Annotated in this window: 72 protein-coding genes and 1 pseudogene (1 of these 73 running past the window's edge); 25 read left to right on the top strand and 48 right to left on the bottom strand. The window is 42.0% G+C overall.

The window, feature by feature from the left end:
* A protein-coding gene (murD, locus tag AC4E92_RS00365; RefSeq protein WP_490238598.1) for a UDP-N-acetylmuramoyl-L-alanine--D-glutamate ligase crosses the window boundary here: on the bottom strand, positions 1-1,104 show its 5' portion. It extends 186 nt beyond the left edge of the window; only the first 1,104 of its 1,290 coding nucleotides appear in the window; its start codon is at positions 1,102-1,104; its stop codon lies beyond the left edge, outside the window.
* 207 nt (positions 1,105-1,311) lie between these two features.
* On the opposite strand from murD, the gene AC4E92_RS00360 reads away from it, so the two are divergent.
* From AC4E92_RS00360 to AC4E92_RS00265, 20 genes and pseudogenes are all read left to right on the top strand, one after another.
* Positions 1,312-1,947, top strand: coding sequence for a bifunctional 2-keto-4-hydroxyglutarate aldolase/2-keto-3-deoxy-6-phosphogluconate aldolase (locus AC4E92_RS00360; protein ID WP_490238597.1), 636 nt, complete (start codon positions 1,312-1,314; stop codon positions 1,945-1,947).
* A gap of 80 nt (positions 1,948-2,027) precedes the next feature.
* Entirely contained in the window at positions 2,028-3,239 is a 1,212-nt protein-coding gene (locus AC4E92_RS00355) for a competence/damage-inducible protein A (protein WP_490238596.1), read from the top strand.
* Between the two features lie 38 nt (positions 3,240-3,277).
* Positions 3,278-5,266: a chemotaxis protein CheW gene (locus AC4E92_RS00350; protein ID WP_490238595.1), complete on the top strand. Its 1,989-nt coding sequence runs from the start codon at positions 3,278-3,280 to the stop codon at positions 5,264-5,266.
* Between the two features lie 16 nt (positions 5,267-5,282).
* On the top strand, positions 5,283-5,744 hold the full coding sequence (locus tag AC4E92_RS00345) for a chemotaxis protein CheW (RefSeq protein WP_490238594.1): 462 nt from the start codon (positions 5,283-5,285) through the stop codon (positions 5,742-5,744).
* Positions 5,744-6,103: a chemotaxis protein CheY gene (gene cheY, locus AC4E92_RS00340; RefSeq protein ID WP_490238593.1), complete on the top strand. Its 360-nt coding sequence runs from the start codon at positions 5,744-5,746 to the stop codon at positions 6,101-6,103. Before AC4E92_RS00345 ends, cheY begins: the two co-directional genes overlap by 1 nt.
* 56 nt (positions 6,104-6,159) lie before the next feature.
* Complete coding sequence (locus tag AC4E92_RS00335; RefSeq protein WP_490238592.1) at positions 6,160-6,447, top strand: flagellar biosynthetic protein FliO; 288 nt, start codon at positions 6,160-6,162, stop codon at positions 6,445-6,447.
* Positions 6,444-7,196 carry a flagellar type III secretion system pore protein FliP gene (fliP, locus tag AC4E92_RS00330; protein WP_490238591.1) on the top strand — a complete coding sequence of 251 codons (753 nt, stop codon included), beginning with the start codon at positions 6,444-6,446 and terminating at the stop codon, positions 7,194-7,196. Before AC4E92_RS00335 ends, fliP begins: the two co-directional genes overlap by 4 nt.
* A 9-nt stretch (positions 7,197-7,205) precedes the next feature.
* Positions 7,206-7,469 (top strand): annotated as a pseudogene (gene fliQ / locus AC4E92_RS00325) (flagellar biosynthesis protein FliQ); the annotation flags it as partial.
* A gap of 1 nt (position 7,470) precedes the next feature.
* Positions 7,471-8,247, top strand: a complete 777-nt coding sequence (fliR, locus tag AC4E92_RS00320; protein WP_490238590.1) for a flagellar biosynthetic protein FliR — start codon at positions 7,471-7,473, stop codon at positions 8,245-8,247.
* Positions 8,169-9,299, top strand: coding sequence for a flagellar biosynthesis protein FlhB (gene flhB, locus AC4E92_RS00315; RefSeq protein ID WP_490238589.1), 1,131 nt, complete (start codon positions 8,169-8,171; stop codon positions 9,297-9,299). The genes fliR and flhB overlap by 79 nt, the downstream gene beginning before the upstream one ends.
* A 47-nt stretch (positions 9,300-9,346) precedes the next feature.
* Positions 9,347-11,389, top strand: coding sequence for a flagellar biosynthesis protein FlhA (gene flhA / locus AC4E92_RS00310; RefSeq protein ID WP_490238588.1), 2,043 nt, complete (start codon positions 9,347-9,349; stop codon positions 11,387-11,389).
* Positions 11,386-12,492: a flagellar biosynthesis GTPase FlhF gene (gene flhF / locus AC4E92_RS00305; protein WP_490238587.1), complete on the top strand. Its 1,107-nt coding sequence runs from the start codon at positions 11,386-11,388 to the stop codon at positions 12,490-12,492. Before flhA ends, flhF begins: the two co-directional genes overlap by 4 nt.
* Positions 12,476-13,306 carry an AAA family ATPase gene (locus tag AC4E92_RS00300; protein WP_490238586.1) on the top strand — a complete coding sequence of 277 codons (831 nt, stop codon included), beginning with the start codon at positions 12,476-12,478 and terminating at the stop codon, positions 13,304-13,306. The genes flhF and AC4E92_RS00300 overlap by 17 nt, the downstream gene beginning before the upstream one ends.
* A gap of 9 nt (positions 13,307-13,315) precedes the next feature.
* The gene (locus AC4E92_RS00295; RefSeq protein WP_490238585.1) at positions 13,316-14,002 is read left to right on the top strand and encodes a flagellar brake protein; all 687 of its coding nucleotides are present in this window, start codon (positions 13,316-13,318) and stop codon (positions 14,000-14,002) included.
* 1 nt (position 14,003) lies between these two features.
* Complete coding sequence (cheC, locus tag AC4E92_RS00290) at positions 14,004-14,606, top strand: CheY-P phosphatase CheC (RefSeq protein ID WP_490238584.1); 603 nt, start codon at positions 14,004-14,006, stop codon at positions 14,604-14,606.
* The gene (gene cheD, locus AC4E92_RS00285) at positions 14,606-15,088 is read left to right on the top strand and encodes a chemoreceptor glutamine deamidase/glutamate methylesterase CheD (protein ID WP_490238583.1); all 483 of its coding nucleotides are present in this window, start codon (positions 14,606-14,608) and stop codon (positions 15,086-15,088) included. Before cheC ends, cheD begins: the two co-directional genes overlap by 1 nt.
* 13 nt (positions 15,089-15,101) lie before the next feature.
* Complete coding sequence (locus AC4E92_RS00280) at positions 15,102-15,842, top strand: sigma-70 family RNA polymerase sigma factor (protein ID WP_490238582.1); 741 nt, start codon at positions 15,102-15,104, stop codon at positions 15,840-15,842.
* Positions 15,796-16,092: a hypothetical protein gene (locus AC4E92_RS00275; RefSeq protein ID WP_490238581.1), complete on the top strand. Its 297-nt coding sequence runs from the start codon at positions 15,796-15,798 to the stop codon at positions 16,090-16,092. Before AC4E92_RS00280 ends, AC4E92_RS00275 begins: the two co-directional genes overlap by 47 nt.
* A complete protein-coding gene (locus tag AC4E92_RS00270) occupies positions 16,089-16,580 on the top strand; it encodes a hypothetical protein (RefSeq protein ID WP_490238580.1) in 492 nt (163 codons plus the stop codon). Before AC4E92_RS00275 ends, AC4E92_RS00270 begins: the two co-directional genes overlap by 4 nt.
* Positions 16,559-17,248: a hypothetical protein gene (locus AC4E92_RS00265; protein WP_490238579.1), complete on the top strand. Its 690-nt coding sequence runs from the start codon at positions 16,559-16,561 to the stop codon at positions 17,246-17,248. Before AC4E92_RS00270 ends, AC4E92_RS00265 begins: the two co-directional genes overlap by 22 nt.
* Here AC4E92_RS00265 and mfd read toward each other — a convergent pair.
* The 43 genes from mfd to uvrC form a co-directional block, all read right to left on the bottom strand.
* Positions 17,237-20,044, bottom strand: a complete 2,808-nt coding sequence (gene mfd / locus AC4E92_RS00260) for a transcription-repair coupling factor (RefSeq protein ID WP_490238578.1) — start codon at positions 20,042-20,044, stop codon at positions 17,237-17,239. The genes AC4E92_RS00265 and mfd overlap by 12 nt on opposite strands.
* Positions 20,031-21,014, bottom strand: a complete 984-nt coding sequence (locus AC4E92_RS00255; RefSeq protein WP_490238577.1) for an adenine nucleotide alpha-hydrolase family protein — start codon at positions 21,012-21,014, stop codon at positions 20,031-20,033. Before AC4E92_RS00255 ends, mfd begins: the two co-directional genes overlap by 14 nt.
* On the bottom strand, positions 20,975-21,448 hold the full coding sequence (locus AC4E92_RS00250) for a metallophosphoesterase family protein (RefSeq protein ID WP_490238576.1): 474 nt from the start codon (positions 21,446-21,448) through the stop codon (positions 20,975-20,977). Before AC4E92_RS00250 ends, AC4E92_RS00255 begins: the two co-directional genes overlap by 40 nt.
* Entirely contained in the window at positions 21,445-22,389 is a 945-nt protein-coding gene (locus tag AC4E92_RS00245; protein WP_490238575.1) for an ROK family glucokinase, read from the bottom strand. The genes AC4E92_RS00250 and AC4E92_RS00245 overlap by 4 nt, the downstream gene beginning before the upstream one ends.
* Before the next feature lie 15 nt (positions 22,390-22,404).
* On the bottom strand, positions 22,405-23,658 hold the full coding sequence (rho, locus tag AC4E92_RS00240) for a transcription termination factor Rho (protein ID WP_490238874.1): 1,254 nt from the start codon (positions 23,656-23,658) through the stop codon (positions 22,405-22,407).
* 215 nt (positions 23,659-23,873) lie between these two features.
* Positions 23,874-24,251, bottom strand: a complete 378-nt coding sequence (gene rplQ, locus AC4E92_RS00235) for a 50S ribosomal protein L17 (RefSeq protein WP_490238574.1) — start codon at positions 24,249-24,251, stop codon at positions 23,874-23,876.
* A gap of 3 nt (positions 24,252-24,254) precedes the next feature.
* Positions 24,255-25,253 (bottom strand): DNA-directed RNA polymerase subunit alpha, encoded by a 999-nt coding sequence (locus tag AC4E92_RS00230; protein ID WP_490238573.1) that lies wholly within the window; start codon positions 25,251-25,253, stop codon positions 24,255-24,257.
* A gap of 5 nt (positions 25,254-25,258) precedes the next feature.
* Positions 25,259-25,888 (bottom strand): 30S ribosomal protein S4, encoded by a 630-nt coding sequence (gene rpsD / locus AC4E92_RS00225; RefSeq protein WP_490238572.1) that lies wholly within the window; start codon positions 25,886-25,888, stop codon positions 25,259-25,261.
* 13 nt (positions 25,889-25,901) lie between these two features.
* Positions 25,902-26,288, bottom strand: coding sequence for a 30S ribosomal protein S11 (rpsK, locus tag AC4E92_RS00220; protein WP_490238571.1), 387 nt, complete (start codon positions 26,286-26,288; stop codon positions 25,902-25,904).
* 16 nt (positions 26,289-26,304) lie between these two features.
* Entirely contained in the window at positions 26,305-26,691 is a 387-nt protein-coding gene (rpsM, locus tag AC4E92_RS00215) for a 30S ribosomal protein S13 (protein WP_490238570.1), read from the bottom strand.
* A gap of 19 nt (positions 26,692-26,710) precedes the next feature.
* Entirely contained in the window at positions 26,711-26,827 is a 117-nt protein-coding gene (gene rpmJ / locus AC4E92_RS00210) for a 50S ribosomal protein L36 (protein ID WP_082025976.1), read from the bottom strand.
* A gap of 6 nt (positions 26,828-26,833) precedes the next feature.
* Positions 26,834-27,088, bottom strand: coding sequence for a translation initiation factor IF-1 (infA, locus tag AC4E92_RS00205; RefSeq protein WP_490238569.1), 255 nt, complete (start codon positions 27,086-27,088; stop codon positions 26,834-26,836).
* Between the two features lie 11 nt (positions 27,089-27,099).
* Positions 27,100-27,849: a type I methionyl aminopeptidase gene (gene map / locus AC4E92_RS00200; RefSeq protein ID WP_490238568.1), complete on the bottom strand. Its 750-nt coding sequence runs from the start codon at positions 27,847-27,849 to the stop codon at positions 27,100-27,102.
* A complete protein-coding gene (locus AC4E92_RS00195; RefSeq protein ID WP_490238567.1) occupies positions 27,846-28,499 on the bottom strand; it encodes an adenylate kinase in 654 nt (217 codons plus the stop codon). The genes map and AC4E92_RS00195 overlap by 4 nt, the downstream gene beginning before the upstream one ends.
* On the bottom strand, positions 28,496-29,785 hold the full coding sequence (secY, locus tag AC4E92_RS00190) for a preprotein translocase subunit SecY (RefSeq protein WP_490238566.1): 1,290 nt from the start codon (positions 29,783-29,785) through the stop codon (positions 28,496-28,498). The genes AC4E92_RS00195 and secY overlap by 4 nt, the downstream gene beginning before the upstream one ends.
* Before the next feature lies 1 nt (position 29,786).
* Positions 29,787-30,233 (bottom strand): 50S ribosomal protein L15, encoded by a 447-nt coding sequence (gene rplO / locus AC4E92_RS00185; RefSeq protein ID WP_490238565.1) that lies wholly within the window; start codon positions 30,231-30,233, stop codon positions 29,787-29,789.
* 3 nt (positions 30,234-30,236) lie between these two features.
* Positions 30,237-30,431: a 50S ribosomal protein L30 gene (rpmD, locus tag AC4E92_RS00180; RefSeq protein WP_490238564.1), complete on the bottom strand. Its 195-nt coding sequence runs from the start codon at positions 30,429-30,431 to the stop codon at positions 30,237-30,239.
* Positions 30,432-30,433: 2 nt separating this feature from the next.
* Positions 30,434-30,970: a 30S ribosomal protein S5 gene (gene rpsE, locus AC4E92_RS00175; RefSeq protein WP_490238563.1), complete on the bottom strand. Its 537-nt coding sequence runs from the start codon at positions 30,968-30,970 to the stop codon at positions 30,434-30,436.
* Between the two features lie 16 nt (positions 30,971-30,986).
* Positions 30,987-31,355, bottom strand: a complete 369-nt coding sequence (gene rplR / locus AC4E92_RS00170; protein ID WP_490238562.1) for a 50S ribosomal protein L18 — start codon at positions 31,353-31,355, stop codon at positions 30,987-30,989.
* 14 nt (positions 31,356-31,369) lie between these two features.
* A complete protein-coding gene (rplF, locus tag AC4E92_RS00165) occupies positions 31,370-31,924 on the bottom strand; it encodes a 50S ribosomal protein L6 (RefSeq protein WP_490238561.1) in 555 nt (184 codons plus the stop codon).
* A 13-nt stretch (positions 31,925-31,937) separates the two neighbouring features.
* Positions 31,938-32,342, bottom strand: coding sequence for a 30S ribosomal protein S8 (gene rpsH, locus AC4E92_RS00160; protein WP_490238560.1), 405 nt, complete (start codon positions 32,340-32,342; stop codon positions 31,938-31,940).
* A 17-nt stretch (positions 32,343-32,359) separates the two neighbouring features.
* Positions 32,360-32,545 carry a type Z 30S ribosomal protein S14 gene (locus tag AC4E92_RS00155; protein WP_490238559.1) on the bottom strand — a complete coding sequence of 62 codons (186 nt, stop codon included), beginning with the start codon at positions 32,543-32,545 and terminating at the stop codon, positions 32,360-32,362.
* Between the two features lie 13 nt (positions 32,546-32,558).
* Positions 32,559-33,110: a 50S ribosomal protein L5 gene (gene rplE, locus AC4E92_RS00150; RefSeq protein WP_490238558.1), complete on the bottom strand. Its 552-nt coding sequence runs from the start codon at positions 33,108-33,110 to the stop codon at positions 32,559-32,561.
* A 14-nt stretch (positions 33,111-33,124) separates the two neighbouring features.
* A complete protein-coding gene (gene rplX, locus AC4E92_RS00145; RefSeq protein WP_490238557.1) occupies positions 33,125-33,442 on the bottom strand; it encodes a 50S ribosomal protein L24 in 318 nt (105 codons plus the stop codon).
* A 14-nt stretch (positions 33,443-33,456) separates the two neighbouring features.
* Positions 33,457-33,825 (bottom strand): 50S ribosomal protein L14, encoded by a 369-nt coding sequence (rplN, locus tag AC4E92_RS00140; RefSeq protein ID WP_490238556.1) that lies wholly within the window; start codon positions 33,823-33,825, stop codon positions 33,457-33,459.
* Positions 33,822-34,109 carry a 30S ribosomal protein S17 gene (gene rpsQ, locus AC4E92_RS00135; RefSeq protein WP_490238555.1) on the bottom strand — a complete coding sequence of 96 codons (288 nt, stop codon included), beginning with the start codon at positions 34,107-34,109 and terminating at the stop codon, positions 33,822-33,824. Before rpsQ ends, rplN begins: the two co-directional genes overlap by 4 nt.
* Before the next feature lie 6 nt (positions 34,110-34,115).
* On the bottom strand, positions 34,116-34,316 hold the full coding sequence (rpmC, locus tag AC4E92_RS00130) for a 50S ribosomal protein L29 (RefSeq protein WP_490238554.1): 201 nt from the start codon (positions 34,314-34,316) through the stop codon (positions 34,116-34,118).
* Positions 34,313-34,741: a 50S ribosomal protein L16 gene (gene rplP, locus AC4E92_RS00125; RefSeq protein ID WP_490238553.1), complete on the bottom strand. Its 429-nt coding sequence runs from the start codon at positions 34,739-34,741 to the stop codon at positions 34,313-34,315. Before rplP ends, rpmC begins: the two co-directional genes overlap by 4 nt.
* An 18-nt stretch (positions 34,742-34,759) precedes the next feature.
* Positions 34,760-35,389, bottom strand: coding sequence for a 30S ribosomal protein S3 (gene rpsC / locus AC4E92_RS00120; RefSeq protein WP_490238552.1), 630 nt, complete (start codon positions 35,387-35,389; stop codon positions 34,760-34,762).
* 12 nt (positions 35,390-35,401) lie between these two features.
* Positions 35,402-35,818, bottom strand: coding sequence for a 50S ribosomal protein L22 (gene rplV, locus AC4E92_RS00115; protein ID WP_490238551.1), 417 nt, complete (start codon positions 35,816-35,818; stop codon positions 35,402-35,404).
* A 13-nt stretch (positions 35,819-35,831) separates the two neighbouring features.
* Positions 35,832-36,119 carry a 30S ribosomal protein S19 gene (gene rpsS / locus AC4E92_RS00110; protein WP_041083321.1) on the bottom strand — a complete coding sequence of 96 codons (288 nt, stop codon included), beginning with the start codon at positions 36,117-36,119 and terminating at the stop codon, positions 35,832-35,834.
* A 13-nt stretch (positions 36,120-36,132) separates the two neighbouring features.
* Positions 36,133-36,960 carry a 50S ribosomal protein L2 gene (rplB, locus tag AC4E92_RS00105; protein WP_490238550.1) on the bottom strand — a complete coding sequence of 276 codons (828 nt, stop codon included), beginning with the start codon at positions 36,958-36,960 and terminating at the stop codon, positions 36,133-36,135.
* A gap of 15 nt (positions 36,961-36,975) precedes the next feature.
* Positions 36,976-37,278 (bottom strand): 50S ribosomal protein L23, encoded by a 303-nt coding sequence (rplW, locus tag AC4E92_RS00100; RefSeq protein WP_490238549.1) that lies wholly within the window; start codon positions 37,276-37,278, stop codon positions 36,976-36,978.
* Entirely contained in the window at positions 37,275-37,955 is a 681-nt protein-coding gene (gene rplD / locus AC4E92_RS00095) for a 50S ribosomal protein L4 (protein WP_490238548.1), read from the bottom strand. Before rplD ends, rplW begins: the two co-directional genes overlap by 4 nt.
* 20 nt (positions 37,956-37,975) lie before the next feature.
* A complete protein-coding gene (rplC, locus tag AC4E92_RS00090) occupies positions 37,976-38,608 on the bottom strand; it encodes a 50S ribosomal protein L3 (protein ID WP_490238547.1) in 633 nt (210 codons plus the stop codon).
* Between the two features lie 19 nt (positions 38,609-38,627).
* Positions 38,628-38,936: a 30S ribosomal protein S10 gene (gene rpsJ, locus AC4E92_RS00085; protein WP_041083329.1), complete on the bottom strand. Its 309-nt coding sequence runs from the start codon at positions 38,934-38,936 to the stop codon at positions 38,628-38,630.
* A gap of 60 nt (positions 38,937-38,996) precedes the next feature.
* Positions 38,997-40,196 carry an elongation factor Tu gene (gene tuf, locus AC4E92_RS00080; protein WP_490238546.1) on the bottom strand — a complete coding sequence of 400 codons (1,200 nt, stop codon included), beginning with the start codon at positions 40,194-40,196 and terminating at the stop codon, positions 38,997-38,999.
* A 20-nt stretch (positions 40,197-40,216) separates the two neighbouring features.
* Positions 40,217-42,301, bottom strand: a complete 2,085-nt coding sequence (fusA, locus tag AC4E92_RS00075) for an elongation factor G (protein ID WP_490238545.1) — start codon at positions 42,299-42,301, stop codon at positions 40,217-40,219.
* A gap of 11 nt (positions 42,302-42,312) precedes the next feature.
* Positions 42,313-42,780 carry a 30S ribosomal protein S7 gene (gene rpsG, locus AC4E92_RS00070; protein ID WP_490238544.1) on the bottom strand — a complete coding sequence of 156 codons (468 nt, stop codon included), beginning with the start codon at positions 42,778-42,780 and terminating at the stop codon, positions 42,313-42,315.
* Positions 42,781-42,798: 18 nt separating this feature from the next.
* Entirely contained in the window at positions 42,799-43,173 is a 375-nt protein-coding gene (rpsL, locus tag AC4E92_RS00065; RefSeq protein ID WP_041083332.1) for a 30S ribosomal protein S12, read from the bottom strand.
* A 224-nt stretch (positions 43,174-43,397) separates the two neighbouring features.
* A complete protein-coding gene (locus AC4E92_RS00060; protein WP_490238543.1) occupies positions 43,398-44,687 on the bottom strand; it encodes a nucleotidyltransferase in 1,290 nt (429 codons plus the stop codon).
* The gene (locus AC4E92_RS00055; protein ID WP_490238542.1) at positions 44,684-45,136 is read right to left on the bottom strand and encodes a hypothetical protein; all 453 of its coding nucleotides are present in this window, start codon (positions 45,134-45,136) and stop codon (positions 44,684-44,686) included. Before AC4E92_RS00055 ends, AC4E92_RS00060 begins: the two co-directional genes overlap by 4 nt.
* Positions 45,137-45,145: 9 nt before the next feature.
* Positions 45,146-46,810 carry an excinuclease ABC subunit UvrC gene (uvrC, locus tag AC4E92_RS00050; protein ID WP_490238873.1) on the bottom strand — a complete coding sequence of 555 codons (1,665 nt, stop codon included), beginning with the start codon at positions 46,808-46,810 and terminating at the stop codon, positions 45,146-45,148.
* A 213-nt stretch (positions 46,811-47,023) separates the two neighbouring features.
* Here uvrC and AC4E92_RS00045 point away from each other — a divergent pair, with 213 nt between their 5' ends.
* Genes AC4E92_RS00045 through AC4E92_RS00035 form a run of 3 tightly spaced genes read left to right on the top strand, consistent with a single transcriptional unit; the run spans position 47,024 to position 49,690 of the window.
* Positions 47,024-47,455, top strand: coding sequence for a FeoA domain-containing protein (locus AC4E92_RS00045; RefSeq protein ID WP_490238541.1), 432 nt, complete (start codon positions 47,024-47,026; stop codon positions 47,453-47,455).
* Position 47,456: 1 nt separating this feature from the next.
* Positions 47,457-49,373: a ferrous iron transport protein B gene (feoB, locus tag AC4E92_RS00040; protein WP_490238540.1), complete on the top strand. Its 1,917-nt coding sequence runs from the start codon at positions 47,457-47,459 to the stop codon at positions 49,371-49,373.
* A complete protein-coding gene (locus tag AC4E92_RS00035) occupies positions 49,370-49,690 on the top strand; it encodes a hypothetical protein (RefSeq protein WP_490238539.1) in 321 nt (106 codons plus the stop codon). Before feoB ends, AC4E92_RS00035 begins: the two co-directional genes overlap by 4 nt.
* On the opposite strand, the gene AC4E92_RS00030 is transcribed toward AC4E92_RS00035, so the two are convergent.
* Genes AC4E92_RS00030 through AC4E92_RS00020 form a run of 3 tightly spaced genes read right to left on the bottom strand, consistent with a single transcriptional unit; the run spans position 49,683 to position 52,749 of the window.
* Positions 49,683-50,885 carry an inorganic phosphate transporter gene (locus AC4E92_RS00030; RefSeq protein ID WP_490238538.1) on the bottom strand — a complete coding sequence of 401 codons (1,203 nt, stop codon included), beginning with the start codon at positions 50,883-50,885 and terminating at the stop codon, positions 49,683-49,685. The genes AC4E92_RS00035 and AC4E92_RS00030 overlap by 8 nt on opposite strands.
* An 11-nt stretch (positions 50,886-50,896) precedes the next feature.
* Positions 50,897-51,574 carry a DUF47 domain-containing protein gene (locus tag AC4E92_RS00025; protein ID WP_490238537.1) on the bottom strand — a complete coding sequence of 226 codons (678 nt, stop codon included), beginning with the start codon at positions 51,572-51,574 and terminating at the stop codon, positions 50,897-50,899.
* 14 nt (positions 51,575-51,588) lie between these two features.
* Positions 51,589-52,749 carry a DUF401 family protein gene (locus AC4E92_RS00020; RefSeq protein ID WP_490238536.1) on the bottom strand — a complete coding sequence of 387 codons (1,161 nt, stop codon included), beginning with the start codon at positions 52,747-52,749 and terminating at the stop codon, positions 51,589-51,591.
* 61 nt (positions 52,750-52,810) lie between these two features.
* Between AC4E92_RS00020 and AC4E92_RS00015 the strand changes: the two genes are divergently transcribed.
* Complete coding sequence (locus AC4E92_RS00015) at positions 52,811-53,923, top strand: alanyl-tRNA editing protein (RefSeq protein WP_490238535.1); 1,113 nt, start codon at positions 52,811-52,813, stop codon at positions 53,921-53,923.
* Entirely contained in the window at positions 53,924-54,943 is a 1,020-nt protein-coding gene (locus tag AC4E92_RS00010) for a D-cysteine desulfhydrase family protein (protein WP_490238534.1), read from the top strand. It begins immediately after the preceding gene.
* A gap of 14 nt (positions 54,944-54,957) precedes the next feature.
* On the opposite strand, the gene AC4E92_RS00005 is transcribed toward AC4E92_RS00010, so the two are convergent.
* On the bottom strand, positions 54,958-55,328 hold a 371-nt coding region (locus tag AC4E92_RS00005), incomplete at its 5' end, for a hypothetical protein (RefSeq protein ID WP_490238533.1).

Here is a 55,328-nt window from a genome sequence, read left to right as displayed (position 1 = left end):
CTCTTTATGCAATATATCTTTGATCAATGATGCAAGCTCTCCAAAAACATAGACATGTCTCACCTTGCTCTTCATTTGTTCAACTAAAGGTGTGTAATCTTCGTTTTTGCTTTTTCCAGAGAGGATCAAAATGACGTTCTTTTCTGTGAAATTCTCAAGAGCCGAGATCGTCGCGGCGGCACTTGTTGCCTTTGAATCATCTATGAAACTGACGCCTCTGATCTTCGCCACCAGTTCCATCCTGTGCCTTGGGAGTCTGAAACTTTCAAGCGCCTTTAAGACATCGCCAGGTTCATAATCGAGTAGCGAAAAGATCTTCAGAACAGCCGATAAATTTTCAAGATTCTGACGGGTCAAAAGAAGCTGGTTGCTCACATGATATTTGTTTTGATTGTAAATGATTTGCATTGAAGATTTATCAACAACCAGGGGCTCAAAGGCATGGTAAGTCGAATCTACCTTCACGCTGTCTTTAATCGTTTTGTCTGAACCATTGAATATCTTGAGATTGGCAAAATCAAAGATCTTCAGTTTTGACTGGATGTAGTGCTGAAATGTTGGATGCCAGTCCAAATGATTTGGCTGTATGTTCAATAAAACACCAATATCTATGGGAAGTCTTTTAGACCAGTAAAGTTGAAAACTACTGATCTCCAGTACAACATACTCTGGATCGATGTCGAGCAGATTAGCGACGGGTTCTCCAACATTGCCGCACATATAACAACTCTTACCGGTAGAGTTCAAAACATGGAAGATCATATTGCAAGTTGTTGTCTTGCCATTTGAACCAGTAACAGCAATGACAACACGCGGTTTTTTGATGTTGAGAATCACATCGATATCTGTCACGACTTTTTCAGAACAATTTGAGATAATCGGATGATCATATTTCACCGACGGGCTAACTACAACCACATCAGCCTGACATATCTTTTCTGTATTCTTTCCTTCTTCAAACTGAACGTTCATGCCGATCAGCTGTGATCTTTCATCCTCACTCAAAATCTTTATTTCACTTACAAAAACTTCATGTCCCATCTTCACCAGCTTACTACACAATGCCCTGTTTCCAACACCATAACCAACCAAGGCGTATCGCAATGGATTTTCCTCCCGCAAAACTGATTATAGAATACAACGTTCAAACTCGCAACGAAAAACAAAGAACGGCGAATGTACAATTTGTTAACAGATGCTCTGCCCATAATGTTAACCAGTGATTGATCGTTTATTTTTCTCTATAGGAAATGTATTTGCTCAATATTAAATAGCGAGGTATAATGAATTTGTTAAGAAAGGAGGGGAAAAATGAAAGTTGTTGAGGAAATCATTGAAAATGGTATTGTAGCTGTGATCAGGGTGGATTCTCCCTCAAAAGCTGTGGAAATCTGCAGAGCCTGCAAAGAAGGTGGGATCGTTGCAATTGAGGTAACTTTCAGCGTACCACACGCGGTGGAAGTGATCCAGCAAATAGACAGAGAGATGAAAGACCAGATCTTACTTGGAGCCGGGACGGTACTGGACCCATATACAGCGAAAATAGCCATCGAAGCCGGTGCAAAGTACATAGTAGCTCCAAATCTATCCGAAGAAACAGCTCTGTTGTGCAACAAACACAGAATACCGTACATACCCGGGGTTCTGACGCCAACTGAGATCGTCAGAGCTCTTGAGCTGGGAGTTCCACTCATTAAACTTTTCCCCGCTTCAGCGGTTGGACCGTCCTACATAAAGGCAATTCACGGACCGCTTTCGCAGGCTAAGATCATACCAACTGGTGGTGTTGAGCTTGAAAATGTCAAAGAGTGGATCAAAGCTGGAGCTGTAGCAGTTGGAATCGGTGGCGGGTTAACAAAGGGTACCAGAGACCAGATTGTTGAAAAAGCCAAAAAGTTCGTTCAGCTGGTTAAAGAAGCAAGAGAAGAGATCGCCAACATGCTATAGTCTGCAAGATTTGTGAAAAGTAATTGGAGCAGTCTGAAAAGACTGCTCTTTTTGTATAATTTTTGTCAGGAGGCCATGCGATGAAACTTGCCAGTATCATAACAATCGGTAGTGAAATAGTCGAAGGCATCATACTAAACACAAATGCAAAATACATATCTGAAAGATTGACAGAGTCAGGTGTTAAAGTCAAAAGAATTGTCGCGGTAGATGATGATTTGAAAGATATTGTCCAGGCAGTTGATCAGGCAATGAAAGATTCGGACGTAATCGTTCTCAGTGGTGGTCTTGGACCCACTGAAGATGATAAGACTCGCGAGGCTGTTGCAACTGTTCTGGAACGGCGGCTCGTACTAAACGAAACACTTAAAGATTCTATCAGAACGAAACTCTCGCGGTACCACAAATACGTCGCCATGAATAACGACAGACAGGCAATGGTGATCGAAGGTGCCACAATACTTCCAAACAACGTGGGCAGTGCACCTGGTCAGTTGATAAATCACGATGGAAAGATTTTGATCCTTTTGCCAGGTCCACCGCAGGAATTGAAACCCATGTTTGAAAGCGTACTTGATGAGCTGAAATTCGAACAACAAACAATCACTCTGTCAATGCTGTTCTTTTCAATTGCAGAATCAACCCTTGATGAAATGATTTTGAAACTCTCACCAGATCCTGCAATAAAAATTGCCACTCAGGCTTCCTATGATGATGGAATAAGAGTGAGGTTCATTTCTACAAAACAAAACCAGGAAAAAGTAAATGATCTTGCGCAAAGATTAATTGATGCAGCAAAAGATTACTTCATAGGTTTTGGCAACATCACACTTGAACAAGCTGTGGTGAAAGCTTTGAGAGAAAAGAACAAAACACTGTCGATTGCTGAATCCTGCACAGGTGGTATGATAAGTTCCAGAATAGTAAACGTGCCGGGGGCATCTGAAGTTTTTCTTGGTGGTATCGTCGCATACGACAACTCGGTCAAAAAAAAGCTGTTAAAGGTCAGCGACGAAATCCTAACACAGTATGGAGCGGTCAGTGAAAAATGTGTTGTACAGATGGCACACGTGGTGAAGGAACTTACAGGTAGCGATTTAGCAATCGCGGTTTCTGGTATAGCAGGACCGACCGGGGGAAGTGATGAGAAACCCGTGGGTACTGCTTTTCTCTGCGTAGTTGCAGATGGCTTAGAGCAGGTGACCAGGCTGTTTTATCCACATGAAAGAAATATCTTCAGAACGCGAGTTTGCGCATACAGTTTGTACTTAATCTTAAAGTGTATTTCATGATATAATTATCTTCACAGCGATCGATGGGAGGAATCACCATGAACGAACAATATCTTGGTGTTTTTATCGACGAAAGTAAAGAATACATTCAGACACTCAATGACTCTCTACTGAAACTCGAAAAAAATTATCAGGATTCAGAAGCAATAAATGAGACATTCAGAGCGCTTCACACATTGAAGGGTATGTCAGGTACAATGGGTTTTGAAACGATGTCAAAACTCTGCCACAAGATGGAACAATTACTTGACAGAATAAGGAGTAAAAAGGTCATACTCGATTCAAAGATGCTGGATCGACTTTTTGTTGGTGTGGATGTGCTTGAAAAGATGATAAATTCCATATCAAAAAACGGGACAGATCAGTTACAAGAACTCGATGTTGCTGAATTTGCACAGAGCTTTGAAGTACTCTCGTCAGGAACAGAAACAGAGACAGAAACAAAAGAAGTTCCTGCTGAGCAATCGACCCAGGCTCAGGTTTCTAAAGATATCTCTGAATCAGTTGAAAAAGTCATCGCTCAGGCAGCAAAGGAAGGATACAACGCTTACCAATTGACCATCACGCTGGCTGAGGGTACGCAATTCAAGGCAGTTAGAATGTACATGGTTTTCAAAGCCATTGAAGATCATGGAGGACAGATTCTCAGTTCTAAGCCGTCTGTTGAAGATATCGAGCAGGAAAAGTTCGATAGAGATGTACAGTTGATCATAGTAATCAAGGAGGAAAAGGAAGCTTTGCGAAACATGTTGATGTCTATATCTGAGATAGAGAAGGTGACTATCCAGGACATTTCGCATGAAAAGCCGATAGAGTCAGAAACAGTTCAAATTGATACCAAACAGCAACAGATCAAGACTCAACCCACAAAAGAAAGAATAAGACTCACTCAAACTGTCCGCGTCGATATCGATAAACTGGATAACCTGATGAACCTGATGGGAGAACTTGTAATATCAAGAAGCAGGATAGCCGATACACTCAGAAAATACAGCATAAAAGAAGTCGATGAAAGCCTTTCACAGTTGAACAGAATAAGTCTAGATTTGCAAAATGTTGTAATGAAAATAAGAATGGTGCCAATATCATTTGTGTTCAACAGATTCCCGAGAATGGTCAGAGATCTGGCAAAGCAACTGAATAAGGAGATCAATTTCATTGTTGAAGGAGAAGATACAGAATTAGACAGAACATTCGTTGAAGATATAGGTGAACCACTGCTGCACATGCTCAGAAATGCAATAGATCATGGTTTAGAGTCAAAAGAAGAACGTCTGGCTAAGGGAAAACCACCTGTCGGAACTGTCGTACTTTCAGCCAGACATGAGGGCAATAACGTGGTTATCGAAGTCAAAGATGATGGACGTGGAATCGACAGATCAGCGGTCATCAAAAAAGCCGTCGAAAAAGGATTGATAACCGAAGCACAGGCTGAATCTCTACCCGATGAGAAGATATATGAATTTCTTTTCATGCCGGGTTTTTCAACAAAAACCGAAACCACAGAACTCTCTGGACGCGGTGTTGGACTGGATGTGGTCAAAAATGTCGTTGAGTCTCTGAATGGAACTGTGAGTATAGAAAGTGTGAAAAACAAGGGAACGACAGTGACAGTGAGATTGCCTCTGACACTTGCGATAATTCAGGCACTCTTGGTGAAGGTCAACGATTTTGTTTACGCTATACCAATTGCGAACATCGACAGTACGCTGAGTATAACAAAAGATCAAATTCAAAGGATTCAAGATAAACAGGTCTCGGTCATAAGAGGTGAGATAATTCCTATTGTGAAATTGTGGGATATACTTGAACTACCACATCAATCAGAAGACACCATATACAACACAGTTATAGTCAGAGTTGGGAATAGAAAATACGGTTTGGCAGTTGATACACTGATCGGTCAGGAAGACATAGTGATTAAGTCTCTTGGTAAAATTTTCAGTGATGTCAGAATTTTCAGTGGCGGTGCGATACTTGGAGATGGCAGTATAGCCCTGATACTCGATGTAGCCAATATTGCCTGACTTTGGGAGGGATCTTATGCAAAACGAAACGGAATTTGAGGTATTTGTATTCGATGTTGGTGGTCAAGAGATGGCGTTCGATGTTGAACATGTGAGTATGGTCATAGAGAAACCAGATATAACACCTGTACCGAGATCGAAAAAAACTGTCCTCGGTGTCATGAACTTGCGTGGAAGAATCGTACCTGTGATAGATCTGGGAATGCTGTTAGAAATCAACTGTGAAAAATCACAGGATGAAAAAGTCGTTGTCGTTAACTGGGAAGAAATCGAAGTCGGTTTCTTGGTGAACAAGGTCAAGGGTGTTTTACGGTGTGACGTGGCTGAAGTTGAAAAATTGCAAGAGCTTGCAAAATTTGGTGAAAAATGCAAGGGTATCATCAAGAAAAATGAGGAATTGATAGTTTATCTAAACCTGGAAAGAATACTTGGCGAGTTAATCGCCGTTGGAGAATACAGTAGTGAGGGGGTATGGTAATGGCAAAACGAGTACTGATAGTTGACGATGCCGCGTTCATGAGAATGCTCCTTAAGGACATAATAACCAAAGCCGGCTATGAAGTTGTCGGAGAGGCAGCGAATGGAGTTGAAGCTGTTGAGAAATTCAAAGAATTGAAACCAGATATAGTCACAATGGACATCACTATGCCCGAAATGAACGGTATTGATGCAATAAAAAAGATCAGAGAATTTGCACCGGATGCTAAAATCATCGTATGCAGTGCCATGGGACAGCAGGCTATGGTGATAGAAGCTATTCAGGCTGGAGCAAAAGATTTTATTGTAAAGCCATTCCAGCACAGCAGGGTTGTGGAAGCCCTTCAAAAAGTCGGTTGATCGAGGTGGGATGAATAGGATCGCTCTTTTTACAGGTGCTCCTGGCTTTCACCTTTTTGATAGTATTTCTCGCCATAGTGTATTTTATCGTCAAAAGACGAAATGTTTTTGGTGCCTCGAGAAATATAAAGATACTCGAGAGGTACTACGTGGATAAAAACTGCTCAATAGTTCTGGTTAAAATCATGGAAAATTATTTTTTCCTGCTTGTTACACCAAATAGTGCAACTGTTCTCAAGGAACTATCGCAGAATGATGTGGGTCAATTGGAGCAGGTTGAAAGTTTCTCGCAAATGCTTTTTAGAAAACTTGGAAGGCGCGAGAAAGGAAAAGAAGAAAAATGAGAAAAGTTCTGGTACTGATACTTATTCTTCTGCCAACCTTGATCCTTCCTCAGGAAGAGTTGCCATTTCCTTCGATCAGCATAGGAATCTCACCGGCTCAAAATCAAAGAGATTTAGTTGTAACTCTTGAAATTCTCCTTGTTTTAACGATATTGAGTCTGGCACCGAGTATAATAATCCTTTTTACATCATTCACAAGGATAATCGTCGCATTTTCATTTTTGAGAAACGCTCTTGGTACAAGACAAACTCCTCCTTCACAGGTTCTCGTGGGTCTGGCACTTTTTTTGACGTTCTTCATCATGCAACCCGTTTGGTCTGATATATACAACAAAGCAATTACACCCTATATGAAGGGAGAGATAGGTTATCAGGAACTTTTTTCGAGAATGATGCAAAGGGTTCGTGTTTTCATGGTAAATGAACTGGTAAACCACCACAACGAAGACAATGCATTTTTGCTTGCATCGAGTGTCGGACAGAAGTATGACAAGATCGATGATATCCCCAATACAATAATCATACCTGCCTTTGTGCTCGGTGAACTGGAACTTGGTTTCAAGATGGGCGTTTTGCTGTACATTCCTTTCATCGTCATAGATATGGTTGTTGCAAGTGTATTACTTGGTATGGGTATGATCATGATTCCACCTGTGCTGATCTCACTTCCATTCAAGGTATTGCTGTTCATAGCAGTGAACGGCTGGGATTTAGTTGTAGCAGGCTTGATAAAAAGTTTTGCGAGGTGATTCGATACGACTCTTGAGCTTTTTGTAGACGCATTCAAAGATGGTATTCAGACAGTCATAGTTGTAATAACACCTGTTTTGCTGGTGAGCCTGATCGTTGGATTAGTCATAAGTATTTTCCAGGCAGTCACCCAGATACACGAACAGACATTAACCTTTGCGCCGAAGATAATACTCATGCTTTTAACCATAACATTTTTGGGAAGCTGGATGTTTCAGAAGCTCATTGAGTACGCTCAAGAGATGTGGGAAAAGTTGATTGGAATGATCTGATTTGGATCTAAGGGAATTTCTTGAGACGAAGTTTATATGCTGGATCCTGATAGTAACACGAACGGCTGGTATGTTCACAATAGCACCGTTCTTCGGTGACTGGTTTTTGCCAGTCCAGGTGAAGATCCTTTTAGTAATCTTTCTGAGCTGGACATCTTTACCTGTGGTGAATGAATCCATAGCTCTGAACACACCTGTTTTGCAAATCGTACTTGCGATCTTCAGCAACTACACTTTTGGACTTGCCATAGGTTTTTTAGCCCTGCTTCCAGTTGTTGCACTGAGCGTTTCAGGTGAGATATTTGGAACACAGATGGGTTTTGCTATGTCGTCGGTTTTCGACCCGCAGAGAGAGGAAGTACCTCTTCAGGGAGAGCTTCTGTACATACTCGGTCTGTACGTTTTTGTTTCACTCAAAGGTCATCTATTGGTCTATCAGGCTGTCGTTGATTCACTCAGAATTGTTCCACTGTCCAGAACGATCACCAATTTTGATTTTGTCAGCATCCTGACCAGCAAGACCACCGAAATGTTTGAAATAGCGATGAAGATAGGATTGCCAATCATAGGATTCATGCTTGTCGTCTCTATAGCCCTTGGTATAGTATCAAGGCTTGTACCGCAGATGAATGTTTTCATGGTTGGTATGCCATTGCAGGTACTGGTTGGTTTTATACTCTTTGTGGGGATGATACCGATATGGGCAGATGTCTTTTCCCAGATAGCGAACAAGACCATAAATTTCTTAGATTATTTCATTCAGGTACTTTCAAAATAGATCTTCAACTGTTCGCAGACCCTGAGAGAACTGAAAAACCCACACCGAGAAGGCGAAGAAAGGCTCGTGAGGAAGGACAAGTAGCCGTATCCAGAGAACTCAACATGGCAGTCTCCTTTTTGACTGGAACCATTGTTATGAAATTCATCATGCAAAGGCTGATTGATTTTTCGATCTTGGGCAGTATTCCTTTTTTATCCTTGGATGGTTTTGATTTTTTGGATGATATTTCATCCAGGACTTATCATATATTCAATAATGTTCTACTGATGCTTGCTGTTTTGTTTTTTTCAATAGCAATCTCTGGAATTGTCATTGGTGCGATGCAAACGCGCTTTCTTTTGTCTTTTAAACCATTAAAAGCCGATTTAAAAAGGATAAATCCAATAGAGGGATTCAAACGAATGTTTTCAACAAGAAGTCTTTTTGAACTTGCAAAATCTATATTCAAGATGATCATCGTAGGCTATGTGGCATACACTGTGATCAAACCAAAGTTCAATTCATTCAGTCTCTATTCAGACGTACAATTGAGTGATTCAATGAAGTTCATATTCAACTTAGTATATGAAGTGATGCTCAAGTGTTCAATTGCCCTGCTTGTGCTGGCAATTATTGACTATTTTTATCAAAGGTGGGAATTTGAAAAGAGTATACGCATGACAAAGCAGGAACTGAAAGAAGAGTATCGAGAAATCGAAGGTAGTCCAGAAATAAAAAGAAGGCAGAGAGAAATCATGGCAAGGTTGTCCAGGGGAAGAATGCTTCAGCAGGTACCACAGGCAGATGTTGTAATCACAAACCCCACACATATCGCGGTAGCTTTGAAGTACGATCCAGATGAAATGGAAGCACCAGTTGTTTTAGCAAAGGGTACAGATGAGATCGCAAAAAAGATAGTTGAGATAGCAAGGCAAAATGGTATACCAGTTGTTCAAAACCCCGAAGTTGCCCGCCAGCTTTATAAAATGACAGATATCGGAGAACAGATTCCATCAGGGCTCTATAGAGCAGTCGCCGAGATACTTGCCTATGTTTATTCTCTGCGATAGTGATTAGTTTCATATTTGGTATAATTTAGTATTAAGGGAGTGCCCTGATGAAGAATGTGGATATTTTTGTTGCCGTTCTCATAGTGGCAATAGTTTTTTTGATGATATTACCTATTCCCGATTTGATGCTGGACTTTTTCCAGCTGCTCAACATTGCTCTTTCCTTGGTGATTTTGCTATCAACCATGTACATAAAGCATGCTCTGGATATGTCATCTTTTCCCACTCTGTTACTCATAATCACGCTGTTCAGACTCGGATTGAATGTGGCTTCAACAAGGCTGATTCTTATTGAAGGGGAGCAATTTCAGGGAAGGGTTATCAGGACATTTGGAGAATTCGTTGTGAAAGGTGATTACATCGTTGGACTTGTGGTGTTCATAATACTGGTCATAATTCAGTTCATTGTGATAACCCGTGGTGCTGAAAGAATAGCAGAGGTTGCAGCCCGTTTTACACTCGATGCCATGCCTGGAAAACAGATGAGCGTAGACGCCGATTTAAATGCAGGTCTGATCAGCGAACAGGAGGCAAGGCAGAGGCGTGAAATGATCCGCAGAGAGGCAGATTTCTACGGTGCAATGGATGGTGCGACGAAATTTGTCAGAGGAGATGCCATTGCGAGCATAATCATAGTGCTTGTGAATATAATAGGTGGTATTCTCATAGGAATTTTAAAGCATGGTCTTTCAATTGCCGACGCGGCAAAGGTCTACACACTTCTGACCGTTGGAGATGGCCTGGTTTCACAAATTCCCGCCTTACTCGTTTCAACGGCTACCGGTATTCTCGTTTCAAGAGCGGCATCCAAGGAAAATCTCGGACAGGACCTTGTGAAAGAACTTTCTTCAGAAAGAAAGGTGATAATCATAACAGGCGTGATACTGGCATTCTTGGGCATCGTCACGCCACTACCTTTAACGAGTACCGTCATCGGTATTATCTTCATTGCACTTGCCATTTACACAGCTCGAGCTGCTCCTCAACCGGTTTCGCCTGCACCTATAGGTCCAGCGGCTGCTGCACCGACAAAACCCATTCTGACCACGCCACAGGAAGTTGCCGAGGTGCTTCAAACAGATACGGTGGAAATCGAGATCGGTTATGGCTTGCTCCCGCTTGCAGATCCAGCCCAGGGCGGTGATCTACTCGAACGGGTGACAATGATAAGAAAACAAATAGCCTTCGATCTTGGTCTGGTCATCTCGCCAGTTAGAATAAGAGACAGCGTACTGCTCAAACCAAACGAATATTTGATAAAAATAAGAGGTGCGGAAGTTGCCAGATATGAATTGATGCCAAATAGATTACTGGCAATAAACCCAGGTACGGCTGTCGAAAAGATCCCAGGTATTCAAACAAAAGAACCGGCTTTCTCACTGACAGCTTTCTGGATTGAGCCATCTCGCAAGGATGAAGCAACAAGGCTTGGCTATACAGTCGTCGATCCACCAACGGTGTTTGCAACTCATTTAACAGAGGTATTAAAAAGAAATGCACCGGATCTACTTGGTGCAAGAGAATTCAACATGTTGATCGATGGACTGAAGGAAAAATTTCCACAGCTTGTCAGCGACCTGATGCCAACTGTTCTGAAACAGGCAGATGTGAAAAAGATTTTGCAAAAGCTTTTGAGTGAAGCGATATCCATAAGAAATCTTCCATTGATCTTCGAGACTTTGCTGGAATATGGTGAAAAATCAACAGATATGACCTATCTTGTTGAGCAGGTCAGAAGGGCACTGAGACGTCAGATAGTACAGTCAGTGGTCTCTGACGATGGCAAAGTGCACGCCGTAGCCTTTGACCATGAGCTGGAAAAGAGGATACTGGATTCCATACAGGACTTCAACGGAGAAAAGAAAATTGCACTCAATCCACAGATTCTCAGAGAACTGATGGAAAAGACTTCAAAGCAACTTGAAGGTCTTATGAAAAAAGGTTTTTCCCCGGTTGTTGTTTGCTCCAGTGCTATAAGACCGTATCTTTCATCAACTATAAGGAGATTTCTTCCCAATGTACCAACCATAGCATATGAAGAGCTTCCGGACGATGTAACAGTTCAAATAGAGGGTGTGGTCAGGCTGTGAAGGTTAAAAAATACATGGTCAACGACATAAAAGAAGCCCTCGAACAGATCAAAAGAGATTTGGGTGAGGATGCCGTTATACTGAGCACCCGAAGTGTTCGAAAAGGTGGATTTTTGGGAATAGGTGCCAAAAGATATCTGGAGGTTACTGCCGTCTGCGAAGACAAGCCTTACAGAGCTGAGAGCAACGATGTTTACAAGTTTCAGGAACTGCTGGTGAAAAACAAAGAAAAGCGTCAGGATGAGGAAATAAGAGAACTCAAGCAGATGATTCAGGAAATGAAATCGATTTTGAGTCTGAACAGGCAGAGTGATCTTCCCCAAAATATCCAGAAACTTTTCAGAGCCCTTCAAAGCCAGGACGTTGACCCGTCGGTCATAAATAGAATCATTGAATATATAAGAATAGCATACGGCGACGTTGAGATTGACGAAACTTTTAGACAAAAACTCGCTGAATACATAATACCTTTTATGAAAACCGAAGTACCGCAACTTCAGAAAGTAGTACTGCTTGTAGGACCAACCGGCGTTGGTAAAACGACGACTCTGGCAAAACTCGCGGCAAAACTGAAGCTCGTTGAGAAAAAACAAATAGCAATTCTCACGCTTGACACTTATCGAATAGCAGCTACGGAGCAGTTGAAAACCTACGCCACAATCATGGATATACCAATGAGAGTGGCTTATACACCAAAAGAAGCAAGACTGGAACTCGACGCCATGCAGGATTTTGATACCATTCTGGTGGATACTGCCGGCAGAAGTCAAAACAACGACATACAGATGAGCGAGTTGAAAGCGCTTGTTGAAACAATCTCACCGCATATCTGCTTTTTAGTCGCGAGTATGAACTGCAAGTATTCAGATTTCAAAGATATCATGAACCGTTTTGCCGTTGCAAAGTATACACATGTGATTCTCACAAAAATGGATGAGACAAAATCATATGGGCATATAATAAATGTACCACAGACGAGTAATGCTCCGATTGCCTTTATCACCAATGGTCAAAGAGTCCCAGAGGACATCATGGAAGCTAATGCCAGGGAGCTTGCATACATTTTTTCGAAAGAGGTGCTTAAGGTTGCACAATCAAGCTGAAGGGTTGTTAAAGGACCAGCCAAAGGTAATAAGTGTGGCAAGCGGAAAAGGCGGCGTTGGCAAGACAATAATCTCGGTGAATTTGGCTATAGTACTTGCACAAAGAGGTGAAAAGGTACTTCTCTTCGATGCCGATGCCGGTTTTGCCAATGCCGAAATATTAATGGGTGTTACACCGAAAAATACGCTGAAAGATTTCCTGCAAAAGCGCGTCAATCTTGAAAAAATCATTTTCCAGACACCTTATCAGGTCGATCTGATAAGTACGGGTATGGATGTGGATGATCTAATAACATTCAACCTACAGGACAAATCAGATCTGTACAACCATCTTCAGCGTGTGGCATCTAATTACCAATTTGTGATTTTTGATTTTCCCCCTGGCTTTAACGAAGAACTCGAAAGGTTTTACGCAAGCTCAGACCATCTCATAATGATCACTGCCAGTGAGCCAACTTCGCTTGTGAATGCCTATACTTTTGTGAAGCTGATGACAGTAAAAGGTGTTGACCCAGACGGTTTTCACATAGTTATGAACATGGTCAGGGATATGCGAGAAGGAAGAAAGGTTATGGAAAGATTTGTCTCTGTTATAACCAGATTTGCAGGTATTCCGATCACATCAACTCATTTGATTCGCTATGAACCGCTGGTCAAAGACAGCGTTAACAAACAAATTCCTTTTGTAACAGTAAAAAAGATGTCTCAACCAGCTCTGGCAATTCACGGAATAGCAGATATAGTATCGAAAAAACAACCTGTCAGGAAACTGTCCTTCATCGACAAAGTAAAAGCACTTTTCGGTGTCAGTTGAGGTGCTTGAATGGCTGAGCAGATCATTCAGGTTGATGCACAGACGGTTATCAGACCGGGAATGCCTTTGCTCATAGAAGTCGAGTCCAAGGATGGTAAAAAGGATGTCCTCAAAAGCACCATTCACGAAGTATATTTTGACAGAGGTATACTCAAGATAGCCATGCCAAGCTTGAAAGGAAGGTTTGTTCCTCTACCAAGAGGCGATTTTATCTATGTGACCGCACTGTCAGATAAAGTCGTCTATGGTTTTTCAAGCCGTGTTTTAGACTATGGAAGAGATGAAGACAACTTTCTAACAATGCACATAACAATTCCTCCGACTGTCAAAAGAATTCAAAGACGAAGATATGTCAGAATACCACTTGTATTGAATGGGACATATAATTTGCCCGGAGATGACAAAGAATACAGTTTTTTGACACGTGATTTCAGTGCCGGTGGTATGTTGATGTGTACAAGCAAGATTCTTGAAGTTGGACAGCCAATCTTTGTGAATCTGGATCTGGGAAACATCAAACTTTATCAGCAAAAGGCACAGATTGTGAGATCTGCCGGAAAAAACGAAGCAACCGGTTTTTACGAATATGGCGTACAATTTCTCGAACTTCCTGAACAATTAGAAAGATCACTGGTAGTTTTTGTTTTCCAGCAGGAATTGAAAATGAAAAAAGCATCCCGTGGAGAGGAGGCGTGAGATGCAGTTAAATGATAGACAGCTTGATCTTCTTAAAGAGATTGGCAATATCGGTACAGGTAACGCCGCAACTGCTCTATCAACACTCACAGGAAAGAAAATTGAAATAACTGTGCCAAATGTCGAAACAGTACCGATAGAGAAAATCATATTCGTGTTTTCACAACCAGAGGATATCGTGATAGGAATAAGGATGGTTGTGAAAGGAGATGCACAGTTTGACATCCTGCTGATTTTAGACAGACATGCAGCAAAAAAAATTTTAACAGATCTTCTTGGCAGTCCCTGTGAAGATATCACACAGCTCGATGAAATGTCGGTATCTGCTTTGAAAGAAATCGGCAATATCATGTGTGGTTCTTACATCACAGCCCTTGCAGAGTTCACTCAGCTTTACTTGGATCCTTTACCACCTGAGCTGAGTATAGATATGCTGGTTGCAATCGTCTCGGAAGCTATACTGGCAAGTGAAAATTATGAAGACAATGCCATATTCGTTGAAACGGAATTGAGCGTGGAAGACATCAAATCTGCCACTTCACAGATGCTTTTGATACCAAGGCAGGGAAGCTTGGAGAAAATCTTTTCGAAGGTGGGACTTTGATGGTTAAGAAAACAATAATTGGAATTGGAGAAATCGCGATAGAGAAAAATCCAGCCATAATTGTCACACTTGGATTGGGGTCCTGTGTTGGTGTCTGTGTAAGAGACCCTGTTGCGCGCATAGGCGGGATGGCACATGTAATGTTACCGGAAAGTCCGGATAAAGACATTAAAAATCCGGGAAAATATGCAGATACAGCGGTTAAATATTTGATCGAAAAACTCGTTGAAATGGGGGCTTCTCAGTCAAGAATCGAGGCTAAGATCGCTGGTGGAGCTGCGATGTTTGAGTCAAACGCCATGAACATAGGCAAGAAAAACGCGGATGCCGTGAAGTACTGGCTCAAATACTACGGCATACCACTCAAAGGTGAAGATACAGGTGGTAACAGAGCAAGGAGCATTGAGTACAATGTCGAGACCGGCAAACTGCTGGTGAGAAAGGTGGGAGGAGGAGAAACTGTACAGATCATCGAAATATAGAGAGGATGATCATGTGTACAAGATCAGTGAAGAAGAAATAATAAAAGAGATGTTGCCCGCCGTGAAAAGAATAGCATCAGATTTGCTCCACAACTTGCCCAAAAATGTGGAGTTTGACGATCTGGTCCAGGAAGGTGTCTTAGCACTTTTATCAGCTGTTCGCAGGTATGATCCGAAAAAAGGTACTAACCTGCACGCCTTTGTCATAAAAAGGGTTAAAGGTGCAATGTACGATTATTTGAGAAGAATAGACTGGATGCCAAGAAACCTCAGGCACAATGTCAAAGAGGTCGAAAAGGCAGCCTATGAACTTGAATCCAGGTTGAACAGATATCCCACTGTCGAGGAAATAGCTCTGCACACAGGTTTAACAAGCAATGAAGTGAAAAGAGCACTGGATGAGACTGTTAGAAAACAATTGCTGAGGCTTGATGAATACCTATATGAAGATTTCGATTCATTTGCCGATAACTTGAGTGAGCAGGATGAACCTTCGCAATCTGCTTTCAAAGAAATCATCGCCGAAAAACTGGCACAAGCTATAAAAATGCTGCAACCTCGAGAACAGTTGGTGCTGTCACTGAGATTTGAGCAAGATCTTTCTTTGAAGGAAATCGGTCTAATTATTGGGGTGAGTGAGTCAAGGGTGTCACAGATTTTATCAAGTGCACTTTTGAAAATCAAAAGGTACATCCTGGGGGAGAACAATGATAACACCAATCGATCTTCAGACGTTAATTGTGAAGGGAACTGATATATCTTCAACTGCCGCCCAGAGCATCAACACCCAGATAGCAGCAAGTGAGCTGGCAAAATCGGAAATCATCATCAAGTCACAGCAACAAACGAAAATGGTTAACCCCGATAACAGGATTGAGGAGAAAATCGTGAAAACAGCAACTGAAGAAGGCGGAAGAGGCTCTGGAGGATATTATTTTGGTAAAAAACGGCAACACCCTGAAAAAGAGGAGAAAAAAGGATTCATACTGGATGTGAGACTGTGATAGGGTACCTATCGGTTAAGAAAATGGATGAGAAATACGTTGGAGGCTTGCTGATAATCGACGAATCTGGCATACCACATGAGTTCAAATATACAGATCCAATAACCCCAACTCCTTTACAGAGAATTTTGTATGGCAAATCACTGGAAAGTTATTTGAACACAGAGGTCATTGCAAAATCACTTTTGAAAAAAGTTGAAAACAGACCGGAAATAGTCTTTACCGACACTTCGATTTTGATGGACGCTTCTGAAAACGTTTTCTTTGTTATTCCGACTGTCCCATCTCAGGAGCAAATTGAACAGCCAAGTCCAGATGAATGCATTATTCCATTTGGATCAGGCGCCGTTCGTATTTCTTCAAACAGGGAAATTTCAAAAGAAAAATTGGAAAGATTCAAACAGCTTGTTGAAGAAATCGATATTCTTGAACCTTTCCAGAGACTTCAAAAGGCACTTGAATACATATGCAAATCTTCAGGCAGTTGATTGAATCTTTGAAGATGGAATTTGGACTCATTAAAGTCAACAACATTCAGCCACTGTCATTTGCACCATTTATCCAGAATCTACCTGTGCTGGTAAACGTTAACGACAAATTCAATACATTTTCTTGCTCGGTAAAACAATTAAAGTCACCTGACAGTGAATTGGTGATCAAGTCGTTGCAAAAAAGCCAGCAAGACGTACGGATCAATTCGTCAGATTGCACAAAGACAATTCTGGTAAACGAAGGAACAATACATCCCAAAATTTCAGTATCTTTGTTCTATAACAGAGAATCCTTTCAGCAGATGATAAAATCAGAAGATTTCCATTTTAACGTTGAGTCCAAGCAATATCATCTCATGAAAGCACAGGTGAGAGAAAAAAACCTTCCGATTTTGAAGATCATGAGGTTCAAACCATCTTCTTTTCCCAGAACAGACGAAGCGCTAAAAACTTTGGAGAATTTTTTAATGCATTATAAAAACAGAGTGGAAAAACTCGAGTTCATTGGATATTACCACTCCGTTCCAATACAAAGTGCCAGAAGATATGTGATAATGAACAAAGACCTTGTGCTTGAACTATCCGATAAGAAATCAAAACGAGTCGATCTGTTTGTGTTTAAAAGCTCCGATGAGTACCTGTTTCAGGTGGTTTCAGAAAAGTAGTTTTTTCACAAAACTCAGTACCTCTTCAGGTTCAACGTCATTGAAAAAGTACGCCTTGAATCTTTCGTTGTAGAGATATCTTTTGTTGGTTTTGATATTAAGCTGTTTTTCACTGAAAATTTGCAAGGTGTTTTCTTCATATCTTATCTTCTTTATTCCCTTTATAGATGCTATCAGTCTGAGTTTGAAAATCTCCGCAAGCAAAATCACCTGCTGTGGATATTCACCAAACCTATCTCTCAATTCGGACAGTACATCATCAACCTGCTGGACAGTTTTGCAGGATGCCAGCCTTCTGTATATCCTCATGCGTTCCATTGGATTTTCAATGTAATCTGAAGGAATAACCAGCTCTCCTGGTATACCTTCTATTTCTGTATCAACATGAGCATATTCATCAACAATCGATTCACCTTTAAGTTTCTTTAACTGTTCACCCATGATTTCTAAATAGAGATTGAGACCAACTTCGTTGATGACTCCATGCTGTTCAAAGCCGAACACAGAGCCTATACCTCTCATCTGCATATCTTTTATCGCAAGTTGCAGCCCACTGCCAGGACCTGAAAACTGTTTTATAACTTGAAGCCTGCGGGCAGCGGAGTCCTCCAGATCTGAATCGTACAAAAAGTATGCAAAGGCACGCTTATCGCTCCGTCCAACCCTGCCTCTGAGCTGGTAAAGTTGAGCCAGACCATATCGATGTGAGTCATCCACAATGAGTGTATTTGCATTCGGAATATCGATTCCGTTTTCTAAGATCGACGTACAGACAATGACATCAGCTTCATGTTCATAGAAACTCCTGACTGCCATGGAAAGTTTCTTGGAGTTCATTCTACCGTGCGCAACAACGATCCTGACCTGCGGTAAAATTTTTTTCAACCGTTCATACACGTCGTATATATCCTGTATCCTGTTGTGTACATATATAACCTGTCCACCTCTGTTGATCTCCCTGAGCACCGCTGCTCTCACAAGCTGTTCGCTGTACCTTGCAACGTAGGTGATGGTCGGCAATCTACCAAACGGTGGTGTGTTAAGAACACTCATATCTTTCATTCCACTAAGAGCCATGTGAAGAGTTCTTGGGATAGGTGTTGCGCTGAGAGATAAAACATTTACATTTAACCGTAGTTTTTTGAATTTTTCTTTTTGTTCCACTCCAAAATTTTGTTCCTCATCTATGATGACAAGCCCAAGGTCTGAGAAATTCACTTTCTCAGATAAAAGTACATGGGTGCCAATGACGACATCCACGGTACCATCACGCAACTGTTCAAAAATCCTGTCTCTTTGAGATTTACTCACAGACCGGTCTATAACCTGCACCGAAATTGCAAAGGGTTCCATTCTTTCTTTGAAAACTCTGTAATGTTGCTTTGCCAGAACAGTTGTTGGAACCAAAACTGCAACCTGTTTACCAGACACAACGCATCGAAAAGCCGCTCTCAGTGCCACCTCGGTTTTTCCATAACCGGCATCTCCGCATAAAAGCCTGTCCATAGGTTCATCGCTTGCCAGGTCATTGAGCACCTCCTCAATTGCCACCGATTGATCCTGAGTTTCCACGTATGGAAAAGTTCGTGCAAATGCCTTCTCAAGCTCTGTGTCACCAGTCAACCTGAGTCCCTTTGCCTGATGCCTTTTTGTGTATATTTTAATCAGTTCGGTGATCCTCTCTTTCAAATTCTCTCTGACTCTTTCGACGCGCTTCGTCCAGCTTCTGGATTGCAATCTATCTATCTTCACATTTTGAATGTCTCCGATGTATCTGTGAATCCTGTCAAGTCTTTCAACAGGCACATATATGGTTGAATCTTCATATTTTATTACGATGTATTCTCTCACACCCAGCGGATTTTCAACTCTTTCAACACCTTTATAAACGCCTATACCGTAATCTTTATGAACAACATAATCACCTACACTGAGTTCTTCTTCATCCAGAATCGGTAATTGTTCCACCTTAGAACTCTTTGCCGTTAGCTTCAGGGTTTTGAGGTCAAACTCCAATGGGGTGAACCTTTCAATGAATTTGACCAGCTCCGATAGGCTCACCTGAGAGTGCTCGACATACTCGTCGACCAGATCTTTCTCAAGAATCTCGCGGATTTCCCTTTCTCTTTTTGCGAATTCCTGCTGGCATCTTTCAAAATCAACGATAAAGGTGTTGAAAGAAGCATAATCAAAGATGGTGGAGTTGGAACCAGCCTTGCCAGGAACAGTATCAAAGGAATGAACATCGCTGATATACTCACGGGCAGGCAATAAAACAACTTCTTGAAGTGTTTCAACAGAGCGTTGAGAAATCACGTCAAAGAATCTGATGCTCTCAATTCTGTTGCCAAAAAGTTCTATTCGAATCGGTTTATCGTAAGAAGGTCCAAAAAAATCGACAATATCACCACGAACTGAAAATTCTCCCTGTGCTCTTACGAGAAAAGCCCTTTCGTAACCTGTTTTAAACAGGAACTGTTCAAAGTCACGAAACTCGTCCCCGATCCTCAAAATTCTTGTAAAACTCTTCAATTGCTCACAAGAAAACGTTTTTCTGCTAATCGCATGAAGTGTTGTGACTATAACATCCTTTGAACCGTTTGCCAATCTCCAGAGAACTTCTATACGACTTTTTCTCACCGGCATGGAAACAGGTATCTCTTCAAATGGGAAAACGTCGTGAGAAGGAAAATACATTGCACCCAGTTCTGATGCCAGTGATTGTGCGTCGTGCTCGGTTGGGACTATTATCAAGATGGGTTTTTCGGCTTTTTTAAAAATCTCATCTATTGTCATACTCAAAACCCACTACCTGGAAGGTTCTCAGGCGTGAATTGGTAGATTTATACCATTCAGCACAAACCGGGACGGCAAAATCCCTTTGAATAAATCCCTGAAAAACCCTCAATCTCGCCACGGGGTCGTTGAACAGACCCGGATTTGCCAGGATTTTCAGTTTAACCGGTTTTTTCAGCACGTGAATTTCATCTACTTTATCAATGGTTCTCAATCTTTGAACGACCTGATCTGATTCCTGTTCACCCAAATGCGGTAAGACATTTACCAGTGCGATATTTCTGGAAAGAGGACCAATTATTTTTACATTCGCCAGTGTCGGTTTGTAGTTAATCTGGTTGAGAAAAGAGAGCAGGGTTTCGTTACAGGAGCTGACAGCTTCGCCATGGTACGAAGGATTCGTCATCATCTTCATAAGATGTTTCAATTTACAGCCTTCACGTTGAGAAGACTCCCCTATCTTCACTGGTCGAATACCGAGGTGATCAAGAAGTAACCTTATAGTTTTCTTATCCAGATCGATCAACGGTGAATAAACTCTGCCGTTGAGCTTTACTCCGTTCTGTCCCCAGCTATCTGAAAGGTTTGAACCTGTTGCAACGTACGACGTGTGATCCACATCGAGCACAGATTGAAGTTTTGCAAAGCGAGTACACGCATTGCAACTTGGTCCGTGGCGCCATATCTGAGACTGTCTGTGCTGGCCATCCACAAAAATCAGCTCAAGACCAAGATCCTTAGCCATTTCAACAACACCGTCTTTTGCCGTTTTGTAGGTGAAAGTACCCCAATCGACATTTACAAGAACTACTCTGTCTTTACCAAGGGCTTGCTTGGAAAGGTATGCAACAAGTGAACTGTCTTCACCACCGGAGAAGGCAACCAGCAGCTTACCGTGTACAGTGTTTTTTATATCAAGCAAGATCTTATCTATAATCTGTTGAACTGGATCTTCAACTGACTGCCACATATTTCCACCAATGCAAAACTTTTATCATCACAGAAAGAACCGGGATTTATGAATCTCACAGATTCTAAAACAGAGTCATCGGTTTTATGAGTATGACCATAGAATATGATATCTGGCTTATCATCAAAAACCGAGAGAATTCTATCACGTATCGATAAAGGAGAACCCCAGCCGTGACAGATTCCCACCTTCATCGACTCAATCTGAACCATCATTTTTGACGGTAAATGTTCTTTTACATCTATATCATCCATGTTACCATGAACAGCGTACAGATTTTTTGACGACGCCTGCAGTGTTAAAACAGTCTGTAAATCGACAAAATCACCTGTGGCAATAACTGCATCAACTTGCTGGGCTATATGCAGTAATTCATCTGGCAGGCTATGCAATTTAGTAGGCACGTGCAGGTCCGAAATGAGCAAGATTCTCAAGCTTTTTTCATCCTCTCGATAACGATCGAAGCCGCACCGAGAATGCCAGCATCTTTACCAAGTTCGCTCAACCTTATCTGGTAAGTCCCCAGCATCGTTGGTAGTACATAATCCTTAGATCTCTCAAAAACAGGGTTGAGCAAAAATTCCCCGGCATTTGCTATGCCACCACCGAGAACAACCAGTTGCGGATTGAATATGTTCACCAAACTGCCAATAGCTACAGCCAGAGCACTGACTACTGTATCAAAGATGCTCAGAGCAAACTGATCACCCATTTTTGCATGCTCAAAGATATCTTTCGGTGTTACCTGATCGGGTGTTTTCTGCTTAAAGAGCGAAGAATCCGTATGTCTGGAGTATCCATCAAGAACAAACCTCTTCATCGCAGTTGCCGAGGCAAGTGCTTCAAGACATCCATTTGAACCACAGCCACACTTTGGACCATTTGGAAGCACATTCATGTGTCCCAATTCAGCACCAATACCCGTGCTTCCTCTTAGAAGAACCCCGTGAGTTATTACTCCTCCACCGATACCTGTTCCAAGGGTAAGGCAGACAAGATGATCATAACCTCTTCCCACTCCAAAAGTGTGCTCACCAAGTGCGTAAGCATTCGCGTCGTTTTCTACGAAAACTTCCAGATCAGTGTATTTTTTGATCTCTTCAGCCAGTGGAAAATCATGCCACCCAGGAAAGTTGGGAGAAAATCTCACAACACCTTTTTTATGATCTATGCTACCAGGAGAGCCAACACCTACAGCCAGTACTTGCGAACCTTCTTTTATCCTGTTAACCGCCTCAGCCAGTCTTTTGGCAACAACCTGTGGACCATCATCCACCTTTGTCTTACCGTGGTTTCGAGCGACGATCCTTCCGGTTTCATCAACCAGTCCAACTGCAAAATTGGTTCCTCCAAGGTCTATTCCGATCACGTACAAGGTCTCTACCTCCGTCTAATATTTTACCTTTTGCTGGTCGATAAGAGCAAGGAAATCTTCATTTGATTCTGTCTCTTGAAGTTTTCTTAAAATAAAATTCAGACCTTCTTCTTCTGTCATGCCACTCAGTACTCTTCTCAGTATCCAGACTTTTTTGAGTGTATCTTCGCTGAGCAACAGTTCTTCTTTGCGAGTACCTGAAAGCTGAAGGTTTATAGCCGGGAAGATTCTCTTATTAGCCAGTTGTCTTGAAAGAACCAGCTCCATATTACCGGTGCCTTTGAATTCCTCGAAAATCACTTCATCCATCTTGGAACCAGTTTCTATCAACGCCGTTGCGATGATTGTCAGACTCCCACCTTCTCTTGTGCTTCGAGCCGCTCCAAAAAAATGTTTTGGTTTGTAAAGAGCCGCTGGATCAACACCACCGCTCAAAAGTTTCCCGCTCGGTGGTACCTGTATGTTGTACACTCTTGCAAGCCTTGTGAGACTGTCAAGCAATATGACAACATCATGCCCGTATTCAACCAATCTCTTTGCCATTTCAAGTGTCAGCTCTGCAACTTTTATCTGCTTGTCAGGTGCCATATCAAACGGTGCTGCTATGACCTGCGCATTTACAGATTCGCGTATATCTGTAACTTCTTCTGGTCGCTCATCTATCAACAGTACAATTCTATGGGTTTCAGGATGATTTATGGCTATACCGTTGGCTATTTCCTTGAGTAAAGTGGTTTTACCAGCCTTCGGCGGCGCGACTATCATACCGCGCTGACCTTTACCGGTTGGCGCAAAAATATCAATCAATCGAGTAGAAAGAATATCCCTTGATGTCTCAAGTATGAACCTTTCTTTTGGGTAATCTGGAGTTAAATTTTCAAAGTTGACCCTTTCACTGGTTGCCTCTGGTGGTCTGAAATTCACAGCCTCAATTTTTATCATGGCAAAAAACTTTTCACCTTCTTTCGGCGGTCTGATAATGCCAGATATTATATCTCCTGTGTTCAGGTTGAATTTTCTTATCTGAGATTGTGATATGTAAATATCGTTTGCACTCGGCAATAGATTATCTCCACTTCTGAGAAACCCATAACCATCTGAAAGGATCTCTAAGACCCCGGTACCGAAAAACAATCCATGAGATTTCGCCTGAGCTTCGAGTATGGAGAAGATAAGGTCTCGTTTTCTCAAAGTTGTGTACCTTGGAATATCGTACTTTTTAGCCAGATCGTACAGCTCTTTGATCGTCATACGCTCCAGATCATCAATTTTGACAGTAACATTTTCGTTCTTTTCTTGTTCGTTGTTGTTGACCAAGGAGAAACACCTCCAAATCAGATATACAAATCAGCACATTTAAAAAGTAAGGGCACTAATCGGGTTGGCATCTAAAAAAGAGGTTACAAATAAAATTTACCAGATAAACATCAATTAGTCAATAGATTGAATAAAAAGGGAAAATCCCCATTGAGGGGATTTTCTCTTCATTGTTTTTCGACAATCTGCAACAAAACCATTTCCGCAGCATCGCCACGTCTTCTGCCAATACGAATTATTCTGGTAAAACCACTTGTCTTATCGATGGATTTAGCGATTTCATCGACAAGTTTATTTGTCAATCGTCTATCACTTAGGTAATAATTTATCTGCCTTCTAAGAGCAACACTCTCTAATTTATCAGCTTTTGCAGCTTTTACCGCTTTTGTCATGAGTTTTTCAAAAGCCCTTTGAACTACCTTGGCTTTGGTCACGGTTGTTACAATACTTTTGTGCTCAACAAGTTCTCTCATCTGATTTTTCAGCAAAGAGCGTGTATGGCTGCCATAAGTACCTATGTGATTTCTTAGCATTCTGTGTCTCATAAATTAACCTCCTTTTTTGAGTGTGAGACCGAATTTCTCCATGAGTTTTGACTTAACCTCATCCAAGGATTTTGGACCAAAATTCTTGATCTTGAGGAGATCTTCCTCCGTTCTTTTCATCAAGTCGCCTATGGTCTCGATTTTGTCACGCCTCAGACAATTGAGTGATCTTATTGTCAGTTCCAGCTCGTCTATTTTTCTTGAGTATATCGCTTCCTCTTCACTTACTTCTTGTTCGGGTTTAGCTTCTTCCTGTGACACAGAAACGAATTCTGTTGTCAAAGGCACCATACCTTCTGGCAAACTCTCAGATATGATCTGCAGATGGTTTGTTAGTATTTCTACCGCCCTTTTCAGCGCTTCATTGGGGAAGATCGTTTTCTTTGTCCAAATTTCAAGAATCATTTTATCGTAATCAGTTTTCTTCTCAACCCTTGCGCTCTCAACTTTGAAGTTAACTTTCATCACGGGTGAAAAAACACCGTCAATTGGTATCCATCCGATTTCAGGATGCTCGTCCAGTTCGCTTGCCGGGACAAATCCCTTACCTGCCTGGGCATACAGTTCAAACATGAGGTCGGCTTCTTCATCGAGTGTGGCTATTTTCAACGAAGGATTTGCAATCTCAAAACCAGCAGGTACCTTTATGTCGCCAGCTGTTAAGACACCAGGTCCCTTCTTCTCGACAATCATCTTTATCTTTTCTCTAACCGGTACCTCTGCCCTCAATTGAACTCTCTTCAGATTCAAAATGATCTCAAGAATATCTTCCTTTACACCAGTAATTGTGTCAAATTCGTGGTATTTCTCCGGTTTTATGAATTTCACACCAACTATTGCAACAGAGGGAATCGATGAGAGCAAGATACGTCTCAGCGCATTCCCGATAGTGGTACCATAACCTTTTTCCATCGGTGAGAGGACATATCTCGCATAATAATATTCTGCTTCTGCTCGCTCTTCTTCGATCTTGAGTTTCTTAGGAACAACGTATTCGATCACACACATCACCTCGAGTAGAACTCAACTATTGCCTGCACGTCTACTGGCAGATCCGTTACCTCCTCAAGATTTGGGAACCTCACAAATGTACCCCTGTAGGAATCAGGATCAACCTCAATCCATGGCACCTTGGTTCTATCTTTAGATGTTTCTATTGCCTGTTTTATAACGTTAATGGATCTACTCTTTTCGCTGACTTCTACTGTGTCACCCGGCTTCAATCTATAAGAAGGCACGTCAATCTTCATACCGTTGACCAAAAAATGGCCGTGGGTTACCAATTGCCTTGCCTGTTTTCTGTTGATGGCAAAACCCATTCTGTAAACTACGTTGTCCACACGAGATTCGACAAGCCTCACGAGATTTTCTCGTGTATCTCCTGGCATTCTCAGAGCTTTTTCAAAGTATCGTTCAAACTGCCGTTCGACTATACCGTATATCCTTTTCATCACCTGTTTTGCGCGCAGTTGTGTGCCGTATTGCGAGAGTTTCCCACGCTGACGTCCATGATCCCCAGGTGCATATGATCTTCTGTCAAATGAACAATGGTCAGTAAAGCATCTTTCACCTTTCAGATAGAGTTTCATACCTTCTCTGCGACACAATCTACAATCTGGTCCAGTGTATCTAGCCATTTCATTCCCTCCCTCAAACTCGGCGTTTCTTCTTAGGCCTGCAGCCGTTGAAAGGTATAGGTGTCACATCTTTGATGCTGTCCACCTCAAGACCTGCTGCCTGGAGTGTTCTAATAGCAGCCTCTCGTCCGGGTCCAGGACCTTTTACCAGAACATCAACGCGTTTTATACCGAGCCTTAGAGCCTCCTTGGCAACCTTGTCGGCTGCAAGCTGTGCTGCGTACGGTGTACCTTTTCTCGTCCCTTCAAAACCGGCTGTACCGCTGCTTGCCCAGATGATTGTAGAACCATCAGCATCTGATAGAGTCACAATCGTGTTGTTGAATGTGGATTTTATGTGAACGATTCCTCTGTCTGTTAGAATTTTTCTTTTTTTCTTTCCTTCTGACCTTCTTGCCATGATCATTCCTCCTCAATCATACGGTTTGTTCTTTCTTCTTCTTTGTCTTTATTCTACTTGGTCTCGGTCCTTTTCTGGTTCGTGCGTTGGAACGAGTTCTCTGACCGCGCACAGGCAATCCAAGCTTGTGCCTCAATCCCCTGTAACAGCCAATATCGATCAATCTCTTAATATTTCTATTTACTTCTGCCTTGAGCTCACCTTCGACCTTGTAATGGTCCTGAATGAATTTCGTTATCTTACTAACTTCTTCATCTGTGAGATCTTTCACTCTTTTATCGGGATCAACACCTGTGTTGTTCAGAATCTCAAAAGCCCTTGTCTTACCAATACCGTACAGATAAGTCAGGGCAACGAAACACTTTTTATTTCCGGGCAATTCGACACCCATTATACGCGCCATTCAGTTCCCTCCCTGTTTTTCAACCCTGCTTCTGGTTGTGCTTTGGGTTTGCTTTGCATATGATCAAAACACGACCTCTTCGGCGAACAATCTGACAGTGCTCACATCTTTTTTTGACAGAAGACCTTACTTTCATATCTTATCAGCTCCTTTCGTCATCGTCATCTTCTTTCTTGTCCAGCTTTTTTCTGTAAACAATACGTCCCTTTGAGAGATCGTATATAGAAAGTTCAACAACCACTCTGTCTCCTGGAAAAAGTCTGATGAAATTCTTTCTCATCCTTCCAGAAATCTGTGCCAGAATCTTGTGACCGTTATCAAGTTCTACGACAAAAGTCGCATTTCTTCTTGCTTCTGTTATCGTCCCCTCCATCTTAATGACATCTTCCTTAGGCATTTCACCACCTCTTAAAACTGTGTCAGAACCTTTGCTCCTGTATCGGTAACCAGAACAGTATGTTCGTAATGAGCACTTCTCTTACCATCGAGCATTACCACAGTCCATCCATCGTCAAGTGTGGACACCTGCCAATCACCTTCACAGATCATAACTTCTATAGCCAGTGTCATGCCAGAAACTATTTTCGCACCAGTACCTGGCTTGCCGTAATTAGGTATTTCAGGTTCTTCATGCAATTGCCTACCTATGCCATGACCCACGTAATCCCTGATGACATTGAAGCCGTTTGCTTCAACAAAGCTCTGTATGGCGTAAGAAATGTCACCAATCCTTGCACCATCCTTTACAACGGATATGGCTTTATTTAGAGCTTCCTGCCCTACCATCATCAACTTTTCACCTATCTCATCAGTACCAGAAACAGAATAGGTCACAGCTCCATCTGCGTATAATCCTTGATATATCGCACCAAGATCAACAGAGACTATATCTCCCTTTTTGAAGACCTTGCTCTTCAAAGGTGCTCCGTGCAAAACTTCCTCGTTCACAGAAACACAAGTCGCATATTTATAGCCCCTATAACCTTTGAAGGCTGGTTTTACATCCAGTTCTTTGAATCTTTTCAGAACAAAGTCTTCAACGTCAGCTGCCGTTGCTCCTTCGACCATGATATCTTTCACTTCCTTGAGTACCAAACCGACAGCACGGCAGGCTTTGGTCATGTGTTCAAGTTCGATTTTCGACTTTATTCTTATCAAGATCTCACCTTTTCTAAAATCTTTATTACTCGGTTTGCCAAATCCTGATGATCAACCTCTGAATCTACCTCAATCAGCAGATCTCTTTTTTGATAATAATCTACCAGCGGCTTTGTCATTTCACAATACAACCTATAACGCTTTCTGACAACTTCTTCTTTGTCGTCATCACGAATCACGAGTTTTACACCACAGTCATTACACAGCTCATCATTTTTAGGACGCATTGAAATCATGTTGTAAATCCTGCCACATTTTGGGCACAATCTTCTGTTTGTGAGTCTTTCAACCACTGTCTGCTCGCTTATTCGTAAGTAAATAACCGCATCTAATTTCTTAGACATCTTCGAGAGTATCTCATCCAATGCTATAGCTTGCGGAACTGTTCTCGGATAGCCATCGAATACAAAACCATTCTGACAATCAAATTTTTTCAGTCTCTCTTCAACTACCTGATTGACGATCTCATCTGGCACAAGCGCGCCAGACTCCAAAATGCTTTGAACTTTACGCCCCAGTTCTGTGCCAGCAGCCACAGCTTCTCTGAACATATCACCTGTTGATATATGTGGAATCTTGAAATGACTTATTAAGTCTTTGGCAAGTGTTCCTTTTCCCGCGCCAGGTGCTCCAAGCAAAACTATCCTCATCTTCCCTTTATCCTTCCTTTTTTGATGAAACCTTCATAATGTCTCATGATCAAATGAGCTTCCATCTGTTGCAAAACATCGAGTGCAACACCAACGGCGATCAAGGTCGATGTACCTCCTATAACTATATCTACCTTCGTAACACCCTGAACAAGGTGCGGTAAAAGTGCAATGGCAACCAGAAAAACAGCACCCATAAAAGTAACTCTGTTGACTATTTTCTGAATGTATTCCTCCGTTGGTTTTCCTGGCCTTATACCAGGTATGAATCCACCATATTTTCTCACATTTTCTGAAACATCGTGTGGATCAAAAACGACAACGCTGTAAAAATATGTAAAGAAGAAAACCATCACACCGTACAGTATGATGTAAAGAGCACTACCAGGTCCAAGAAGGCGTCTGAGAAAATCCCAACCAGCCATCTGAGCAATAGCAGCCGGAATCATAAGTATGGCACTTGCAAAGATTATTGGTATGACGCCTCCCTGGTTGACTTTAACGGGTATATAAGTAGATGCACCACCGTATACCCTTCTACCCGTTACTCGTGTTGCGTACTGGATTGTTATACGCCTTTCTGCCTGCTGCACGTATATAATACCGGCGACAGTAATCAGAGCAACGGCTATGAGAAAGATCCAACCAAAAACGTTCAATCTACCCAGAAGAATTCTGCCAAAATAATTAGGATATCTTGCAACTATACCTGCAAAAATCAGTATTGATATTCCATTTCCTATACCACGTTCGGTAATTCTATCACCAAGCCACAGTAAGAACATCGTACCAGCCAACATGGAAATCGTCGAAATCATCACAAAAGAAAGTGGATTCAAGCCATAAGCAACGATATCTGGATTTTGCCTGACCAGACTGAAAGAAACTATGAACGACTGGAAAGCACCGAGTACTATTGTCAAATTACGTGTGTATTGAGCGAATTTTTTTCTGCCTTCTTCACCTTCTCGCAAAACATCACGAAGCTTCGGTATCACAGAAGACAGCAATTGCAAGACAATTGAGGCATTTATATAAGGAGTCACGCTCATAGCAAAAATCGAAAAATTCTCCAAGGCTCCTCCCGTGAAAACATCGTAAAAGCTGAGTATGCCTCCAGCCGCACCTTCTCCAAATCTCTTGAAAGCCTCACCCCATGCCTGGATATTTATTCCTGGAATGGGAATGTATATACCGAGCCTGAAAACAATCAAAGCAGCGATTGTAAAAAGGATCCTATCCCGCAATTCTGGTATCTTGAAGGCATTTTGCAATGCTTTCCACACGCTATATCACCTCTATTTTACCACCGACCATCTCTATGGCTTTTTTGGCGGCTTTGCTGAATGCGTGCGCTTTAACCGTTAAGGGTTTTGTTAATTCACCACTTCCAAGTATTTTGATACCATCCTTCACTTTTTTTACCAGACCTTTCTTGATAAGAGTTTCAGGTGTGACTTCTTCGTTAGCTTCGAATTTCTCTTCAAGGGATCTTATATTTACCACTGCATAGTTTTTGTGCGTGAAGCTTTTGAAACCAACCTTTGGTAACCTCCTATGTAGCGGGGTCTGCCCACCTTCTAACCACAGATGAACCTTTCCAGATCCTCTTGATTTTTGACCTTTATGACCCCTTCCGCTTGTTTTACCAAGTCCGGAACCAATTCCCCGTCCAACTCTCTTTGGTTCCCTGACTGAGCCAGGAGTGGGTTTTAGATCGTGCAATTTGAGCATTGTTCATTCCTCCTCTTTCTGGAGCTCTTCAACTTTTACAAGGTGTCTGATCTTATTGAGCATTCCTCTGATCTGAGGATTGTCCTGCTTGACAACTTTGTCATGTAATTTCTTCAAGCCAAGGGCTTTTACTGTTTCTCTTTGATCATACTTATATCCGACAGGACTTCTGACCAGTTCAATTACAAGCTTTGGCATCCTCAGACCTCCTTCCTCGTTCCGCGCAAAACCTGGCTTACCGTTATATCCCGAAGTTTAGCCGCTTTGTCCGGTGAAACCAGGGATTTAAGACCATTCAAAGTGGCAAGAGCCAGATTAACTGCCGTCGATGAGCCCAGTGACTTTGTCAGAATGTTCTGTATACCAGCAAGCTCAACAACAGCTCTCACCGTACTACCAGCGATGATTCCAGTTCCAGGGGCAGCAGGCTTGAGAAGAACCTTAGAGGCATCCTGCTTCCCAATTACTTCATGGGGTATAGTGTTCTTGTACAGTGGAACATCTATGATCGCTGATCTGGCGGCGCTTATCGCTTTTCTTATAGCATCAGGTACCTCTCTTGCTTTTCCCAAGCCGACTCCGACCTTTCCTTTTCTGTTTCCGACAACAGCGAGAACCCTGAAACTCAGAGTCTTTCCACCTTTTGTCACCTTAGCTGTGCGTTTTATTTCAACAATTCGTTCCTCAAACTCTTCTGATTCTTTCTTTATCAATTCTTCTTCGAGTATCTCATCCATTCTCTTGTGCACCTCCTCAGAACTTCAACCCGACTTCTCTTGCAGCATCGGCAAGTTCTTTGATTCTTCCGTGATATTTGAATCCACCGCGGTCGAACACTACTTGATTTATACCTTTAGCCAATGCGCGCTGCGCAATCAATTTTCCAACTTCTCTTGCGGCTTCTTTGTTATATGTCTTTACTATTCTCTGTCTCAGCTCTGGATCAAGTGTGGATGCTGAGAGAATCGTATGACCTTTTGTGTCATCAATTAATTGCGCGTAGATGTGCTTTTCGCTTCTAAAAACTGACAATCTCGGTCTTTCGGCAGTGCCGAAGATTTTTTTTCTTATTCTCAAATGCCTTCTGATTCTCTGCTGCCTTCTATCTTGTTTCTTAATCACGCTATATGCCCCCTTTATTTTTTCTTGCCTTCTTTGTGTCTTACCAGCTCATCTTTGTATTTGATACCTTTACCGCTGTAGACATTCACTTCTCGCCACGATCTTATCTGCGCGGCGAACTGTCCAACTACTTGTTTATCGATACCCTTCACAATTATAGTGTTGGGCGCTGGAGTTTCCACTGTGACATTGGCAGGTGCTTCAAGAACCACAGGATGAGTATATCCAACTTGAAGGGACAATTTGTTGCCCTGAGCCTGTGCTCTGTATCCAACGCCAATTATTTCCAGTTGTTTTTCAAAACCACTTGTCACTCCCTGAACCATATTTCTTATCAAAGACCAGTAGGTACCATGGTAAGTTTTGAGAATCTTTCTTTGAGATTTTCGCACAATGGTCGCTTCGTTTTGTTCCACGCGGATCTTGCCATCTTCAAGGCTTACTTTCACATATTCTGGAAAACTCCGTGACAGAGTTCCTTTTGGACCTTTGACTGTTATAGTATTACCTTCTATTTGAACCTGTACACCTTTAGGCACCAATATCGGTTTTTTCCCCAACTTTGACATTTTCTTCACCTCCTTACCAGATGTAGGCGATGATTTCTCCTCCAACTCCAAGGCTTCGTGCTTCTTTGTCGGTCAGAACACCCTTCGAAGTTGTGAGAATAGCTATACCTATACCGTTCTTTACCTTGGGAATCTCGTCTTTTGCCACATATAGACGTCTGCCTGGTTTTGAAACCCTCACAATACCTTTGATAACTCTTTCCCTGTTCCTTCTCTGACCTTTGTACTTCATGTGTATTCTCAAAATTCCCTGCTTTCCATCTTCTATGTATTTGTAATCTTGGATAAATCCTTCTTTCTTCAAAATCTCGCATATCGCTTTTTTCAAGTTAGAAGCAGGAACATCTACGTATTCTTTGAAGACAACATTCGCATTCCTTATTCTCGTGAGCATGTCAGCTATCGGGTCACTCCACATCATTCTCCCTCCCTTACTTACCAGCTTGCTTTTTTGACGCCAGGGAGTTTGCCCTCGAGAGCCATCTTTCTGAAGCAAACTCTGCACAAACCAAACTCGCGATAAACTGCTTTAGGTCTTCCACATATTGAACACCTTGTGTACTCGCGAACTTTGAATTTCTTGGGTTTTTTCCATCTCTCTATAATTCCTTTGCGTGGCATCAAATACCTCCTCTCAATGTTTGAAAGGCAATCCCAAAAGCTCGAGCAATCTCAGAGCTTCTGAATCGGTCTTTGCCGTAGTGACAATTATTATATCCATTCCCTGAGCTCTTGGTGACTGATCTGGTGTCACTTCTGGAAAAACAAATTGCTCTGTCAAGCCAAAGCTGTAATTACCACGACCATCGAAAGAATTGGGATTGAGACCTCTGAAGTCTCTCACCTTTGGCAGAACGACATTTCCAAGTTTGTACAGAAAATTCCACATTCTCAAACCTCGCAGTGTCACCTTAAGTCCCACGTTCATACCCTTTCTCACTTTGAAATTCGAGATGCTCTTTTTGGCTTTTGTGATAACCGGCTTTTGACCAGTTATGGCTGCCAGTTCTTTCATGTGTCTGTTCAAAAGCTCGGCGTTTCTGGAGCCTTCACCAATTCCCATATTGATGACTATTTTCTCAATCTTTGGAACTTGATGTATATTTTTGTAATTGAATTCCTTGATCATTTTCGGCACTATTTCTTTCTCATATTTTTCCTTGAGTGGGATGTACTGAGTACCCATCTTTGGATTCCTCCTCACGCTTTATCTATGACCTCACCGCATTCTTTGCAAACTCTGACCTTTGTTCCATCTTCAAGGAACTTCGCTCCAATGCGAGTTGGTTTATCACAATTAGGGCACACGAGCATTACTTTGCAAGCATATATAGGTGCTTCGCGCTCTATTATTCCACCTTCTCTGAGCTGCGGAATCGGTCTTTGATGCCTCTTCACCATGTTAATTCCCTGAACAACCACTTTGTTCTCTTTGGGAATTACCTTGAGAATTTTTCCTCTCTTTCCCTTGTCTTTACCGGATATCACCTGCACAAGATCATCTTTTCTTATTCTCATTTTTCAATCACCTCTCAAAGCACCTCAGGAGCAAGTGAGATTATTTTCATGTATCCTTTTTCACGTATCTCTCTTGCTACTGGGCCAAAAACGCGCGTTCCACGTGGTTCGTTGAATTTGTCGATCAAGACAGCCGCATTATCATCGAATCTAATATAAGTACCATCCGGTCTTTTAATCGGTTTCCTTGTCCTGACGATAACCGCTTTGACTACCTCGCCTTTCTTGATGGCGGTGTTTGGTACAACATCTCTAACCGAACAAACAACTACATCTCCAACAGTTCCATATTTTTTGTGAAAGCCACCCATCACTCTTATAACTCTCAATTTTTTGGCACCAGAGTTGTCAGCAACTTCAAGATAGCTCTCCACCTGAATCATATCTTTTCACTCTCCTCGGTATCAGGTACTTCCTCAACTACCATTTGTTTCTTCAGTATCTCGACAACTCGCCAACTTTTGGTCTTGCTGAGTGGTCTTGTTTCTTCAATAACAACCAGGTCTCCTACCTTGCACTCGTTTTTTTCATCGTGTGCGTGATATTTTTTGGACTTTTCAACGTGCTTTTTATATTTAGGATGTTCAAATTTCCTGGTTACTTTGACTACAACTGTTTTATCCATCTTATCACTGATGACAATCCCTGTGAGTCGCCTTTTTGCCATATTTGTTTACCTCCTTACTCCGAGTTCTCTTTCGCGAAGAATTGTTCTGATTCTTGCTATATCACGCCTCACTTCTTTGATCTGAGCAGTATTTCTGAGCTGACCCATGGCATGCTGAAACCTCAGATCCATCAACTGCTTCTTTTTTTCCTCTAACAATTTTTTGAGTTCTTCATCTGTGTAATTTCGGATATCGGCTGCTTTCATACAGCCTCACCTCCGATGTGAGAGCGGGAAACTATTTTAGTTGGTATCGGTAATTTACTTGCGGCATACATCAGGGCTTCTTTTGCAACATTTTCTTCCACTCCGGATACCTCGAAAAGTATCTTCCCGGGTTTTACAACACTGACCCATCCTTCAACATTACCTTTTCCTTTACCCTGTCTTGTTTCAGCCGGCTTCTTTGTGTAAGGTTTATCCGGGAAAACTCTTATCCAGAGCTTTCCACTCTTTTTCATAACCCTCATTATAGCGATACGACCAGCCTCTATCTGCTGCGAGGTTATCCAAGCGGGGGCAAGCGCCTTCAAACCCCATTCACCGAAGGCAACAGTTGTTCCACCCTTTGCTTCTCCTCGCATTCGTCCGCGTTGCTGTTTTCTGTATTTTACCCTTTTAGGCATCAACATTTCAAAAACCTCCCTGTACTAAATCTGAGCATCTCCTTTGTATATCCATACCTTTATTCCTATTGTTCCGTACTTTGTCTTTGCAGTAGCCACACCATAATCAATAACAGCCTTAACCGTTTGAAGCGGTAATCTACCACTCAAATACCATTCGCGTCTTGCTATTTCTGCACCAGCAAGTCTACCTGAAACCATTACTTTCATGCCAATTGCACCTTTTCTGAAGGCATCAGACAGTGCGCGTTTCATTGCTCTTTTGTACGAAGCCCTCTTTTCTATCCTGCTTGCAATGTTTTCTGCAACCAATTGTGCATCAGTCTCGGGCGTTTTTATTTCTTCTACATTGACAATGACACGCCTATTCAAGCTCTTTTCAAGATCTTCTCTGAGTTTACCTATCTCTGCACCTTTTTTGCCTATTATTACTCCAGGTCTTGCTGTTTTGATCGTAACTGTGACGCTCTCATTATCGGGCCTTTCTATGAAAATCTCGCTGATACCAGCTTGATTGTAGATAGCCTTAACCATTTTTCTGATCTGTTCGTCTTCCTTCAGCCATGAACCATAATTTTTTTCATTGAACCATCTTGCCTGCCAATCGGCACCGACACCAAGTCTAAACCCTCTGGGATGTACTTTCTGACCCACCGTATCACCTCTCTAAGCTTTCGCTTCTTTAGTTTTCACCGCTACGGTAATGTGGCACATTCGTCTTTGAATCATATCAGCTCTTCCTCGACCACGCGGCCAAACTCTCTTCAAACGGGGTCCATCATCAGCAACGCAGTAAGAAACATACAATGTATCACTGCTGAGTTTTGCGTTATTTTCAGCATTAGCCACAGCAGATTTCAGAACTTTCTCGACAAGCCTTGCAGCCTTTGTTGGTGACATCTCAAGTATCTGAAAAGCTTCGGCGACATCTTTACCACGAATTGCGTTTATCACAGCCCTTATCTTTCTTGGGGAAGATCTCAAGTAACGACCGACTGCTCTAACTTCAGTGGTTTTACTCTCTGAAGCATTTCTGTGCTGAACCGATCTCTTGGGCCTCTTCGTACTGCTTTCTGCGCTCATCGCTGTTCCCTCCTCATTTCACCTGGCCCTTTGTAGCAGCTTTTTTCTCTGCATGACCACCAAATCTTCTGGTAGGTGCGAATTCACCAAGTCTATGCCCAACCATGTTTTCAGTTATATAAACTGGAACGTGTTTCAAACCATTGTGAACTGCTATGGTATGACCAACCATCTCGGGTACAATTGTCGATGATCTGCTCCAGGTTTTTATGATTTTCTTTTCTCCGCTTTCGTTGAGCATTCTGATCTTCTTCAAGAGTTTGATATCAACATAAGGTCCTTTTTTCTGAGAACGTGCCATTCATCACACCTCCTCATCCCTGGTTGCGTCTTCTTACAATGAATCTGTCGGAAGGTCTTCGACCACGTCTTGTCTTGTATCCCTTGGTTGGCATTCCCCAAGGTGTGACGGGGTGCTGTCCTTTTCCTCTTCCCTCACCACCACCCATAGGATGATCAACTGGGTTCATCACCATTGCACGAACATGTGGTCTTCTGCCGAGCCAGCGTGTTCTACCTGCCTTACCCGAGATCTCGTTCTTGTGATCTTCATTGCTCACAATACCAATTGTTGCATAACACTTTATGTGTATTTTTCTCAATTCACCCGAAGGCATTTTGAGCAACGCGTAATTTCCTTCCTTTGCCATCAATTGACATGAAACACCAGCAGACCTTGCTATTTTACCACCCGAACCCGGTCTGATTTCAACATTGTGGATCATCGTGCCAAGTGGTATTTTCTCAAGTGGTAAAGCATTACCTGCTTTGATTTCAGCATCTGGCCCACTCATCAAAGTGTCACCAACCTGCAGGTTGTTTGGTGCCAAGATATATCGTTTTTCTCCATCTGCGTAAAGAAGCAATGCGATTCTTGCCGATCTGTTTGGATCGTACTCGATTGACATGACCTTAGCTGGTACTCCAATCTTATCTCTTTTGAAATCTATAAGGCGATACCTTCTTTTGTGTCCACCGCCTCTAAATCTGACGGTAATTCTCCCGTAATGATTTCGCCCACCGGTCTTTTTTAGAGGCACGAGCAGTGATTTCTCTGGTTCACTTTTCGTTATCTCAGAAAAATCGGGTGTAAGCATGAAACGAATAGCTGGTGATGTTGGTTTATACTTTTTCAAGCCCATGATCTTTCACCTCTTTCACTGCTGGCCTTCGAGTTCTTTGATTGCATAGCCTTCTTTTAAAGTAACGACGGCTTTCTTCCAGCTTCTTGTTTTACCCTCGAATCTGCCTCTTCTCTTGGGTTTGGGTTTAACAACAGAGATATTCACTTTGTTTACCTTAACTTTGAACAATGTTTCAACGGCATTTTTAACAAGAGTTTTGTTCGCCAAAGGGTTGACCTCGAAGGCATATTTCCTATTTTCCTTAGCAAGCGTTGTTTTTTCGGTTAAAATGGGTCTTGTCAATATATCGTAAGGTGTGAGTTTTTGCTGGTTCATCCCAGCACCTCCTCGATTTTCGCAACGGTGTCACGAGTCAAAACTATTTTTTCGTGGTTAATTATGTCATAGACATTCAATCCGTCTATTCTTACGGCGTTCTCGTCTTCACGCGTCGCTCCAGGATTATCAGCAATGATTGCCTTCAAACCAGATATGTTGCGGCAGGATAACCTTACATACTCATACTCGGGTCTCTTCCAGGGTAATACAAATAACACTTTACTGTCTTTCAATTGCAGATTCTCAAGAAGCTGCCTCATATTTTTGGCTTTCGGCGTATCGAATTTTATATCGTCCAGCACTATGAGATTACCTTCTCTGAATCTTTGGGATAGAGCAGATTTGAGTGCGAGCTTGCGCATCTTTTTCGGCAAGCGTTTTGCCCAGCTTCTGGGCTGTGGTCCATGAGCAACACCACCGTGTCTCCAGATAGGTGATCTTATCGATCCATGTCTTGCGCGTCCTGTGTGTTTTTGTGGCCATGGCTTTCTGCCTCCACCACTCACTTCCGCGCGAGTTTTTGTCGAGGCAGTTCCCGCTCTTCTACAAGAAAGCTGGTAATCAACATACCTCCACATGACATCGAGGTTGGGTTCAATGTTGAAAACCTCATCTTTCAATTCCTGAGTTCCAATCTTCTGACCCTTCATGTTGTAAAGGTCTACAAGAGCCATTTTCTATTCCTCCTTGTGGTTCATTTTCGGGTTTTCCTGGGACTTCTGATGAGTACCAGGCTCCCCCTCGCTCCTGGGACTGAACCTTTGAGCGCTATCAGGTTATTTTCAACATCCAGTTTGATGACTTCGAGGTTGTGTATGGTAACACGCTCATTACCGTATCTTCCTGGCATTTTCTTACCTTTGAAAATTTTCGCTGGTTCTGTGTGCTGACCCAAGGAACCAAGTTCCCTGTGAAATTTTGAACCGTGTGCACGTGGACCGCCTGAGAATCCCCAGCGCTTTATTGCACCAGAGAATCCTCTACCCTTTGTCCAGCCTATCACATCTACTTTCTCGCCAACCTGAAACACATCTACTTTTATCTGCTGACCGATTTCATACGACGATAGTTCCTTTTCATCTTCTATTCTCATTTCCCTGAGAAACCTGAGAGGTTTAACCTGTGCTTTTTTGAAATGTCCCTGGAGTGGTTTATTCAATTTCTTGGCATCGCAAAAGCCAAGCTGGACTGCACAGTACCCATCAACCTGTGGCGTTTTTTTCTGAACAACATAACACGGTCCTGCCTGAATAACCGTAACAGGCACGACTGCGTCCTGTTTAAATAACCGGGTCATTCCCAGTTTTTTTCCAAGCAACATTTTCATCGCAATGCACCTCCGACGATTAGAGTTTGATCTCCACGTCGACCCCTGCTGGGAGGTTTATCTTCATCAAGGCGTCGATTGTTTTCGGAGATGGTTCAATTATATCTATCAATCTCTTGTGAACTCTTTTTTCAAACTGTTCTCTTGAGTCCTTGTGTTTGTGTGGTGATCTCAAGACCACGTACAAAGATCTCTCCGTTGGCAATGGTATCGGACCTGAAATTTTGGCGTTGGTAGACTTTGCAACTTCAACTATCTTCTTTGCTGATTCGTCAAGAACTTCGTGGTCGTAAGCTTTAAGTTTTATTCTGATTTTCTGTCCAGGCATAAATTTCGTTCCCTCCTTCTTAGCAGAAAACGGAAGGGGAGCAGTGCTCCCCAACCAAGGTTACTCTATGATCTCGGCTACAACACCTGCTCCAACTGTCTTTCCACCTTCTCTTATAGCAAAACGCATACCTTTTTCAATTGCGATCGGGTATATGAGCTTTATCGTGAGTATGGCGTTATCTCCGGGCATAACCATTTCTGCGTTGTTACCAAGTTCGACGATCTCACCAGTAACATCGGCAGTTCGAATGAAAAATTGTGGTCTGTAACCTTTCATAAATGGTGTATGTCTTCCGCCTTCTTCTTTTTTCAAGACGTAAACATTGGCTTTGAATGTAGTGTGTGGCGTAATAGAGCCTGGTGCTGCAAGAACCTGACCGCGCTCGACTTCATCTTTGTCAATACCTCTCAATAGACAACCAACATTGTCACCTGCTATACCCTCATCGAGTTCCTTTCTGAACATTTCAACACTTGTGACAACTGTTTTCTTGATCTCGTAGCTCAACCCAACGATTTCAACTTCGTCACCTGGTCTAATTCTTCCGCGCTCGATTCTTCCCGTTGCCACAGTTCCTCTTCCAGTGATGGAAAAGATATCCTCGACAGCCATGAGGAAGGGTTTGTCAACCTCACGAGTTGGCTCTGGTATATAGTTATCAAGCGCATCGAGTAATTCCTGAATAGGTTTGTAAGCTGGATCGTTCGGATCTTTTGCTTCCATGGCAAGCAAAGCAGAACCTCTTATTACAGGAACCTCGTCACCTGGAAATTCGTATTTTGTCAGAAGATCTCTGACTTCCATTTCAACAAGGTCAACGAGTTCTTTATCGTCAACCGCATCAACTTTGTTCAGGAAAACAACCATCGCTGGAACATTAACCTGTCTTGCAAGCAGGACGTGCTCACGCGTCTGGGGCATTGGTCCATCTGTTGCCGCAACAACGAGAATAGCTCCATCCATTTGAGCTGCACCTGTGATCATGTTTTTTATGTAGTCTGCATGTCCTGGACAGTCAATGTGTGCATAGTGCCTTTTCTCTGTTTGATATTCCACGTGTGTGATGTTGATCGTGATACCTCTGGCTTTTTCTTCAGGAGCCTTATCAATTTGATCGTATGGAACATACGAAGCAAGGTTTTTGAAAGAAAGGTACTTTGTTATTGCCGCTGTCAGCGTGGTTTTACCGTGGTCTATGTGCCCAATTGTACCGACGTTGACATGTGGCTTTGTCCTCACAAACTTTTCCTTAGCCATTCATTCTCCCTCCTTCACACCTAAACCGCTTTTAGCACTTTTTCGATGACTCTATCTGGTACCTCTTTGTAATGAGAAAATTGCGCTATATGGTTTGCTCTACCTTGACTCAAAGACCTCAGCGTCGTTGCATAACCAAAAAGCTCAGAAAGTGGTACAAAAGCCCTCAATACTCTGAGATTTGCACGGCTTTCAAGCGACTCAACCTGAGCCCTGCGTGCGTTTAAATCGGCTATTATTCCACCGACATATTCCTCGGGTGTAATAATCTCTAATCTCATGATGGGCTCTAATAAAACTGGCTGGCAGGCTTTAATCGCATTTTTAAACGCAAGACTTGCGGCTATTTTGAAGGCTATTTCCGATGAATCAACTTCATGGTATGAGCCATCGAGCAATATCGCCCTGATACCAATCATGGGATATCCTGCCAGAACACCCATCTCCATAGATTCCTTGATGCCCTCTTCGATTGCAGGGATATATTCCTTTGGTATTACACCTCCAACTGTTTTGTTTATAAACTCAAAGTGCTTCTCACCATCTAAGGGCAATGGCTCAAATCTCATTATAACATGACCATATTGACCTCTTCCACCGGTCTGTCGGATGTACTTGCCTTCTGCTTCTGCCGACTGCCTTATGGTTTCTCGATATGCCACCTGTGGTCTGCCTATCCTGACATTCACGCCAAATTCTCTTTTAAGGCGGTCTGTAATGATCTCAAGGTGAAGTTCTCCCATTCCAGACAGTACAACCTGACCGGTTTCTTTGTCAACGGTTACCCTCAAAGTTGGATCTTCCTCAGATAGAGCATTAACGGCTTTTACCATTTTTTCTTCATCGTCATGAGTAACTGGTTCTATTGCAATTGAAATGACCGGGTCTGGAAAATCTATTTTTTCAAGCAAGATTGGATTCTCCGGTGAGCAGAGTGTATCACCAGTCGTCGTATTTCTCAAACCTATCAGAGCTACTATATCACCGGCTCTTGCATAATCAACATCTTCTCTTTTATCGGCGTGCATGAACATGAGGCGAGCCACACGTTCACGTATCTTTTTTGTGGAATTATAGATATAGGTACCTTTTTCCAATTTGCCGGAATAAACTCTTACATATGTGAGTTTACCAACGTAAGGATCAGTTTGTATCTTGAAAGCAAGTGCTGCAAAGTCTCCCTCAATTGAAGGGAAAATCTCGACCTGTTCATCGTTTAAATTCAATCCCTTGACAGGCGGTATATCCAGGGGTGATGGTAAATAATCAACAATGGCGTCTAACAAAGGTTGTACTCCCTTGTTTCTCGCCGATGCTCCGCAAAGAACCGGGACCAGTTTATTGGTTATGGTCGCCTTTCTGAGGGCACTTTTGATTTTCTCAACGGGTATTTCTTTTTCTTCTAAGTAAAGTTCCATGAGTTCTTCGTCTTCATCGGCAAGCAGTGATATCATTTCTTCACGCATTTCTTCGGCTAAATCAAGCAAATCTTCTGGAATCTCAGATTTTACGAATTCACTACCATCTTCGCTAACCCATGTTATTGCTTTCATTTCCACTAAGTCCACTACACCGATGAAGTCTTTTTCAACACCAATAGGAATTTGAATAACAACCGGTCTTGCATGAAGTCTATCAACCATGGTTTTTACTGCCATGAAAAAATCAGCACCAGTTTTGTCCATCTTGTTCATAAAGGCAATTCTTGGGACACCGTACTTCTGAGCTTGCCTCCAGACTGTTTCTGTCTGCGGTTCAACACCAGCCGTTGCATCGAAAATTGCCACCGCACCATCCAGCACTCTTAGAGCCCTTTCAACCTCTATTGTAAAATCCACATGGCCGGGCGTATCTATTATATTAATACGATGTTCCTTCCAAAAACACGTAGTAGCTGCGGCTGTTATGGTTATGCCTCGCTCTTTTTCCTGCTCCATCCAGTCCATAGTTGCTGTGCCTTCATCAACACTTCCGAGCACATGTTTACGACCGGTATAGTACAGTATACGCTCAGTTGTTGTCGTCTTACCGGCGTCTATGTGAGCCATTATTCCGATGTTGCGTAACTTATCAAGTGGAACGTAAAGCGCTTCAACCTCCATCATGATCTTACCTTTCACCACTTTAGATGGGCAAATGCCCTGTTCGCCTCCGCCATCTTGTGGACATCTTCTTTTTTCTTTACCGCTGCACCGGTGCCTTGATAAGAAGCAAGGATTTCCTCACCAAGTTTTATGGACATGGGTTTGCCTTTTTTGGAACGCGCGGCTGTTACAATCCACCTCAGAGCCAGCGAAGTTTTTCTCGGTTCCTGAACTTCGACTGGAACCTGATATGTGGCTCCTCCAACACGTCTTGGTCTGACTTCCAAAACGGGTCTTACATTGTCCACGGCTTTCTGGAAAACTTCCAATGGATCCTTACCAGATTTTTCTTTCACATATTCAAGAGCCTGGTAGACAACCTTCTGTGCCACTGACTTTTTACCATCCCACATGACTTTATTTATCAACTTTGCCACCAATACATCCTGATAAACAGGGTCTGGGGATATCTCTCTTACCTCTGCTCTTCTTCTTCTCATATAACCATCCTCCTAAAACTACTTTTTGGATCTTTTTGCTCCGTATTTGCTGCGAGATTGTTTTCTGTTTTCTACACCGGCAGTGTCAAGAGTACCGCGTATAATCTTGTATCTTATACCTGGCAGGTCCTTGACCCTTCCGCCCCTGACGAGCACAACGGAATGTTCCTGCAAATTGTGCCCTATACCTGGTATGTACGCTGTGACTTCGGTACCATTTGACAATCTAACCCTTGCAATTTTTCTCAAAGCAGAGTTTGGCTTTTTTGGTGTCATGGTTGTCACACGAATACACACACCGCGTTTCTGTGGATTGCCTTCCAGAGCAGGCGCCTTAGACTTTTCAATTTTCTGCCCTCTTCCAAGTCTGATCAATTGATTTATGGTCGGCATCTGTATCCTCCCTTCAGCACCATACCAAATGCCGATTGTATTACACAAACAGTATTTTGTCAACCTGCAATTAAAAAAACTCGACAAGATTCATTATACTACCAGTTTTAACTATTCTCGCAACAATGAATTGAAATTATCATTTCGATTTTCAAAATAGATAAGTTGCGTCAACATCAAAATGTGCTTTCGCCTTATGATATCTTTTTGAACTCAGAGTGTTTTTAGTTTACTATCACTGGTGGTATATGAAAATCTCTATCGGCTGATCTTTCGGATTTATTCACAAACAAAAGAGAATGCACAGATGTGGATTGAACATCCAGAAGTAGTTGTTTTTCAAACAGTTCCGGATCCACAGAAAACCTGCCGGTTTTGTCTTTCAAAACCTTCTGGAGCACTTTTCTGTAAAGAGAACACACCGATAAGACTGGAATCGTCGATTTTCTTTTGATCACGGACAGAAGTTGTCTCCCTTTACTGTTAAAACCAAGTATTCTCAGATACTGCGGACCAGATTCATTGCATCTTGACAAAAATTCCTGGGAAATATTAAACAGACTGTACAGCAAGAGCCTTCTGATCTTACTCATTGTAAATCGCTTGGCTTTCACGCAACTGAGAAATTGTTCAAGTTCACCAAACTTTGAAGCACATTCTATGAATCTTAAATCTATACCTTCACTGAATCCATAGAGTTTTTGCAGATCTTCACGTCGCATGAGTCTTATCCTTGCAAGCAATATCTGTTCAAGCTGTTGCAAAGTTACAGGTCCTCTGCCTTCGTTCAATTCCCTTGAAATTATCTTTAGACTTGTCTCTGGAACAGCTTGAGTCACTTTGTCCCACTGACCGTCTATTATCATCTTTCTTATGGCTGTTGCACTTGAGAACTTGCCTCTGAAATCTATGTCTTTATCCTCTGCGCCAATTCTCTTTACCACATGCACCTTCATGTCACTTTTTAGTTCTTTCAACGATCTTATGTATTCAACACCCAAGATGTCATTGGATTTTTCTATCTTCAGAACTTCCTTAGGATCCATTTCTTTTGTCAGATCAAAATATCTGAGTAGGGCGTATTTTCTTGCATTTGGAAAAGAATGACCTTTTTTCAACTCTTCTTTCATCAGTTGTGGAAATGGCTCTGGTTGATCGATCATCACTGTGGCAATTTTTGTCAAAAAATCGATATTAGCTGATTCACTACCAAAAACGATATCTGTCACAACTCCGGTTTTTTCCAGTAACCAGATCGCTCCTTTTGCAAACCCTCCAGCATCCTGAACAGCGTACACAAAGGGCAATTCGAAAACAACATCTACACCATTCAAAAGTGCAATCTGTGCTCTTGAGAATTTATCTATGATCGCAGGCTCTCCCCTCTGGCAGAAACTTCCGCTCATAACGGCTATGGTGTAGTCCGGTTTGACAATTTCTTTTGCACAATTCAAGTGATAGAGATGTCCATTATGAAAAGGATTGTATTCCACAATTATTCCGAGTACTTTCAACGGGATAATCTCTCCTCCCTGATGATGCTGAGGCATAAAACAAAATTCAAAAGCGTAAAAATGAGAAATCCTGCTGATAAATACTGCATTGGTTTTATATCCCCTGTTTTGCCCAGTAATTCTACTCCCATCCATGCAAAGCCATGAACAACCATTCTAAAAATCTGAGTAGACAGTGAAAAGCCATTCGATATAAGGGCAAAAGACAAAAACACGATGTGATTATCATCATTCGCTTTAGCAAGGCTGTAAAAACTGATACAGATTCCAGAGCAAATTGTGAGTAGTGAAATGAAGAAAAACCACTTTGAGCTTTGAAAGTTCAAATTGAACGCATCTCTGAAAACCGGGGAAATGTAAACAGATAGACCGTATGCCAAAATCATCAACAAACCTATTGCCGTGCAAAAAACTCCAAGTAAAAGTATTAAATAGAGCCCTGCTCTCATATTACCACCTCATATTTTTGACAAAATCACACTTGCAAGTTTTTTACTGCCGACGATTTTAGATATTTTCTCAATACTGGATGATTTTAACTCGTCTATGCTTTTGAATGCCTCGATGAGCTTTTTCTTTCTCTTTGGACCCAGACCGGGAATTTCATCCAGAACCGAAAGAATCGATTCTTTTGTCCTGAGCTTCCTGTGAAAAGTATTTGCAAATCTGTGCGCTTCATCTCTTATAGAAACCAGTACCCTCAGGATAGGACTGTCCAATTTTAGAAAGAGTTCACCCTGTTCGGTACAAACCGTTTCGTGTTCTTTGGCGATACCTATCACATCGCAGTCCTTTCCGATTTCCTCGAGCGCTTTTTTAACAGCTCTGACCTGTCCTACACCTCCATCTACCAGTATGAGGTCTGGCAATGGATGTTTTAGATACCTTCTTTTAACCAATTTTTTCATTGTATCAAAATCATCGATCTTTTTATCCTGAAATCTGTAATGCCTGTAACCCTGCTTGAAAGGAAAGCCGTTGACAAAAACCACAACAGATGCGACTGTGAATCTACCCTGTAAGTGTGCGACGTCAAAGCCTTCTATTCTCTGTGGATACTTTGAAAGAGAAAGAAGATTTTTTAAAGCGTTCAAAGCGTCTTTTCTCAGACCTTTTATACTCAGTTCATTTTTTGCATTTTCCACAGCTTTATTCAACAGATCTTTTTCGACATCGTCCCTTGGCTTGCCGAAATATCCTGATATGCCAAGATCGACGGTTTTCTCTAAAATAACTGCCTGCGGTATCTCATTTTTATAAACCATGTAGTAATTAAAAACAAAATCCTCAACATTTGTTGAATCCATTTCGTAAACGAGTTTTGCAAGAAGATGACCACCACGGATTCTGAGAAGTACATAGATGTTCTTTGCCCTTCCCACAACATCTACGTTTCTAAATTGCTCAAGCACAACACCCTGCTTGCCCATGACTTTCTCGAACTTGAAAAGAAGGTCTCTATACTTAGCGGCATTCTCAAAATCCATCATCTGCGCATGTTTCTTCATTTTGGTTTCAATCAAATCAAGTGTCGGTGAAATATCCCCAGAAAGAAATTTCTTGATTGGTTCTATACATTTTTCTCTGTATTCAGCCTCACTGATCTGATGATTGCACGGTCCTTCACACCTGTGCATGTAAAAATCCATACATGGCTTGGTGATTTTCTTTAAATCTCTCTGGCATGTCCTAAAATGATAAACCTGCTGAAGAAAATCAACAAGATCTCTGACGAATTTCACGTCGGTGTACGGTCCAAAATATAAGCCTTCCTGAGTTCTTCTTCTCACTATTCTGACTGTTGGATATGTTTCCTGTGTTATTTCTATGTACGGATAAAATTCCGTATCTTTGAGCATGACATTGTACTTTGGCTTGTGCTGAAAGATCAAGTTTGCTTCGAGTAAAAGTGCTTCCTTCTCATTGGAGACAACTATGAAATCAAGGTTTGATGATTCACGAATAATATTCACAACCTTTTTATTCTGTTTATGCGTGGATTGCCTAAAGTAGGAAAGCAATCTGTTACGAAGTCTCACGGCTTTTCCAATGTACAGGTACTCACCTTCACTGTTATAGAAAATATATACCCCTGGTTTGTTGGGGGCTAATTTCGCTTTCATCAGTAACTCTGAAAAACCGCACAAATGATTGTTGACCTCCTTAAAACATCGAATCAGTTCAATCATATTATGCCATTTGATCTTAAAGGTACTTCATCCTGTTTCATAGATTTTTATATTTTCAAATAATCACACTTTTAACGTTCATATCACTTGAATTTTTGCAATCAGGTTGGTATTATTGAGAATGAATCTCAATAAGGAGGTGAGCCTGTGTCTTTGTTGGAAGTCCCGGTTGGGTTTTCAGCGAAAGTCAAATCAATCCCCAGTTCCCCTGTTGGTTCACGCCTCATATCCCTGGGTTTCATCCCAGACACCTATGTGAAAGTGGTGAGAAGTGCTCCTCTTGGAGATCCAAGAGTATATCTTGTCATGGATAAACTCATCACATTGCGCAATGACGACGCAGCACAGATAGAAGTCATTATGGATAACGATCTTTTAATGCTTTCATCGGCACCGAAAGGTATCTACACAGTCGTTGAATTATTTGGTGGGGTTGGATTTCAGCAGAAGATGCACAGAATGGGTGTGCAGAAAGGAAAAAACCTTCGTGTCTTGGGACCAATGACAATTGAAACAAAAAGTGGAGTTCTTAAGCTTGGATTTGGGATGGCAAATCGTGTCCTGTTGAGGAGGGTATGACGTGGCTCTTCGTGTAGCACTGTGCGGAAATCCAAATGTAGGTAAAACCAGTCTTTTCAACGCACTCACGGGTATGAGGCAGTATGTCGCAAACTGGGCAGGTGTCACTGTCGAGATAAAGGAAGGTATCAGAAACTGGCGGGGGGTGAAAATAGATTTTGTAGACCTTCCAGGAACTTACAGTCTATCATCTTTCAGTGCGGATGAAAAGATCGCCAGAGATTATCTTTTGTACAGCACGCCGGATATTTTGATCATCATTGTGGATGCTCTGTCTATGAAGCAGGGACTTTATCTATTTCTTGAAGCTGCGGAACTTGACACAAAAATAATTCTGGCAGTAAATGCAATAGACGAAGCTCGAAAACAGGGATTTCATATTGATAAACAGGAACTGGCAAAGCATACGGGCGTTCCAGTTGTACTCACCAGCGCAGTGACAGGAGAGGGAATCGAGGAGTTACTGGATACGATTTTGAAAACTTCTTCGTCTGAGAAAAAGAACCTTCAATTTGTCTTTGATGAGCAAACAGAAGAGATGGTAAAAACTGTGGAGTCAGATCTGATGAAAAACCCATCTTTGAGAAATTTCCCCATCCGATGGCTTGCAACAAAGTACCTTGAAGGTGATCCACAGACTGTGGATCTGGTTGGTCAGATCGGGGTCAAACCAGGCATACTCAGAGAAAAAATAGCACAGGAAAGATACAAGCACATCGATTTGATGATGAAAGAAGTGCTCAAAACATCCGGTGCGAATCTGACGATGAGCGAGGCTCTGGATCATGTTTTCACGCATAAGTACATTGGGATACCCATATTTCTCGCATTGATGTACATGACTTTCACCTTCGCTTTCCAGACAATTCAACCACTATCAGATCTCATTGAGCTATTTTTCTCAACTCTGGCAGATTCCGTCAGAGCCTTACTTGGCAGTGGGATGGTCTCTTCATTGATAGCAGACGGTATCATTTCTGGTGTGGGATCGGTACTGGTTTTTGTACCAAATATTTTTGCGCTTTTTCTGGTACTTGGAATTATGGAAGAATCTGGATATCTTCCAAGAGCTGCTTTTGTGGTAGACAGAATCATGTACAAGCTCAAACTATCTGGAAGATCTTTCATGTCGTTTTTGCTCGGTTTTGGGTGTACTGTTCCTGCGGTCATGTCGACCAGAGGCATTTCAGATCCGCGTGAGAGAACAATTACGGTCCTATCAGTTCCATTCATCTCGTGCAGTGCAAGACTGCCGGTTTATCTAATGATCGCAAGTGCTTTTTTTGAAAAACAAAAAGGCATGATCGTCTTCTCTGTGTATTTGTTGAGCATAATCATAGCTCTTGCGAGTGCTGTTTTTTTGAACAGGATTCTTTTTAAAGGAGAGCCAGGTTTCCTGGTGCTGGAGCTTCCAAGGTACCGAATGCCGAAGGTAAAAAACCTTTTGCTCTATGTCTGGTATAGAGGCAAACATTTCTTGACAAAAGCCGGCACGATAATCTTTGTGGCTTCGGTTGTCTTATGGATTTTGTCTTACTTTCCATCCAGTGGTGATCCGGCAAGGTCTTTTGCATCATACATGGGAAAAGCCGTATCCACCGTTTTAAAACCACTGGGGTTTGATTGGAGGTTGAGTACAGCTCTGATCTTTGGAGCAGCAGCAAAGGAAGTCATAGTTTCCACACTCAGTATGTTTTTTGGGTTTTCAGATGGAAATTCTCTTGCCAGCTTTTATGACCCTGTTACCGCTTTGTCTTTTCTTGTCTTTGTAATGTCATATATACCGTGTTTTGCTACACTCGGCTCCATATCATCTGAAATAGGCAAAAGGTATTTGCTTGTCTCTGTAATTTACAGTTTAGCCGTTGCCTATCTTTTAGCTTATATAGTAAGGATTTTAGGAGGATTGATGATATGAAAAGGTTTCTTTTGATTGTTCAGACAATAGCTGGCTTTTTGTGTTTTTCACTTTTTCTAAAGATCGACTGGATGTTCTCCCTTTGCATACTAATTTTCAGTTTGATTTACCTTTTTGGGATAGTCGATCTGAATAAAAACCCCCAGAGAATGGATGCTCATCTAATGGTGGGAGGGGCGATGTTTTTTATTGCAATGTGTTTCATGATACTCAACGATCTTCCTAATATTAGATTTTCATTTGCACATTTATTGATGTTTGTGATGGGTTTTTCTGGGTTTTTTCAGACTCTGGTTTTCAAATCCAGATTCAAATAATGTTTGTGAACAATTTAAACAACAGTGCCGATAACCCGGCGGCAAGTGGAACAGTCATAAGCCATGAAAAAACTATGTTTTTCAGCACTCCCACGTTAACCACTTCAACACCACGTGCCATGCCAACTCCCACGACTGATCCCATGACTATGTGCGTTGTTGAAACAGGCAGCCCAAACACCGAGGAGATCAGGACAGTAGAAGCAGTGGAAAAATCTATACAAAACCCCCTGGTATTGTTCAGCTCAGTTATGTCTCTGCCTATCGTTTTCATCACCCTGTACCCGAGCAACAAAACTCCCAGCGAGATACCAAATCCACCCATCATCAGTATCCAGATTGGGACTTGTACTTTTGGAGAGATCGCACCGGTCTTTATGACCCAGTATATCACGGCAATAGGACCCACGGCGTTTGCAACGTCGTTTGCACCGTGTGAAAAGCTCACATAACAGCTTGTCATGATTTGAAGACGTTTGAATACACCTTCTACCATCTCATAGTCCCTCGTTTTCACTCTGTAGTATTTTTTCAAAGCAAGATATCCCACCAACGCTGCAGCAATTGATACAACAGTTCCAAGAAAAACGGAAGTCTTTTGGTCCATTTTCAATGTTTTTATGCAAAATAAATAAACAATGATGAAAAATGTGATCGCAACTATGACTGGTCCAGCTTTTTTCACAGCTTTTGCAGGTGAAGGTCTTCTGAGAATAAAGAAAGATACCATCTTGAAAATCGAATAAGCGAGTAGTCCACCTGCAAGCGGTGAAAGTATCCAGCTTGAAATTATGGAAATCATCACCTTCCAGTTCACTGCATTCCAGCCTGCTGCGGCTATTCCAAAACCAGCCATACCGCCGACAATGGAATGAGTAGTTGAAACTGGCATTCCCCAGACAGTCGCAGCTAAGATCCAGATTGAAGAGGAAAACAGTGCCGCAAATGCTCCTAAGACTAACAGATCCGGCTGTGTTACCGCATCTGGTTTCAGAATACCTTTGGTAATTGTCGAGGTGACATGAGATCCAAAAAGGACTGCACCGAGGAACTCCAAAAAAGAGGCTATTATAACAGCTTGCTTCGGACTGATCGCTTTTGCCCCGACCGCTGTAGCCATGGAGTTTGCAACGTCATTTGCACCTATTGCAAAAGCCATGGCAAAACCGCTTGCAACAGCAAGTAAAATTACCATATTCTACCTCCTCAACTGTGGGTTATCATGCGTATTCTTTCTGTCACGTTTTCAGCATGGTCTGCTATTCTTGTGAGTAATCTGATCAGTTTTTCAAGAAAGTACAGATCAACAGGATGTATGGTGTTCTTCATGGAATAAACTTTCCTGCCAAGTTCAAGAGATATCCTATCTGTTTGAGATTCATCTGTCTCTACTTTCGTTGCAAGTTTGTCTTCTTCAAAAGCCACTAACTGAGAAAAAGAAGATTCTACAAGCGTCAGCAGATCCGCAATAGCCATAACCATGATCCGCACCGAGTCAAAGCTGTTTTGTGCCAGTTCAAAAATCAGATCCATTACTTCTCTGTTGAGTGGTTTCTCCAATTTGTTCAAAGTCAAGGATTTTAGAAAATCATCTATGGCATCGATCACGGCATCTTCTTCATGGAGAATGGTCAGTACGTCCACTCTATCGAAATAGACAAATTTGAGTTTTGAGTAACTTTCTCTGATCAATATTTTCAATTCATCTGCCCTGTCTTCCAGTTTATCTACTTCAACGCACATCTGATCTATCGATAGATTGTCAAAGTAATTTTTCAGTGCCGGTACTATGAATTCAGCGGCTTTTTGAGTTACAAGCGCATGTTCGTGTAAAAGTTTCAATGGAGATTGCTTTGGAAACATCTTACCGATAAAGCGCGTCACACATATCCCTCCGATCACCAGGAATATAACAAAACCGCAGAGATTGCAACCACGATTATGGGCACAAGAACTTTTTTCAGCACGCTTAAAAAATCGACTTTGAAATACTGACAGGTCAGCACCAGGCACAGGTGAACAGGTGAAAGCAACACACCAATTACCGAAAAGACATAGACAATTATGGCTAGATTACCTGCTCCCATTCCCAGGATAATGGGCAAACACACCCCAAGTGCTCCACTTGTTAGACCAGTTGACATACCTATTATAAGGGGAAGAGTTATGGATATCACAAGAGTGCCAAAGCCAGCCTTTGAAAGTTCAACATTCATCATCTGACCAATTCCAAGGTCTATCATCGAGTGTTTGTAGAGAAAAACTATAAGCAGAATCGGTATGATATCCATTTTCTTAAAAGACTGAATCAGAGATTTTAAAATAAACCTGCTTCTAAAAGCGGCATAGAAAGAACTTGCTATCAACAGTGCCAGCCATCCATCGAGTTTGAAAACCAGTATCATGAACCCCGTAGAAAGAATCACTATCAGGGGCCACATTTTCTTTAAGTCTTCTTTTTGTATGCGTTTTACCTTTGGCACAGTGAATCCGTTTAAATATATCCATCCAATCAAAAAAGAAATCAAAAAGAGCGGAAACAATCTGAGTGAAATTTTTCCCAGCGGAACGTTGGTGAGACTGGACATGATATACATCGCAGGGTAAACTGGCCAGAAGAACTCAAGGCAATGACGAAACCAGTAGTTAAAAGCAGTCTTGTGCAAATTGTCCAGATCTGTGGCTATCTGGTCAACGATAGGAGCGGTGAACATCGCACCAGCCGGCATAGGCATGAGACCTGCTATCGCCGGCATCAGCACAGCCGCAGATTTTGTGTCCTGAAAAAGATTCTGGATAGATGTTGAAAAGAGATCTGCATCTTTTGAGATGCTCATGAGCTCTCCAAGAAAATATATCAAAAAAATACTCGGCAGCAGTGTTAAAAAAGAAGAATCGCTGACAGAAGCTACAAACAACTTCAAGAGGTTGAATATGACACGCGGGTTGATCATCGCAAAGACGGTAAAACCTGCTATCATAGAGATGATCAATTTCCTGGTCAATCTCTGAAAAATGACCACTGATGCAAGAGATACCAGAACTGAAAAGGTCGTCACGGGATGACCTCCTATATTTCGGATTTCGAATTTATTCTACAACCGAAGGAGGTTAAAAGGTGTGATCAAGATCAAAAAAATTTATGAAGAAAATGGTAAATTCCTTGCCGTGAGTGATCAAAGCCCGTTCTATCCAGACGGTAAGGGAGGTCAATTAGGTGATCGCGGAAAAATAGGGTCAGCCAATGTAATTGGAGTAAAGGAAACAGATGACAACCAGATAATCCATATACTGGACAAATTCATCGAGCCCGGTGAATACGATTACGCCATAGACGAATCAAGGCGGCTTGACATAGCAGTTCAGCACACAGCACAGCATATATTATCTGCGTCTTTTTTGAAAGCAGTTCAAGCACAAACCATGAGTTTTCACATGGGTGAGGAATTTTCCACGATAGATCTGGACATGCCTCAGATCACGCCCGAAGCCCTATGGGAAGTGGAACTGCTTGCGAATCAAACGGTGAGAAATTGCCTACAGGTTCAAATCATGGAACTTGAGAGAAATGAAGCCCAGACCATCAATCTTCGAAAATCACTGAGTGATAAAGTTGGACAAATTGTCAGAGTCGTCAAGATAGGTGATTTTGATGTGTCAGCCTGTGCCGGATTTCACGTCAAAAATACGGGTGAAATAGGTGTTGTAAAAGTGATTTTTTGGGAAAAAACCAAAAGCGCACTCACAAGAGTTTACTTTGTGGCAGGCGACAGAGCCCTGCGCGATTACAGTAAAAGAGTACTTGTGCTCAGACAACTGTCCAGGTTGCTCACAAGTTCTGTAGATGAGATGGTTGTCAGAGTAGAAGGTTTACTCAACAAGATAAAAGACCAGACATCCACAGTAAACCGCCTGGCTGAGGAAATGGCAAAGATCATCTCTGAACAATTACCCCAGCAGCAGATGGGAAAATACAGAGTAACGATTTATGAAGGTTTTGATGATGTTGCCAATGTTTTACCCAAATACTTTAAATCAGACTTGTTGATCTGTAAAACAGCGGAAGGCTATCAATTTGCTTCAAAAGACATAGACTGCTCAAAAATTATAAACTACCTGAAAGAAAGGCTTGGCAGTACTGGTGGCGGTGGTACAAAACGTGGGTCATTGAGAACTGACGCTGACTGGAAGGATCTGCTTTTGCTTGTTGAAAAAGCGATGGAGGTGTTATAAATGAAACTGACCTTGGCGAAACTTCCCACACCGATTGAATATCTATCAAAACTGAGCCATCAATACGAAAAAGAAATATTCATCAAAAGAGATGATATGACAGAACTCATATCGAGTGGTAACAAAATAAGAAAACTCGAGTTTTTGCTCGCCGATGCTTTAAGAAAAAAATGCAATGTCGTCTTCACCTGCGGAGGTATGCAATCAAATCACGCAAGAGCAACTGCTCATCTTTCAATCAAATTGGGGCTAAAGCCTGTTCTGTTTCTGAGACAGAATGATCCAATGAAAGCCCAAAAAGCTGTGAAAAATTCCCTTAAAGGTTTCGAGCCAGTCGATGCCTATGAACAGAATATCAACGGAAATCTGTTGATTGATAAACTCCTCGGTGCACAACTGGTTAGCGTGACGGCAGATCAGTATGAGAATATAGACCAGATATACGAACAGTACGAAAGAGATTTTCAGAAAAAAGGATTGAGAGTTTACAAAATACCAGAAGGTGGTTCAAACGCCATAGGAGCAATGGGGTATGTTCACGCCGCCGCGGAGATATCATCGCAGGTGAACCTGAACGAGTTCGATGCCATTTACTGCGCCGTTGGAAGCGGTGGTACTTATGCCGGATTGATCGCCGGTTTAAGGTACATGGGCTACAGAACAAGAGTCATAGGTATCAATGTGACAAAAACCGCTTCAGAGAGGTTTGTCGAAAAGATCTTGCAAATAATCAAAGAAATGAAGAGCTTTGGTGTAGATGTACATGTTGAAAAAGAAGAAATACAGATAATAGATGATTTCAGTGGACCAGCCTATGCCGTTCCATCAGAATCAGATCTGGACTGTATCAAACATGTTGCATCAAGCGAAGGAATCATCCTTGACCCAGTTTACACTGCCAAAGCTTTTCGAGGAATGCTGGAAAGTTCGAAAAAAGGGCAGAAGGTTCTATTCATCCACACCGGCGGTTTATTTGGATTGTTCGCACAGGCTCACAGATTTGCCAGTATACAGGATTGATGTGTTTTTGGAATCTACGTATGAATAACCGGTGTCTTTCTTGATTGAATAAAAGATTCAAGTCTGTACATATCAAGCTCGGCTAAAAGCACCGTATCGCCACCGGTGAAATTGTTTTTGACAATGTATCCATCAGATGAATTGGTGATTGGAATCGGTGCTGTAACGGAAGCTCGAGCTTTCAAATTCGATCCTAAAAATTTTCCAGACATCGCCGACCATAACCCATAAAAGCCTATCATCTGCGAATGAACCCACATGTAAAATCGATCATCCCATTCTCTGTAATCAGGTAACCCAAATGTCGGAGTTGAGATTATTCTCACACCGTTTTTCACAAGCTGTTCCATCTTTGGGCTGTTTACAAGTGACCTTTTCGGTACAA

Origin of the sequence: Pseudothermotoga sp., assembly GCF_031962025.1 — a bacterium.
In the GTDB taxonomy this organism is placed as follows: domain Bacteria; phylum Thermotogota; class Thermotogae; order Thermotogales; family DSM-5069; genus Pseudothermotoga_B.
This window is presented reverse-complemented; position numbering and strand designations above follow the sequence as displayed.

What these genes read in the sequence shown, in the direction of transcription:
- rpsH (WP_490238560.1), bottom strand. Translation starts at nt 32,342, where the DNA reads ATGTGGAGTGACCCGATAGCTGACATGCTCACGAGAATAAGGAATGCG.
- rpmD (WP_490238564.1), bottom strand. Translation starts at nt 30,431, where the DNA reads ATGCCAAAGCTTGTAATTGAACTGGTCAGAAGTCCTGTCGGATATAAG.
- fusA (WP_490238545.1), bottom strand. Translation starts at nt 42,301, where the DNA reads ATGATGGAGGTTGAAGCGCTTTACGTTCCACTTGATAAGTTACGCAAC.
- rpsL (WP_041083332.1), bottom strand. Translation starts at nt 43,173, where the DNA reads ATGCCGACCATAAATCAATTGATCAGACTTGGAAGAGGGCAGAAAATT.
- infA (WP_490238569.1), bottom strand. Translation starts at nt 27,088, where the DNA reads ATGCCTAAGGAAGATGTCATTAAGATGGAGGGGACGATAACAGAAGCA.
- rpmC (WP_490238554.1), bottom strand. Translation starts at nt 34,316, where the DNA reads ATGAAAGCAGCCGATATCCGAAATTACACAGATGAAGAACTCAAAAAA.
- rpsG (WP_490238544.1), bottom strand. Translation starts at nt 42,780, where the DNA reads ATGAGAAGAAGAAGAGCAGAGGTAAGAGAGATATCCCCAGACCCTGTT.
- rplN (WP_490238556.1), bottom strand. Translation starts at nt 33,825, where the DNA reads ATGATTCAGGTGGAGAGCTATCTTGAAGTTGCTGACAACTCTGGTGCC.
- flhA (WP_490238588.1), top strand. Translation starts at nt 9,347, where the DNA reads ATGAAGAATGTGGATATTTTTGTTGCCGTTCTCATAGTGGCAATAGTT.
- AC4E92_RS00255 (WP_490238577.1), bottom strand. Translation starts at nt 21,014, where the DNA reads ATGTGGCAGTCAGTTGAAGATCCAGTTCAACAGATTATAGATAAGATC.
- rplP (WP_490238553.1), bottom strand. Translation starts at nt 34,741, where the DNA reads ATGTTGATGCCTAAAAGGGTAAAATACAGAAAACAGCAACGCGGACGA.
- cheD (WP_490238583.1), top strand. Translation starts at nt 14,606, where the DNA reads ATGGTTAAGAAAACAATAATTGGAATTGGAGAAATCGCGATAGAGAAA.
- tuf (WP_490238546.1), bottom strand. Translation starts at nt 40,196, where the DNA reads ATGGCTAAGGAAAAGTTTGTGAGGACAAAGCCACATGTCAACGTCGGT.
- mfd (WP_490238578.1), bottom strand. Translation starts at nt 20,044, where the DNA reads ATGACAATAGATGAGATTTTTAAAAAAGCCGAAAAACCCATCTTGATA.
- fliP (WP_490238591.1), top strand. Translation starts at nt 6,444, where the DNA reads ATGAGAAAAGTTCTGGTACTGATACTTATTCTTCTGCCAACCTTGATC.
- AC4E92_RS00345 (WP_490238594.1), top strand. Translation starts at nt 5,283, where the DNA reads ATGCAAAACGAAACGGAATTTGAGGTATTTGTATTCGATGTTGGTGGT.
- rplF (WP_490238561.1), bottom strand. Translation starts at nt 31,924, where the DNA reads ATGTCAAAGTTGGGGAAAAAACCGATATTGGTGCCTAAAGGTGTACAG.
- cheC (WP_490238584.1), top strand. Translation starts at nt 14,004, where the DNA reads ATGCAGTTAAATGATAGACAGCTTGATCTTCTTAAAGAGATTGGCAAT.
- AC4E92_RS00275 (WP_490238581.1), top strand. Translation starts at nt 15,796, where the DNA reads ATGATAACACCAATCGATCTTCAGACGTTAATTGTGAAGGGAACTGAT.
- rplE (WP_490238558.1), bottom strand. Translation starts at nt 33,110, where the DNA reads ATGGGTACTCAGTACATCCCACTCAAGGAAAAATATGAGAAAGAAATA.
- rplC (WP_490238547.1), bottom strand. Translation starts at nt 38,608, where the DNA reads ATGAAAATGTTGCTTGGAAAAAAACTGGGAATGACCCGGTTATTTAAA.
- rplO (WP_490238565.1), bottom strand. Translation starts at nt 30,233, where the DNA reads ATGCTCAAATTGCACGATCTAAAACCCACTCCTGGCTCAGTCAGGGAA.
- cheY (WP_490238593.1), top strand. Translation starts at nt 5,744, where the DNA reads ATGGCAAAACGAGTACTGATAGTTGACGATGCCGCGTTCATGAGAATG.
- rpmJ (WP_082025976.1), bottom strand. Translation starts at nt 26,827, where the DNA reads ATGAAAGTAAGGTCTTCTGTCAAAAAAAGATGTGAGCACTGTCAGATT.
- AC4E92_RS00350 (WP_490238595.1), top strand. Translation starts at nt 3,278, where the DNA reads ATGAACGAACAATATCTTGGTGTTTTTATCGACGAAAGTAAAGAATAC.
- AC4E92_RS00010 (WP_490238534.1), top strand. Translation starts at nt 53,924, where the DNA reads ATGAAACTGACCTTGGCGAAACTTCCCACACCGATTGAATATCTATCA.
- rpsQ (WP_490238555.1), bottom strand. Translation starts at nt 34,109, where the DNA reads ATGGCAAAAAGGCGACTCACAGGGATTGTCATCAGTGATAAGATGGAT.
- rpsD (WP_490238572.1), bottom strand. Translation starts at nt 25,888, where the DNA reads ATGGCTAGATACACTGGACCAGATTGTAGATTGTGTCGCAGAGAAGGT.
- rpsJ (WP_041083329.1), bottom strand. Translation starts at nt 38,936, where the DNA reads ATGCCTGGACAGAAAATCAGAATAAAACTTAAAGCTTACGACCACGAA.
- rplB (WP_490238550.1), bottom strand. Translation starts at nt 36,960, where the DNA reads ATGGGCTTGAAAAAGTATAAACCAACATCACCAGCTATTCGTTTCATG.
- rplW (WP_490238549.1), bottom strand. Translation starts at nt 37,278, where the DNA reads ATGAACCAGCAAAAACTCACACCTTACGATATATTGACAAGACCCATT.
- AC4E92_RS00030 (WP_490238538.1), bottom strand. Translation starts at nt 50,885, where the DNA reads ATGGTAATTTTACTTGCTGTTGCAAGCGGTTTTGCCATGGCTTTTGCA.
- rpsS (WP_041083321.1), bottom strand. Translation starts at nt 36,119, where the DNA reads ATGGCACGTTCTCAGAAAAAAGGACCTTATGTTGATATCAAACTCTTG.
- flhB (WP_490238589.1), top strand. Translation starts at nt 8,169, where the DNA reads ATGGGCAGATGTCTTTTCCCAGATAGCGAACAAGACCATAAATTTCTT.
- AC4E92_RS00295 (WP_490238585.1), top strand. Translation starts at nt 13,316, where the DNA reads ATGGCTGAGCAGATCATTCAGGTTGATGCACAGACGGTTATCAGACCG.
- rpsE (WP_490238563.1), bottom strand. Translation starts at nt 30,970, where the DNA reads ATGGATGAGATACTCGAAGAAGAATTGATAAAGAAAGAATCAGAAGAG.
- uvrC (WP_490238873.1), bottom strand. Translation starts at nt 46,810, where the DNA reads ATGAAAGCGAAATTAGCCCCCAACAAACCAGGGGTATATATTTTCTAT.
- AC4E92_RS00055 (WP_490238542.1), bottom strand. Translation starts at nt 45,136, where the DNA reads ATGAGAGCAGGGCTCTATTTAATACTTTTACTTGGAGTTTTTTGCACG.
- AC4E92_RS00035 (WP_490238539.1), top strand. Translation starts at nt 49,370, where the DNA reads ATGAAAAGGTTTCTTTTGATTGTTCAGACAATAGCTGGCTTTTTGTGT.
- rplD (WP_490238548.1), bottom strand. Translation starts at nt 37,955, where the DNA reads ATGGCTCTTGTAGACCTTTACAACATGAAGGGTCAGAAGATTGGAACT.
- AC4E92_RS00355 (WP_490238596.1), top strand. Translation starts at nt 2,028, where the DNA reads ATGAAACTTGCCAGTATCATAACAATCGGTAGTGAAATAGTCGAAGGC.
- AC4E92_RS00265 (WP_490238579.1), top strand. Translation starts at nt 16,559, where the DNA reads ATGCAAATCTTCAGGCAGTTGATTGAATCTTTGAAGATGGAATTTGGA.
- AC4E92_RS00360 (WP_490238597.1), top strand. Translation starts at nt 1,312, where the DNA reads ATGAAAGTTGTTGAGGAAATCATTGAAAATGGTATTGTAGCTGTGATC.
- rplV (WP_490238551.1), bottom strand. Translation starts at nt 35,818, where the DNA reads ATGAGCGCAGAAAGCAGTACGAAGAGGCCCAAGAGATCGGTTCAGCAC.
- rpsM (WP_490238570.1), bottom strand. Translation starts at nt 26,691, where the DNA reads ATGGCGCGTATAATGGGTGTCGAATTGCCCGGAAATAAAAAGTGTTTC.
- rpsK (WP_490238571.1), bottom strand. Translation starts at nt 26,288, where the DNA reads ATGGCAAGAAGGTCAGAAGGAAAGAAAAAAAGAAAAATTCTAACAGAC.
- rplQ (WP_490238574.1), bottom strand. Translation starts at nt 24,251, where the DNA reads ATGAGACACAGAATGCTAAGAAATCACATAGGTACTTATGGCAGCCAT.
- AC4E92_RS00195 (WP_490238567.1), bottom strand. Translation starts at nt 28,499, where the DNA reads ATGAGGATAGTTTTGCTTGGAGCACCTGGCGCGGGAAAAGGAACACTT.
- AC4E92_RS00155 (WP_490238559.1), bottom strand. Translation starts at nt 32,545, where the DNA reads ATGCCACGCAAAGGAATTATAGAGAGATGGAAAAAACCCAAGAAATTC.
- rplX (WP_490238557.1), bottom strand. Translation starts at nt 33,442, where the DNA reads ATGAGAATAAGAAAAGATGATCTTGTGCAGGTGATATCCGGTAAAGAC.